Below are 55,612 nucleotides of genomic sequence, written 5' to 3'. Positions count from 1 at the left end.
GAGCCTGCTGGGCGCCGCGTACCCTCAGCCGAATATCGGGCAGATCTACGTCACCCTCGGCAGACTGGAGAAGTCGGGACTGATCGAGGGCGAGGACGTCACCCAGGAGAACCGCCCGAACAAGCGCATCTACCGGCTCACCCCGGAGGGGCGTAAGGCGGTAGCAGCCTGGTTCGAGAAGCCCACCGACGAGCCGCGGGTGCGGGACGAGTTCTTCATGAAGCTCGCCCTGGCGCCGGACTCGGGAGTGGCCGACCAGATCGCGCTGATCAACCAGCAGCGCCGCCACTACCTCAACACCATGCGTGATCTGTCGAAGCTGGCAGCGACCGAGGACCGGGACAACCGGCTCGCGCAACTGCTGATCGAAGGGGCGATGCTGCACCTGCAGGCGGACCTCGACTGGTTGGAGCGCTGTCAGGAGGAGCTGGAATGAATCGCGAGGCGTCTTCCGGGAGCGGCGCCGACGAGACCGCCTCCCCGAGCGGCGGGAAGGAGTCCACCGAGGCCGAGCCTCTTCTGCGGGCGGAGGGCCTGGTCAAAACGCACCAGACCGAGGGCGCCGCAGTCAGGGCCGTGCGCGGGGTCGATCTGGGTGTGGGGCGCGGCGAGTTCCTCGCGGTGACCGGCCCCTCCGGAGCGGGCAAGTCGACGCTCCTCCACCTCCTCGGCGGACTCGACCGGCCCGACAGCGGGCGCATCTGGCTCGACGGCCGGCGGGTCGACGGCTACAGCGAGGCCCGCTGGGCCGTGCTGCGCCGACGCAGCATCGGGATCGTCTTCCAGTTCTTCAACCTGGTCTCCCACCTGACGGTGGCGGACAACGTCGATCTGCCCGCGCTGCTGGCCGGCAAGACGGCGCGGCACGCACGGGAGGATCGCGCCGAGCTTCTCGCCGAACTCGGGCTGGAGGGCAAGGAGAACAACACGCCCGGCGAGCTCTCCGGCGGCGAGCAGCAGCGCGTCGCTCTTGCCCGCGCCCTGGTCAACCACCCCGCCCTGCTCCTCGCCGACGAGCCCGCCGGCAGTCTGGACAGCAAGGGCACCCGCGAAGTGCTGCGGCTGCTCTCCCGCTTCCATCAGCGCGGCCAGACCATCGTGCTCGTCACCCACGACGCCCGGATGGCAAGCGCCGCGGACCGGGTCATCAGCCTCTTCGACGGCCGGATCATCGACGACGCCGTACTCGGCCGCGAAGGCCCGCGCCGTGGCGGTGTGTCCGGAACGCTGGAACTCGAGGGCTGAACCATGCGTGCCGTGGCGCTGTGGGTGCGGGCCGATCTGCGGGTGCGCCGCGGCGAGGCGCTGTTCCTGGTCCTGGCGACCGCCGGGATCATCGTCTCCCTGCTGCTCGCCGGGGCGTTCCTCACCTATGCCGCCAACCCGTGGCAGCGGGTGTTCACCCAGTCCTCCGGTGCGCACGTGTGGATCCAGACGAAAGCAGGTTCCGACCCCAAGGAGCTGGCCGGGCTCGATGGAGTGCGGGCCACGTCGGGACCGTTCCTCATCGGCCCTGGCACTGCCGACCTCGCCGGGAGCAGAGCGGCGGTGCAGTTGCGCGCCGCCACCTCGACCCCGCCGGAGGTGGCCAGGCCGCTGATCACCTCCGGGCGCTGGCTGGCCTCCGGGGCCGGCGACGAAGTGGTTCTGGAGAGCTCACTTGCCCGCGCGCTGTGGGCAGAGCCCGGCGACAGGCTGCATGTGCGTGGGGACGGCGCAGCCGCCGCCACCCTGCGCATCATCGGCATCGCAGATACGGCGGAGCCCCCGTACGAGCCGGGAGAAGTGCGTGGTGTGGCATGGGTGCCCACTGCCACGTTCTTGCGGCTCGAGCCCGGCGAGCGTCATGAACAGGTCATCGGCCTGCGGCTCGCCGATCCGGAGCACACCGGCTTCGCCGTCCAGCGTGCGGTGACCGAGCTCGGCGCCGACCAGATCTCCGGGATCTCCACCTGGCAGGAGGCCCGAGCCGCCGCCCAGGGAAGCGATCGCCTGCTCGGACTGCTGCTGGGCGTCTTCGGCCTGGGAGCTCTGCTGGCCGCAGGATTCGCCGTGGCGGGCGCTGTCAGCACCAGAATCCGCAGTTCGCTGCGCGACATCGCCGTACTGAAAGCCATCGGCTTCACGCCCGTGCAGCTGATCCGAATGTTCCTGGCCGAGTATGTGACGCTCGCGCTGCTGGGCATTGCCGCCGGGACGCTCCTGACCGAGCTGCTCGGCGCCCGGCTGCCCGGCCGGGCCGGCGACGCGGTGCAGTTCTGGCAGGCCCTGCCCGGACACATCTGGGTGCCTGCGGGGATCGCGGTGGGTGCGATCCTCCTGATCGCCGCAACGACCAGCTCTGCGGCCTGGCGGGCAGGCCGCGTATCGCCCGTACCCGTCGCACGAGCCTCCGTCCCCGCCACCCGGCGGATGTCCGGCACCACCCGTCGGGCTCTGCGCCTGCGCCTGCCGCCCGCCCTTGTCCTCGGCTGGCGCGGCGCCTTCCAATATCCCCTGCGGGCCTGCGCGGCGGTCGCCCGGCTGGCCGTGCCCATCGTGCTGATCACGATCGCCCTGGGCACCTGGTCCACCCTCGACCGGCTCGACAGCGCCCCGCAGGACGTCGGGATCGCCGCCGCCCTCACCGCCCGTGGCGAGGACCTCGACGACACCTCCCTGCGGAGGTTGGCGACTGCGGACCCCGCCGTCATCGCGACCTATCCCGGCGCCGACGTCGCGGCGCTGGTGCCCGGCCAGACCGGCACGATCACACTCCGGGGCCTGGGCACCACGGCCCACCCTTATCCCTTTGCCGTGGCCGAAGGCCGCCCGCCCGACGGCCCCGACGAGGCCGTCGCCGGACAAGGACTGCTGGACCTGCTCGATGTCGAAGTGGGCGACTGGGTCCGCATGACCGTCCGAGGCGCCCCACAGATCATGCATATCGTCGGCCGCATCGTCGAGCCCGAGGACAACGGACGGGTGATCTCCACTTCCCTGGACACTCTGCGCGAGCGCGACCCCGCACTCCAGCCGGACTTCTACGCCCTCCTCCTCAAGCCCGGAGCCGACCCCTCCGAGGTCGGTGACCGACTCTCGGACCGAGCGTCGGGACGGCTGGACATCCGCGAGAGCGCCAACGCCGCCGACGAGCTCTCCTCCGTACGCCCGGTGATCGCCGGACTGATCGGCGTGCTGGCGCTGATCGGGCTGGCGGAACTGTCCACCACCATCGCCGCCGGCGTACGGGACCGACGGCGTGACCTGCTGGCCCTGAAAGCCATCGGACTGACACCCCGCCAGATCATCGCGGTGATTGTGGCAGGCACCGGTTTCATCGCCCTGGCAGCCGCGCTGGTCGGTACCGGCCTGGGGCTCCTGGCCTCCCAATGGCTCATCGATCTCCAGGCCGCCTCCAGCGGCATCGGCGCGGGCATCGCCCAGCTCCCGCCGCCCGGCGCCCTCATCCTCCTCGTCGCGGCGGCAGTCACCGGAGCGGTCGCCGTCTCGCTGCTCCCCGCCCTGCGGGCCGTCCGGCACCGTCTCGCGGACACCCTCAGCGACACGCTGTAACAGACCGCACGCGCAAAGCGTGACGCCGGAACGACCCGCCCCGCTCAGAGGCGCCGGAGCGACCGTTGCCTTCGGTCGGGCTGGTCCGGCCGCCGGTCGCGCGAAAGTGCCTTCCCGGGCTGGGGCGCTGAACCTTGTCGAGGGTTTGACCGTCGTCGGCGGAAGGCGCTTTCTGCAAGCAGGTTGTCGGCTCCCGTCCAGGCTCGTGGTGTCCGCCGACCGGACGGGGGCGGGCGTGCCAGGGGCTCGGTTGCTGGCGGATCTCGCCGATGCAACCGGCTGACCAGTGCCTGCTCAGAGCACTCTGCGGCGGCTGAGGCCGCGCGGTACCGGCCACGACCTGGGACGGATCGCACTGATTTCGCGGTGGTGATCGCCGACCGCGCTGCGACCGTCACGGACCCGGCCGTCCTGTGCGACCAGAGCGAGGTGTTCGGCGCGGTGGCCTCCACGCCAACGGCATGACGGCTGCATCGCCGGCATGGACGAGGCCGTCCCGCTGCATTCGGCAAGGGCCGAGGCCAGGGACGTGGCCTGGCTGCACGCCGCTGAGAATGGCGAGGTCGTAACGTCGATGCGGGCACACGGACGTCGCGGGCAGGGCCGGGAAATGAGTACCTTTACGCGGCCCGCGGCACGTCCGCGGCGACGGTCCGGGTGACGCGCAGTCCGACGCCGCAGCGCCAGCTGTCGGGTTGGGTACGGATGTCGGTCCACTCGGCCAGACACTCGACGATCCCCAGCCCGCGCCCGTGTTCCTGGTCGGCGTAGGTTCCGCGGGGCCGGGGCAGGGCGGTGGACAGCCCGGTGTCGACGACGTCGATGGCCAGATCCTGGGCAGCCAGCGACACACTCACCGTCATCTCGGAACCGCCGTGCTGCGCGGCATTGCCGGCCAGTTCACTGACCACCAGGACAGCGCTGTCCCGGTCCGGACCGGTCACACCCCAGCACTTCAGGAGGCCGGAGACGAAAGCCCGGACGGTGCGGACCCGGCAGGGCTCCGCGGGGAGGGCGATCATCGCCCGCCGGAACGTGTCCTCTTCCCGCCCGGCCGGAACCGCAGGCGACGCGGGCGGGGCAACCGGCGTGCGCCCCGGCAGGGGGCGGAGCCCGCTTGATGTGATCGCTGAACCGACCTGGGTGGAAAACATGACATGCCTCGCTGACCTCAGCCATCCGGGCGGACCCGACACGCGTCCCCGCGTGACACACCGCTCGGCAGTATCAGGCACGAGCGCCAGGAGAACTCCCGGCCGGCCGGCGATCAGCCGAGCATCTCGTGCGGGTCAAGCTGTTCTAGATACATGTTATGTATGGCGTGCAGGGGAAGTCAACGCATCATTGAGGAAATCGGCAGGAAACACACAACAGCCTCCACCTGCAGGCAAAACACGGTTAAGTAAACCGATAGGTATCCGGGCCGCCCTCAAGGCCGCTGTTCGAGGCAGTCGCGGCACCCCAGGAGGTGCAGCCGCGCCCACCCGCACGCCGCCGCCACCGGCCGAAAAGGGCGATCCACCAGCCGGACGAACCGGACGATCACACCCTCGGCCGATCCCGGGGAGGACTGACCACCAAAGTCCACCTCGCCTGCGACGGCCGTGGCCGGCCCTCGCGATCCTGCTGACACCGGCCAACGCCACGACAGCATCTGCGCACGCCCCTTTCTGGAACCATCCGCGTCCCGCGCACCGGTCGGGGACGCCCACGCTGCAGGCCCGACCAGGTCATCGCCGACAGGGCCTACAGCTCCCGAGGCTTCCGCGCCTACCTGCGCCGACGCGGCATCGCGCACACCATCCCGGAGAAGACCGACCAGATCCCGGAGAAAACCGACCAGCGAAGACACCGGCACAACCGAGGCCGGCGCGGAGGCCGCCCACCGGCATTCGACCGGCAGATCTACCGTCGGCGCAACATCGTTGAGCGTTGTTTCAACCGGCTCAAAGGCTTCCGCGGAATCGTCACCGGATACGACAAGACCGCCACTTCGTACGAAGCAGCGGTCAGTCTCGCGTCATTCCTGCTCCGGGCAAGATCCGTTTGAAGACGGACCCATGCCCTGGGGGAGACGGACCAGCATCTTGCCGGTGTTGGCGCCGCGCATCATGGACAGAAAGGCGTCGACGGCGTTCTCGATGCCGTCGACCACGGTCTCGTCGGCGACGAGGGAGCCGTCGGCGATCCATGCGGCGGCCTGCCGGATGTAGTCCGGCGCCAGGTCGGCGTGGTCGGCGACGTTCATGCCGCGCAGGGTGATCCGCTTGCCGATGGCGAGCGGCAGGTGGGCGGGGCCTGCGGGCAGTTCGGTGGCGTTGTAGCCGGAGATCGCGCCGACCAGGGCGACACGGCCGCGCAAGTTCATCACCTGGAGCGCGGCGTCGAGATGGTCGCCGCCGACGTTGTCGAAATAGACGTCGATGCCGTCCGGGGCGGCCTCGGCGAGCTGCCTGGCGACACCGCCCGTGCGGTAGTCGATCGCTGTGTCGAAGCCGAAGTCCTTCAGGAGCCGCTCGGTCTTGGCCGGGCCGCCGGCCGAGCCGATGACCTTCGACGCGCCGAGCTTGCGGGCGAGTTGCCCGGCGACCGAGCCGACCGCGCCGGCCGCACCGGAGACGAAGACGACGTCACCGTCCTGGACCGGGGCGATCTCAGTAAGGGAGGCCCAGGCCGTCAGACCGGTGGTGCCGAGCACACCGAGGTACGCGGAGGCGGGTGCGAGGCCGGTGTCGACGACCTGGACGGCGGCGGCGTCCAGCAGGGCGTACTCGCGCCAGCCGTCGAAGTGCGCGACCACTGCGCCCACGGGCGCGGTGCCGGCCCGGGAGGCGACGACGGTCCCGACCGCCGACCCCGTCATGACGTCACCGAGCTCGAACTGCGGGATGTAGGACTCGCCCTCGTTCATCCGGCCGCGCATGTACGGGTCGACGGAGAGGAAGTCGTTGCGTACGACCACCTGCCCCGGGCCCGGGTCGGGCACCGCGGTGGTGACGAAGGCGAAGTCGGACGGCTTCGGCTCACCCGCCGGGCGGGCGGCGAGGTGCCATTCACGGCTGGAAAAGGGCATGGCTGAGCTCCAGAGAGAGCGAGAGAGGCGATGAGAGGGAGTAGAGAGGCGTGAGGGCGGCCAGGTCAGGGACCGGCGGCCAGGGGCGGATCCAGCAACCCGGCGAGCAGCGCGCGAGTGGAAGACTCCAGGAGTCGTTCGCCGTCAGGCACGGCCTCCAGGCCGATGACCAGGGCGATGCAGATGTCGGCGGCCTCGGCCGGCTCCACACCGTCCGGTGCGCCCGCCTCCCGGAAGAGACCGATCAGCAGGTGCCGTAGATCGCCCGTGAACGCGGTACAGATCCCGCCGAACAACCGGGCTTTGGCATCGAGGAGTTCGGCGGTGTGCGGTGACGGACCGCTGAGTTGCAGGACCAGATTGAGCTTGGCCGCCAGGACGCCCCGGACGCGGTCGGCGTAGGTGACGTCCTGGTCCGCGGCCGCCTGCCGGGCCCGGCCGAGCGCCTGGTCGTGCAGACGGGCGGCGAGCTGGCGGAAGGCGTCGTCCTTGCTCTGCACGTATTGGTAGACCGCTGACCGGGACACGCCCATAGTGGTGGCGATGTCGTCCATCGTGGTGCGCCGTACGCCGTACCGGGTCAGGCAGTTGTAGGTGGCGTCGAGGACCTCTTCGAGCCGGTCGGCAACCATGGTCAGGCCAGCTTCTTGAGGACCTCGACCGCGATCAGGGCGGAGGAGGACGGGTTCTGACCAGTGACCAGGTTGCGGTCCACGACGACGTTCGGTGCCCACGGCTCGCCGACCTGGACATCGACACCGGCCTCGACGAGGCGGGTCTCCAGGAGCCACTTCGCCCTGTCGGCGAAACCGGCCTGGGCCTCCTCGGCGTTGGTGAAGGCTGCCACCTTGTAGCCGGCGAACGCGTTGGAGCCGTCGGCCTTCTCCGCGGCCAGGAGCGCGGCCGGGGCGTGGCAGACGACGGCGAGCGGCTTGCCCGAGTCGAGGGTGTCGATCAGGATCTGACCGGAGGCGGAGTCGACGGCGAGGTCCTCCATGGGGCCGTGGCCGCCGGGGTAGAAGACGGCCGTGTAGTCGTCGAGGTCCACGTCCTCCAGCGTGATGGGGCGCTGCAGCTCGGTGAACGAGGCGAGTGTGGCGGCGACCTGGTCGGCGCCCTCCTGGCCGCCGTTGACCTCGGGCGCCAGGCTGCCCTTGTCCACGGTCGGTACGACGCCACCGGGGGTGGCGACGACGATCTCGTGGCCTGCGGCCTTGAACGCCTCGTACGGGGCGGTGGCTTCCTCGGCCCAGAAGCCGGTGGAGTGCTTGGTGCCGTCCGCCAGCGTCCAGTAGTCGACGCCGGTCATCACGAAAAGAATCTTCGACATGGTGAGTCACTCTCCGAGGGTGTGGGGGCCCGCTCGAGCGCGGGGGATGGGATCGCACGCTCCGACGCTCTGCGAACGCTGACGTTCCGAGTTCAGATCGTCAGTGCGGCGATGTCCTCGAAGGTAGGTCCACCGACCCACCAATATCCAATGTGGAATCCGATGCCTGACATTGGGTCCTCTATGGATGGAGGGGAGTATCCCTGGACAGGCCATGAGCTGTGGTGATGGTCAGACATTCGACGACTGCAGGTCCCGGAAGGTGCGCCGCTGGGCGAGCGGAGACACGCCGGCGGCGGCATGCAGGTGGTGCCGCAGCGAGGTGCCGGTGGCGAAGCCGACCTGCCCGGCGATCTCGGCCGATGCCAGGGTCAGTGGATTCCAGGGGCGACGTGCCCGGGCGACGCGCTGGACGAGCCCCGGCCCGGGCTCATGCCGACCTCTTCACCGAAGCGGCGGACGAAGGTGCGCAGGCTCACGCGGGCGTGATCGGCGAGCTCGGCCGGGATCAGCGGCTCATGGAGGCTTTCGAGCGCCGCACGGCGGATGGCGGCCGTTCCGTCCGCCGAGATCTCCGGCACCGGCTGCTCGATGCACTGCGCCTGTTCTCCGTCCCGCCACGGCGGGACGACACAGGCGCGCGCGCCACCCTGTTTGGCGACCTCACTCCGTGGTCATTGCGTACGAGGTGCAGGCAGACGTCGACCCATGATGCGACGCCGGCGGAGGCCGGCATGCCGCCGTCGTCCGAACGGGACGTCCCGATCCAGTGACACCTGCGGGTATCGGGCACGGAAGGTGTCCGAGAGTGCCCAGTGGTGGTGGCCGGCCGTCCAACAGCCCGGCGGCCGCGAGGAGGGAGGCACCGGTGCAACGGAAGCCATGCGCATGCCGGCAGCCTTGGACGCGAGAGCCGCCGCTGCGACCGCGGGCGCCGGGTCGGTTCCCCGGCAGGAGCGAGACCGAGGGTGCCGCCAGAGCGCAGAGCGCAGAGCACAGGGCGCAGGGCGCAGGGCGCAGGACGTCGAGGAGCAGGCGCGGGTGTCGGCGGCCGCGTCCGCGTCGAGGCCCTGCTCGTGTAGGCCGGCCACGCCGCGACGAACGCGATCGCCGACCTCGTGGCGACAGGCGCCCGGGGTCACCTTCCCCCTCTCCGAGGTCGGCAAGCACTGGTCATGGGGACGGCTGCGGCGAGGGATCCTGGAATGAGGGAACCGCACCCTTCACCAGCCCCATAGGAGTCACCTAGAGTTGCTTGGGTGACACATAGGAATTCCGATACGAACCACCAGGTGTCGCCGCATGCCGTCACGACACCGCACCCGGCGGATCTGAACCTCCTGCGTACCTTCCTCGCGGTCTATCGTGCCGGGTCCTTCACCGCTGCCGCCCCGCTGCTGGGCCTGTCGCAGCCCACGGTGACCACGCAGATCCGCACCCTGGAACGGCAGACCGGGCGCGCGCTGTTCGAGCGGCTGCCGCGCGGTGTCGCCCCGACACCGGTCGCGGACGAGCTCGCGACCCGGATCGCCGCGCCGTTGGACGCCCTGGCAGGCGCGACCGCCTCCGCTTCGCCCGAGGACAGCCACGCCGAGCCCGTCCACCTTGCGGGCCCCGCCGAACTGCTGTGCACGCGTGCCCTTCCCGGGCTCGCACCCCTCGTCGCCGACGGCGTACGGCTGCGTGTGACCACGGGCCTGACCGACACCCTGCTCGATGACCTGCGCGCCGGCCGCCATGACCTGGTCATCGCGACCACCCGTCCGCGCGGCCGGACGCTCACCGCCGTCCCGCTGATGGACGAGGAGTTCGTCCTGGTCGCCGCCCCCGTTTGGGCAGACCGGCTCAAGGAGCGGCTGGCTGCCGAGGGCCCATCGGCCCTGCATGTTGTGCCTCTGGTCACCTACGCCGAGGACCTGCCCATCGCGCGCCGGTACTGGCGCCATGTCTTCGGCAAACGCCTTGTCTGCCGAGCCGCCGTCACGGTCCCCGACCTGCGTGGTGTGCTGTCCGCGGTCACGGCGGGCGCGGGCTTTACCGTCCTGCCCCGATTCCTGTGCCTGAACGAACTCGCCTCCGGCGCTCTGGTTCCTCTGCACGAGACCGACGACCCGCCCATCAACACCGGTTACCTCGTACAGCGGCCCGGCGGCACGCAGAACCCGCACGTTGCTCGCGTCCGTGACCACTTGCTGCAGCTCGGCCGTACCTGGTGAAACCGGCGCAGAATCGGCGGAGCACATGTCGGTCCCTGAGCTGCTCCTCCCGAGGGTTCGGGCGCCCTTCATCCTTACTGGTCGTAGCCGGTCCCGAGCCACCAGGTGCCCGCGGCAGCGAGAGGCCCCGGCAGCCGGCGCAACGTCGAATGCGCCTCACCTCCTCCGTGAGCAAGCCCTGATTGCGCTGCGTATCCCGGCCATGGCGCCCCCTGGGGCACCTGTGACACAGATCCGGGTCGCCCACGTCCAACCTGGAGAACTCCGACGAGACCGCTGCGCGCGCGCACGCCCGTCGCGGGCTGTACGCATCACGCTGATGAAGCCGCAGATCGCGCCGCTGCGGCGGATATCGCCTGCTCCCAGGAAGTCCACGGCAGGAGCGTCCCGGCAGCCGCGGGGCCCGGGCCCATCCGGCGGCGGCCGGTTACTCGCGAGGCGACGGGACCTTGGCTGCGGTGTGCGCCTCCGATCGACTCCCTCTGCTGGTTGCCGGCACAGAAGGCTGCCTGTCGAGCCGATCGAAGGATTTCCTGCCCATCCGGGGTGCGATCCAATTAGCAGTGCTGATGTTGTCGGCCGCCGACGGGGTGTCCGCCCCATCCATGAGGGCGTCGCGGCGGCTCAGCGGATCCGCAGAGACCGCAGGGATGAGGCACTGGCACCGTACGGGGGTACCGAAAGATTACTGTCGGGTAGCCGGAAGCTGGCAAGACGCGTGCAGGAAATACTTCGGACCGGCCGCCCCTCGCTCTTCGCCGTGACCGCTCCAGTCGCAGCGGACGGCGTGTCTGACGGGGGCCACGGCAAGACACTGAGCCCCGGTGCCGGTAACCGGCACCGGGGCTGACGGGCACGGATCCGCGCTCCAGGATTCGCGCCGCGGACCGCGTACGGCAGGCGGCCTGGGCCTTCAGGCGACGCAGGAGGGCAGGAAGGCCGGGTCGGCCGGACCGGTGCGCTGCAGCGCGTGCAGGACCCACTGGTGGACCACGGGGTCGTTGGGTGCCTGGTCGTGCTCAATGGTGTTCAGCGGGCAGGCGTCCTGGAGGGTCACATTGGTGACCTCGCGGGCGGAACCTTCCAGGAAGGCACTGGTGTACGGCGTGACCACCTCGTCGTACTTGGTGGTCACGACGGTGTAGTCGGGGCCGGGGGGCGTCTCGTCCTTGGCGTTCAGGTCGGTCAGGAACTGCGACCCGGCCTGCTGCTCGTCGCATGCCGGACAGGCGCTGTTCTCGGACCCGTCAGGCAGGGGGATCAGGCCCTCCGTGCCGTGGTTGGAGGGAACGATACCGACCAGATCGTCCACCCTCGTCGCACCGCCGAGGTTCTTGATGTAGTAGCGGGGCATCATCCCGCCCTGGCTGTGTCCTACGAGGTCGACTTTCCGTGCACCGGTGGCCCCGAGCACCGCGCCGACGAACGAGTCGAGCTCCTCCGCCGACTCGGCGATGGGCCCCATGGCGTTGCCGCCGTAATTCAACGCGAAGACGCAGTATCCCGCGCTCTTGAGCGTCGGGCTGAGCGTCGGCCAGTTCTTGGCCATGGTCTCGAACGTTCCGTGCACGAGCACGACCGGGTCGGGATGCTCGGCGCTGGGCCTGCACGACCAGTCATTGGCGCCGGGCGGAGAGACATCGGTGGTGTCGGCGACGGCGGACGGAAGGGGCTGGGCGATGGCAGCGGTGACCGCCAGAGCGGCGGCGGCAAGGATCGGGCGCAGTTTAGACACGGGTGTCCTCCTGAGGCGAGCGGGAGCGTGAACCACAGGTCGTGGCTGCGGTGGTCGGCGGCGGTGGTTCCCGGCCTGCCCCCGGGGACGGTGCTGATGGCGTCCGTTCGCCGGGACCAGAGGGTGGCTCCCTTGAGGGAATAAGAACCCGAACGCCGTTCGACATTGTCGTGCGGTGCCGCGATTTTGCGCGTACGTTACCCGCGTGTCAACCCTCGGGGGTCCGCCGCGCCCGTTCCGACCGGCTCGGGAGCCCGCCCGGTCGGTTCGCGGTGATCATCGAGGGCAAGCACTACGTCCCGTCCGAGTCGCTGCACCGGCAGTACCCCACGCCGGGCAAGCCCGGGTCCCTGTTGCTTCTGGGAGGGAGTGGACCGCGTAATACAGCCTTGAGGCCGACGGGCTGACGAATCCGCATGCCGTCCGGCACGACCCAAACGAGGCTCCGGCCCCCGAAAGGACTCGCGGCACCATGCCCGAGCGGCCCCGCCCTGTCCTGCTGCGGCCGGACGGCGCCCTTCAGGGCGTCGTCGCCCTCCGGCATCCCACCCGCCGCTGACCGCCGTGGGTCCTTGCAGGTGCTCAAGGAGGTCTCAGGCGTGCTGTCCTGGGCGAACGTGCCCGACCCGGACGGCAGCCCCACCCCCACCCGCGACCAGGTCTCGGGAGCCAAGCTCTTCAACGGTGGGGAGGGCTGTTACTACCGGTCCGACATCTGCAACTTCACCACCAAGGGCGACAACCGCGTCCGGGCGTACAACGCGGCCACCAACACCCTTGCCGTGGTGTACGACGACAACGTCTCCGGAGCCCCACTCGCCGGCGTGGACAACATCACCGCCGCCACCGTCGGCGACCTGTACGTGGCCGAGGACGGCGCCAACATGGAGGGCTGCATCATCACCCCCGACGACATCGTCGCCCCTTTCCTGAGCGTGACCGGCCAGTCCTCCTTCGAGATCCGTGGACCGGCGTTCAACCCCGCAGGAAACCGGCTGTACTTCTCCTCCCAGCGCGGCACCTCCGGCTCCAGCACCGGCGGCACCACCTACGAGATCACCGGCCCCTTCCGCACATCCCTGTGACCAACACCGTCCGCATCCATCGATGACCGGGGCGGCGCGAGCGATGTGTCACTCCGCATGGCCCGCGCCGCCCGGCTCTGCCCGGGGGTGCGCGTCCTCCCTGGCGGTCCGCTTCGCCGCCCCCACCCGCCCGGCCCCGGCCCGCAACCGGCGGGCCACGGCATCGCTTCGGCACAGCACGTGCCGCCACGACGGCCCGCACCGGAGTTGGCGCCGACCCCCTCTCCGGCTCCGTTCATTTGGGCCAGACCGCCGAAGAAATCCTCGAATCCCTCGTCCACTTCTGCCGGCGGATCTCCGGGCGCAGGGACACTGGCTAGGCACTCTTGCGGGCGATGCGGGTCACGGCGAGGCCCAGGCGGCGGTCTGGTGGGTCGCCGGGCATCTCAGTGAGGCTGAGCTCTTCCGCCAGCCGTCGCAGGTGGACGTCGACGGCGGACTCCACCAGGTCTGCGAGCGCCGCCGCGGTCCGGCGGACCCGCCGCCAAGCCACGAGCCCCGTCACGACGGCGGCCACGGCGGCCGGCCACCAGAAGCACCCGAGCACGGCATAACAGGCGGCCCACACGGATCCGGCCACGGCGGCGTCGAAGCGGGTCCGCACGGCGCGCAATTCCGCCCTGACGTCGTCCGGCAGCACCAGCCACAGCCGGGGCCAGCAGGCGGCGAGGTCGATGCCGTACTGGTGGTCCAGGCGGACAACGGTGGCTGCGAGCCGGTCGCCGGTGTACGTGGGCCGGCTCGGCAGGGCGAGCGCGATGCGGTCACGGCGGGTGGTCTCCTCATGGATGTGCCGGCGGACAGGTTCTTCCCGCTGGCGCGTCGGATGGGCGGTTCGCAGTCGAACGATGCCCTCGTGGATCTGGTTCCAGCGCTCGGCCCGGCGGGCGGTCAGCCGGTCGGCCAGCGGGCGGGCCGGGCCCGGCCAGTCGCCCGCCCAGATCCGTACGGCACCTTCGCCGGAGGCCCGTACAACCATCCCCACGGCCACGGATGCGAGGACGATCACCGCGACGGCGACGAGCTGCCCGGCTGTGGGCCAGCGTCCGGCTTCCACCGCCCAGTGACCGACCCGCTCCCGCAGGACAGGCCAGTCGAGGGCGCGGGCCTGGCCGAGCACGGCGGCAGAGGCGGTGGCTCCCACGAACAGCAGGCCGGGTGCCGCCAGCGCCAGCATCCATTTCTCGGCCAGTTTCTGGCCGAGGCCATCGAGAACCGGGGCCACCGGTTCAGGCCTCCATGATGCGCAGTGGCCTGTCGCGCCACCAGCAGCGTCCGCCGGCCGGTATCTCTCCGCCCGGCTTCCGGGGCTCGTTCAGACCGCACCTCCCGTCCGGACAGCGGTAGATCTCACCGGCGGCGCGGGCCACGAGTCCGGGGAACGGGTCTCCTGGTTCGTACCCGGGCCCCGCCTCCGGTTCGTACCCGCGCACCGGACCCGTGTGGCCGGTCAGTACATGCTCCTCGATGCCCAACACGGCGATGGCCTGCCGCACCGGGGCCCCCTCCTCGAACACGGACCGTAGGACGGCGCGGAGTTCGGTTCCCCGGCCCCGTGTCTCCATCTCCTCGGTCAGCCACTCCAGCGCCCCGCAGAGTTCGGCGCGCCATCTGCGTTCGTCGTCCATCCCGGCAACTCCTCACGGTCCGCTGTGGATGACCGAGCCCCAGAACAGCGGGTCCCGGTAGCGGGGGTGCTCGCGCAACACCCCGATGGCCCGGTGCAGGGCACATGCGGCAGCCGGGGTATCCGGTGCCGCCAGGTTCCGGTAGACCTCGCGGGCGAGCAGCAGGCCCATCTTGTCGTCCACGGTCCACAGGCTTCCGATCACCTGCCGGTAGCCGCACAGCTGAAAGGCGGACGCCACCGAGATGACCTCGTCGGCCAGTTCCTCGCCGGGTGCGGCGCTGTGGCAGGCGGAGAGGTAGGCGAACTCGGCCTCCGGTAACCGCTCGCCGGCCAGTTCACGCAAGGTCAGTTCCCCTCCGTGCAGCAGCAGTCTGCTGCGGGAGGGGTCGGCCCGGTCCCGTACGCCGTGGCAGGCCAGATGGGCGTGGGTGTGCGTGCGCAGCGCGGCGAGCACCGCCTGCGGCGTGGCCTCGGTTCCACGCAGTTCGTCCCGGCGGCCGGGCAGCACGCCCGTCGCCGCAAGCTCGTCGCCCAGGGCGGTCAGCCGGGGGTACGCGGTCCCGGTGTCCACGGCCACCGCCACGAGCGACGGGCGGCCCTTGCCTGAGGTCGGCCTGGAACGGGCGTGCAGCAGGGCGCCCAGCGTCGGGGTGAAGGAGGAGACGACCAGGTCGTGGGTGTACACGTTCTCCCCGCCGGGTCTCTTCTCCAGCAGTGCGGCGTGCAGCGGGAGGACGGACAGGACACCGGTCGGGCACCACCACAGCCGCGGCCGGGGCGCGCCGGGACGCGCCGGCCGGTCGAGGCCCAGGCGGGCGAGGACAGGACCCACGATGTGCGTACCGAGCCACCGCAGCGTGCCCTTCATCTCTTCGTCCCGCCGCAGGCGCTCCCGGCCCGGCGTGTCTGGGTGGAGGAGCCGGGACACGGCGGTCCGGAAAGTGCCGGCGCGTTCGCCGATCTCCTCCGGCATGACCTCCAGGGGCAACACCTCGACGGCGCTGCGGCCGCCGGGCGGCCGGGTCAGCAGCAGCACGAAGCAGCCCATCGGGGACACGTTGACAACGGCCACGGGTCCGTGTGCCGTGGCTTCGCTCAACTGCTCCCAGTCCGGCGACCGGTAGAAGCGCGCGAACCCGGGCCGCGCGCGGATCTCCTCGACCACCCGGTCGAACTCCGCCGCCGCCTCCTTGCGCTGTTCGGGGCTGCGCTGCCGCGCGACCAGCTCGGCACAGACCCGCTCGAAGCGGTCGGCGAGTTCGGGAGACGCGGCGGCGAGCTCGTCGTGCCGACCGCGCAGCTGCAGGGCCTGGGCGAGCAGGACGCCGCGCCCCTGCTCCAGCCGGACGAGCGCTTCCTGCGGCCGGTCGGCCATGACCGACACAGCCGCGGCCACCGTGGCCAGCGAGGACACCTCGCGCAGCCGTGTCTCCTGCGACTCCCGGCCCAGCGTCCGCCCGCTCAGCTTGGGCAGCAGATCGGTCAGCGCCACGCCGAAGGCGTTGCGGGCGAGGTCCAGGGCGCCCAGCGAGACACTGTCGACGCCCCAGGCGACAGCGCATGCCAAGCGGGTGCGGATGTCCTGGGTGGGGGCGAGCGCGGTGGCACGGTACTGGTCGACGGCGTCGGCGACATCCAGCACGTTGCCACGCAGCCTGCCCCTCTCCGCCAAAAGGCGCCCCAGCTCCATACGGGCCAGCTGCTGGTTGGGTCCGGTGCCCGCGGAGTCTTCCGCCACCTTCCGCAGGATCGCCTCAGCTCGGTCGAGATCCGCATGCTGCTGCCGGTGCGTTCCGCGCCTGCGCAGGGCGACGGCCAGCTTGATCATCATCACGGGGTGGTCGTGCTGGGACCACGGGGTGGCGGCGACGGCGTACGTCAAGTGCTCGACGGCCTCGTCGATGTCGGATTCCTGTGCATGGAGGTCGAACCGCGCGGTAAGGACAGCAGCCAGGTTGGTGAGCCGCTGGGCGTGGCCGGACGAGGCGGCCACCGAAGGGTCGTTTCCTTCCCGGACGGCCCTGGTGGCGGCCTCGAGATCGGCGGGGTCCCGGAACGTGACGTACCGATCGAGCCGGGCCAGGCCCAGGAAGGAGGCGACCGAAGCCCGGTCCTCGGCGTTCAGCGGCCCGGTCGCGAGCACCGCTTCGAGCTCGGCGATCGACGCGTCGAGGTCGGTGAGCTCGCCTGTCATCTCGAAACGCATCCGCAGCGCTTGCCCCAGCTCGGCCCGGTGGCCGCTGCGCTGCGGCTCCCCGGTCGCGGACGCGTCGACGACCACTCGCAGCCGGTCGATGACCGTATCAAGCCGTTCCAGGCCGCCCTCGCGCAGGTACGCGGCGATCTCGGCTCCCGGGCTGCCCTCGGCCGGCACTGCCGGCGGCGCCTTGGCCAGCGCCCGCATGAGACCGGCCAGCATCTCCTCACGAAGAGGATCCTCCGCCGGCAGCGCGGCGAGGGCCGCGCGCATGAGGCCGAGGGCCTTGCGCCCCGCTCCTTCCGGCCCGACGCCGAGATCGGCCATCGTGGTCAGGGCCGAGGCGAAGTTGAAGGCGATGTGCGGCTCGGACTCTCCGCCCCGTGCTCCCTCCCACGCTCTGCCCAGGAGCGCGCCGGCCAGCTGGACTCCTTCTGCGTCCTTCTTCGGTGCGCTGGCCAGGAGGAGTGCAACGCCCACTGCATGCACGGTCTCGTACGCCGGCACTGCCGGTGGCGGCTGCTCGGCGAAGGCGTCACGCAACGGCTGCGGTACGGCACCGGGCCGCACTGCGTGCACGATCCCGAAGAGGAAGGTGCACGCGTGGTGGTCCCAGGTCCTCCCGGCCTCGGGCAGACACTGGCATCGCTCAAGGTAGTAACCGGCGGCCAGGTACACGATGTCGAGGACGTCCGGCTCCGCCGCGGCCTGGGCGGAGGTGAGCCGATCGGCGATCCCCAGAACGTGTATCGCGACGTTGCCGTGGGTCTCCTGCGCCAGCACGTTTTCCGGCGTATCGGAAGCCCACGCCCTCATCGTGTCCGGTTCCGACATCGCCGCACGGATGACGGCACGCATCTCCTGGCTTACTCCACGCATCCCCGATCCCCCCGGGCCCCGCCCCGCATCCGCGTTTCCAGCTACGGTGATCGCAACCGTAGCGGGGAGAGGCGGCGGGCGCGGGCGGAACGGCAAAGGTTTTCAGGGCCTGTTCCCGGTCGTGATCAGGCGTCAGGGAACCACTCCGCCAGCGCGGAGCGCGTGACCGCCGCGGAGGTGTGGTGCTGCGCGGTCAGCCCGGCGGCACCGGCGCCCTCGACGCCCTCGACGCCCTCGACGTGAGGCTCGGCATCGTCGACAGCGTCGGTGTACGTCCCGGACGACCTTCCGCCCGTGGCCGCCGTTGGCCTGCTGGTCCCCGCATCGGCCCTTGTCGGTGGCGGTGTCTACTGTGTTCGGCGTACGCGCCGGCGTGGGATCCGGAGGCCCGCGTGCCGTGGGGGACCCTGACCGCCGAGGCGGCGGTGGAGCGGGATGTCGGAGGCTGCCGTACGTCGTGGTGCACCCGATCCCGAGGCAGGGGGTTCGGCTGAAGGTCCGGCTGGTTTCCCGGCGGGACCACTACGTCGGCCTGTGGGTCTACGACGACCAGGTCCGCCGCACCGACGAGCTGATCGACCACAGGCTCGTCACGCGCAAACTCCTCGCCCGCTACCGCGGCTCGGATCCCGGGTCACCTTGGTGACGGTCTTCCCGGAGGCCCGGAACAGCCGCGAGCCGCCCCAGGCGCCGCCGGCCGAGCGCGTCGTAGGTGCGCTCGATGTACGCGCCCTGGGGCTGCCCGACCTGCTCACAGGCCCGGACTGGCTCGCGTTGTGGCTGCTTGGTCCGTGAGGGCCCGGATCCTGGGCGCCAACCCCTGCTTCACCCCGCCCCGGAGTGCCGAATGTGTCAGCGATGGCGCCTGGTGTATCTGGCAGAGCCTGTCGTGTCTTCGTCATCTCATCTCACGACCACGTCTGCCCACCAGGTGGTCCCGTCGGCGCGCTCTCGCACGCCATGCCTGGCCGACAGCGCCATGACGATTCCGATGCCTCGGCCGTGCTCGTCCGGGTCGCGCCCGGAAGCCGGCCGGTCGGCCGGGGTCGCAGGTCCCGCATCCGTCACCTCGATGTGTACGGCTTTGAGAGCGTCCACCAGCACCTGCGACACCCGAAGCGTCGCCGGAGGCAGGGCGTGGGTGATCGCATTGGTGAGCAGCTCCGAGGCCAGCAGGACCACGTCCTCCGCGACGTCCGCGGACAGGTGCCAGTCGGTGAGGACCGCGCGCACGCGCCGACGCATGACCGCGGCTGCCTCAGGGGCGTGTGGCAGGGGAAAGACGTACGTGACGTCTTCGGGAAGCTCTGCGCTGAGCTGCGCCACTGTCATGGCCCGTCCTCCTCGGGGAGCGTTGCCGGCCGGTGGCCGGGCGTGATGAAACGCTAGGGAGGCAGGAGCGGTCGGTCAATGAACGACGGTCGGCATTGTCGAACGAAGGTCCTCATTCGAAGACCCGGACTACGATCGTTCTATGGTCGGCCCGGTCCAGTCCATAGAACGGGCGGCGGCGATTCTGCGTCTGCTCGCCGCCGGTCCCCGCAGGCTGGGACTGGGCGAGGTTGCGTCGTCGCTCGGACTGGCCAAAGGAACCGCTCATGGCATTCTGCGCACCCTGCAGCACGTGGACTTCGTGGAGCAGGACGCTGCCACCGGGAAGTACCAGCTCGGAGCGGCTCTGCTCCATCTCGGTACCAGCTACCTCGACGTCAACGAGTTGCGGTCGCGCTCCCTCAACTGGGCCGACGCCCTGGCCGCCCGCAGCGGGGAGGCCGTCCGCCTGGGCACACCCCTGGAGGGGAAGGTGCTCATCGTCCACCACGTCTTCCGCCCGGACGACACCCTCCAGACCCTGGACGTGGGTGCGCTGCTGCCGCTTCACGCCTCCTCGCTCGGCAAGGTCCTGCTGGCCTTCGGGGCCGCGCCCGTCGAGCCGCTGCTGAAGGCCGGACTGGAGGCCTACACCCGGCACACCCTGGTGCTCCCCGAGGATCTCAACCGGGCGCTCAGCGAGATTCGAGAGCTCGGCTGGGGCTCAGAGGTGCAGGAAATGAGCATGGGTGACGCCGGAATCGCCACGCCGATCCGGGGGCACGGCGGCCTCGTGGTGGGCGCGCTCGGCATATCCGGCCCGGTCGAGCGGATCTGCGACAACGGAGGCCGGCCCCGACCCGCCCTGATCACCTTGCTCAGGGAGGCCGCACGGGCGATCTCCAGAGACCTGGGCGCGGCGCGCTGGTAGTCACCCGCCGCTCCGTGACACATCGGAAGGCAGGCCCGATCATGGTGGCACGCTATGTGATGTCCATCGACCAGGGCACCACCTCCACTCGATGCATCCTGTTCGACCACCGCGGGGGGCTGGTGTCGGTCGCCCAACGAGAGCATCGCCAGTATTTTCCTCAGCCCGGATGGGTCGAGCACGACGCTGTGGAGATCTGGCGCAACCTGCAGCGCGTGGTGCCGGAGGCACTGTCCCACGCAGGCGTGGACGCCGGGCAGATCGCCGCCATCGGGATCGCCAACCAGCGGGAGACGACCGTGCTCTGGGACCGGCGGACTGGCGTGCCACTGGGGAAGGCGATCGTCTGGCAGGACACCCGCACCGCTCCGCTTGTCGACGATCTGAAAAACCGGCCCGGGGAGGAGTTCTTCCTCGAACGCTGCTGCCTGCCTCCCTCGACCTACTTCTCCGCGCCCCGGATCCGCTGGTTGTTCGATCACATCGACGGGCTGGAGCAGCGTGCCCGGGACGGCGAGGTGCTGTTCGGCACGATGGAGAGCTGGCTGATCTGGAACCTCACCGGCGGAAGGGGCGGCGGTCTGCACATCACCGACGCCACCAACGCCAGCCGCACCATGCTCATCGACATGCGCACGCTGACCTGGGACGGCGAACTCATGGAGTTCTTCGGAGTCCCGCGCCAGATGCTGCCGGAGATCCGTCCTTCCGCCGAGTGCTACGGCGAGGCCCGCTCCGTGCTCCCGGGGATCCCGATCACGGCCGCCCTCGGCGATCAGCAGGCGGCCTTGTTCGGGCAGACCTGCTTCTCGCCCGGCGAGGCGAAGTGCACCTACGGGACCGGCAGTTTCCTGCTGATGAACACCGGATCCGACGTCGTCCGGTCCCGGCACGGGCTCCTCACCACCGTCGCATACAAGATCGCGAAGCAGCCCGCGATCTACGCCCTGGAGGGGCCGATCGCCGTCACCGGCTCGCTGGTCCAGTGGTTCCGCGACCGATTGGGTCTGATCAACAGTGCACCTGAGATCGAGACCCTGGCACGCACCGTCGAGGACAACGGCGGCTGCTACATCGTCCCCGCGTTCTCCGGTCTGTTCGCACCCCATTGGAGAAGCGACGCCCGCGGCGTCATCGTCGGCCTCACCTCGTACATCACGAAGGGCCACTTGGCCCGAGCCGTCCTGGAAGCCACCGGCTGGCAGACACGGGAGGTCGTCGACGCCATGAACGCCGATTCTGCGCTCGCCCTGAAGCAGCTCAAGGTGGACGGGGGCATGACCTCCGACAACCTGCTCATGCAGTTCCTCGCCGACGTGCTCGACGTTCCCGTGGTACGGCCCCTGGTGGCCGAGACGGTGTCGCTCGGCGCTGCCTACGCAGCCGGCCTCGCGGTCGGCTACTGGTCGGACATGGAGGTCCTGCGCCGCAACTGGCACCGGGCCGCCCAGTGGCTGCCTGCCATGGATTCCGAACGGCGGGAGCGCGAATACGACTGCTGGCAACGAGCCGTCGAGCGGTCCCTGGGGTGGATCCAGCCGCCGAGGCGGTCATGACACTGAAGGCACCCGTGCCAAGCCGGTACGCCTGGTCAGGCTTGGCATCCTCTGCCGGGTATCTTGCGGCCGGCGAGCGGCCGCGCCCCGGGACGAGAGGGCGAGGACATGGCGCACGGCCGAGATGTGATCGAGGAGCCCACCGAGGACCACCGCGAGGTGGCGGTGCTGTTCGAGCAGATCCGGGACACGGCCATGGACGGCGAGTGGCGCCGTGAGCCGGCGGACCGGACGGCGATTGAGCTGGTGCGGCACTCGGTTGCCGAGGAGGAGTACCTGTACCCGGCGGTGCGCAGGCAGGTCGAGGCCGCGCGCAGCTCGCGGACAAGGAGCTCGGGGACAAGCTCCGGGTGGCCAAGGACAAGGCACCGACCCGGCCGCACCGGGACGCCCGGACAAGCCTCCGGCCAGCAAGCTGCTCGGGCCCGGCGCCGGCCTGGCCGACCGCGCCCGACGACGTGCTCACCGGCCGCGGCCGGTGAGCACGTCTTTACCCGTGCGCGTGGCTCAGCCCTCGTCGCGTCCACATCACCACGTCCGGGCCCGGTCCCGCAGCCCTGGTCCATCCGGGCGACACCAGTGTGTGGCAGGACGCAGTGCGGTGGCCGGCGGGGCACAGTGTCCGTGCTGCCCAAGCGCCCTCAGGTTGGAGTAGCTGAGCGCAGGCCCTCGGCCGTGGTCCGGCATCCCCGCCGCCGGGGGCTTTCGCTTGCCCAGCGGTTCACGTGGCAGGAGGGGTTGCCACCCGCGATCGCGGGAAAAGATGCCGACATTCTGGTTCGGTGGCAGCGTTGAAGCCAAGCGCTCCCTCCCGCTCGGAGCGGCTGAGTAGAAGGCCCCCGGTTCCGGTTGTCACGTCCCGCCTCCCCGGGGGCTTTCCTCTGCCCGGATCGGCTTCCCTTTGGGAAGCGTGCGCGCGAGAGGCCGGACATCCGCTGACGTGCCCCCGGTCCCTCGTCGCTCGATCACTGCGGAAGCGGCTCATCGCCGCGAGGGGCCCCTACTGCGGTCACGATGCGACGAGCCCCGGCTGATCAGGTATGAGATGGGCTCTGTGTTTGCTGCCGAGCGTGCAGGGCCCCCGCGCTGATGAGGCAACAGAACATCGGCGCCGTGCTGGTCCACCCGGGACACCCACTGAGCGAAGATGGTGCTGGACGATTCCTTGGGGGTGGAGCGGCGTGGGGACCGTGCCCATCAGTGGGCCGCCTGACCGTCCACGACTGGGTTGCCGGGCTTACGCCGGTTGCGGCAGCTGCACGACCGGATCCGGAACGAGGGCCCGTTCGGCGCCCACACCGCGCGGTTCCCCATCGGGGCCCGCAAGCCTGCCTGAGACGGGACCCGCCGCCGTGGGCTGAGAGCCCCAGCGGGCGCCGCGACGGCCTCATCCAGCTAGTCCAGGGTGCCGGGGCGCCGGATGTCCGCGTACACCCGCGCCTTGATTCCCGCGTCCCCAGGAGTGCGCCACACCGGGGTGATGCCGGAGGTGGTCCACCGCTGCCGGAGGCCGTCCATCACCGCGCGGATGGTGTCTTCGTCCGCGGCAGTGATGTCCAGGACCACCAGCCCCGGTTCGGAGATGTGCTGCTCGTCGACCTGTTCCATGCCTGGACCGACGTGGGCTGCGCACCGTTGGTTCGCCGGTTGCCGTATAACCACCCGCACGGGCGACGCCGCGTGGTCAGCTGTTCGAACACCCCGGGCCGCGGGTCGGCGGGTGGTGTCGTTGACAGGACGTAGGCCAGGGCAGCGCACGCTGCGCCAAGAGGCCTCATCTCGGCAGCGGCCGACCGCTTCTGATGGAGGAACGATGGTAGAGCGCAAACCGAAGCGGGCCGTCTGTCACGTCACTTCGGACGCGGATGGGACGGCGACGCGGCAGTGGCAGGGTCAGCACGAGGGAGACCGCCGCGGGGTGCGCGAGCTGCACCGTACCCGGCAGGAGGCCATCCTCGCGGCCCGTCAACAGGCAAAGCAGCACGAGCCGTCGCAGGTCGTCGTCCACGGCAGGGACGGGCGAATCCGTACCGAGTACGCCTACGGCGACGACCCAGGAACATCCCCGGCTGGCACTCGTCAGGTCGACGCGATGGTGCTGCGGCCTCCGCTGGAGCCGATGCTCGCCCAGGCCCGTGAGGCCGTCCCGGCCCCCGGGTGTGCTGCCGGCGGGCCGGCGTTCGAGGCGAAGGTCGACGGTTCTACAGAGACCACGAACGTGTCCCAGAGAGGCGGTGCGGTGGCCCTCACGCTGCGACCGAACCGGGGGCATGCAGGTCGGCTGTCGGTCCTCACGGAGGCGGAGGAGTCGGACTGGGCGGTGCCAACGTCCGTGGTCGACCGTAGCCTTGCTGGACTCGGCGGCGGCGGCGGGGCCGGCTACTGGGCGCTGTGGGAGAACCAGGACTCCGCCTTCTCCACGCCCAGGACGTCTTGGAAACCCGGACCGCTCTCGTCTCCCTGGAGAGAGGCGGCATCGGCCTGGCGAGGGCCATGACTTCACTGCCGAGCGCACGAAAATCTATGTTGGCGAGAGTAGACATTGGGTGGTGGTGTGGTTATGGTTTCTCTTGTAACCCAGAGAGGTCGCACGGGCCTGGCAGAGACGTACTGCCGGGCAGGAGTACCCGCAGTTGCAATTCGCAGGACGGTGCGGTGGTGGAGTTTCGAAGCCAGGGTTGTTGCAGGACGGCGACGGGACTGGCGACCGGACCGGGCGGCCCGCAGTGATCAGGGGCCGCCGTGAGCGGGACCGCAGTTGACGAAGTGGCAGTACCCGCAAGTGCAGTTCGCAGTGCCCAGCAGCGAAAGCCAGTGAGCAGCACCTCGGTGAAGGCGTCGGCTGCGGACGCGCGCACCGGGCAGTTCGGCAGTGGGGTTCTGAGCCAGAGCAGCAGACGCAAGACGGGCGACGGGGCTGGCTGCCGAAGAGTGGCGCTGTCGCAGGCCACGAAGCAGTTCGCGGCATCAGCGGTAGAGCAGTACCAGCAGTACGCAGTCCTGGCAAGTAGTGATCACCGAGGGAAGAACGGAGGAACCCGCGCCATCAGGATCGCCCGGGCAGAAGTCCTGAACCCGGGTACCGCAGGACATCGATAGCGAGGTGGTCTTCGGTCAAGCAACCGCGATCCCCGCACCCCCGACAGCATCTCGGTCGGGTCCGCGGAAACAGAAAGCCGGCGCAGTCCCAGGGCCGGTAGATGGTGTAGCAGTTCCTTCGGGGCCCTGGTGCCGTTTGGCACCAGGGCCCCTCCACGCGTTCCACAGAGGGGCGGCCGGGTCCAAGTGCCCGACCTGCGCCGTCTGTTCCGTCTTCAGCGCGTGGCCCGGTCTGCTGCTTCTCGGGTGATGTCGGCGTAGAGGCGGAAGAGGGCAGGGCGGGCTTCGCCGTGGTCGCGTTCGTGCAGGGCTGCCCAGCAGCGGGCGATGAGTTCGCGGGCCTGGGTGCCGGGCCAGGGCTGGGGCAGGAGCTGAGGCGGCAGCAGTGGGTCGGGCTCCATGGCGCGGGTGAGCTCGGCGGCCAGCTCGACCGCGATGGTGAGAAGTGCGGAAGGGGAGAGTCCGGCTGGACCGGTGAGCCGGGCGAGGCGCGGCTGGGCGATGCGGCTGAGGCGGTGGTAGCGGCCGGCGATCTCCTGCAGGGACCACAGGCGGCGGGCGAGTTCGGCAGGCTCTCGGGTGTCGCCCCTGCGCAGGTCCGTCGTGGTGAGGAGGATGAGCGAGCCATGGGCGCCCAGGCGGTGGGCCGCGTCTTCGACGTATGGTTCCCAGGTGTTGGCGCAGACGTACAGTCCGCCTTGGAGCGGCGCGCCGCCGAGGTGGACGAGTGTCTCGCGCAGGGCGTCGCGGGCCGTGCGGGCCGATTCGGGTACCGCGAAGGCGGCCAGGTGCCAGACGCCGTCCCAGGGCGCGAGCCCGGCGTCCTGCTGGAATGCGTGCCGGAGGAAGTCCGCGTTGGGGGCGAGGGCACGCGTGGTGTCCGCGGTCGCGTGCAGCTCCGCCTTGCGGCCCCGGCCCTCGTGGGTGAACCGGCCTTCGGCCACGAGGCGTTTGACGCACAGTCGCACCTGTTGGTCGCTCATGCCAAGGGTGTTGGCGACGGTGTACAGCTCGTCCGCGCTGACCGTGCCGTCCTCGCGGATCAGCGCGTGGACGAGCATGCGGGTGGGCACCTCGACGTGGTCCGTCTCCGCGCTCACAGTTCTGTCGCTCCCCTTGTACCGACGGCGCGACGCATGGTGGTCACTGCGCCGAACCCCAGCAGCCCGCGCAGGTAGGGCGTGCGCTCTGTCCTCACGGCCGTGAAGCCGCGCCGCTCGTACAGCGCCCTCGCCCGCGGGTTGGTGTCGATCACATCCAGTCTGATGTCCCGGCAGTCCTGCTCCGCCGCGACGGCGGCCACTTCCTCTATGAGCAGGCTCCCCACGCCGCGGCCGCGTATGTCCGGGTCCACGGCGATGCCGTCCATGACGAGTTGCCCGGGGGCCGGGTGGCGTTCGAACAGGGCGAGGAGCAGGAGTCGTTGCAGTCCTCGCACGTATCCGTACGCCCGCAGCACGGCGGAAGCCGATCCTCCGGTGAGGGCCCGGCCGCCGAGTTGGTAGCCGGCGAGGCCGACGAGCTGCCCGTCGAGGAGCGCGCAGACCGCGCGATCGGCGTTCAGGTGGGCGGCGAGGAAGGGCACCGCCTTGTCCGGCGGGTTCAGGGCGGGACCGAGTTTGCGGCCGAAGGCGTTCCAGTACAGCTCGGCCGCCTGCCGCTCGGCTCCGGCCGGAACGCCCCGCCGGACTGTCACCGGTCCCGTGCCGGTACCCGCTGTGTCCCGTCCCATGCCGTGCCCCCTTCGCGCTGCAACCCTTGCTCGAAACTATCATCTTGGCAACGGTCGTGCTTGCAGCGATAGTTTCAGCTTCGGCGTAGAGTCCGAGCAGAGGCGGTCAGATCGCATGCGTCCCAAGATTCAGCCCCGACGGCGCGGGCTCCGCATCGCGGTGTGGTTGCTCGTCACGGTTCTGGTCGTGGCCGCAGGCCTCGTCGGTGTGGTGCTGTGGCAGCACTCCTACGACATGCACGAGCAGCGGGTCTCGATCCGTCACGGGGACCACACCCTCAACGGCGTACTGGCCACGCCCAAGGACGGCCGCAAGCGCCACGGCCTGGTCGTGTACGTCCACGGCGACGGCCCCGTCGACGCCGCCCACGACGACGGTTACAAGCCCATGTGGGAAGCGAACGCCAAGGCCGGGTACGCATCCCTGTCCTGGGACAAGCCCGGCGTCGCCGGGGCACCCGGCGACTGGCTCGACCAGTCCATGGACGACCGAGCCAACGAGGCAGCCGCCGCCATCGCCTGGGCGCGCGCCCGCCCGGACATCGACGACCACCGGATCGGACTCTGGGGCGCCAGCCAGGCGGGCTGGGTCCTGCCGAAAATCGCCGCCAAGACGCCCGTGAGCTTCGTCATCGCCGTCTCGCCCGCGATCAACTGGCTTCAGCAGGGCCGCTACAACCTCCTCGCCGAGCTGCGCGCCGACGGCGCATCGGCATCCCGCACCAAGGCCGCGATCACCAAGAGCGACACCACCCGCCGGCTGCTGGAACGTCACGCGAGCTTCGAGGAGTACGCCAGGGCCATGGGCGGCGACACGGACGGCATGACCGCCGATCGCTGGGGCTTCATCTCCAAGAACTACACCGCGGACGCCACGCGAGACCTCCGCGCCTTGCGCGGCATACCGGTGCTGCTGACCCTCGCAGGCCATGACATCAACGTGGACACCGCCGACACGGAGCGCACCTACCGCAAGGTGCTGGACGCAGGCGGTGTATTGACGGTCAAGCGTTACCCGGACGCGGCCCATTCATTGCTCAAGCAGTCCATCGAGCAGTCGGACCTCAAGACCACGCTCACCGCGCTCTTCTCTCCCCGCTCGCTCTTCGCGGACCGATTCCTCGACGGGCAACGACAGTTCCTCAAGGATCTCGGCCGAGGCGGCAATGCCACTCCATGACACTCCCGCACGGTCGGCCATGGCGCGTTGTGCACGTTCGCGTGTACCGCCCGGTGACTTTGAAGCGAACGCCGCCACCTGCTGTAGGCGCAGGCTCTCGTCGCCGGCGGATCGGGAGGCGAGGCGACGTCGACGTACCGCTCGAGGAGGCGTGCGCCCAGGCGCGCGTTCTGCCTCGTAGAAGCACAGAACGGATACGGGCGTTCTGGAACGAGACAGTCGCAAGCCGTCTCCGGCATCAGCTGTCACCCCATCCGACCCATGCGACCCTCACCCACCCACAGTCCTGCCAGCACCAGGCCATCGCAGTGCGCGAAGCAACAAGAGACACCGCAACCAAAGATGAAAACGACCTTTGAGGAAGAACGGCACAGCGGTTCGGGTAGGCCGATCGGTGGCGGTGGCGCTGTGACCGGGCTCTGTCGCGGAGCGGTTGATGTTCGGCCGTGAGAGACGGCCCACCCCGCTGGGGCAGGCATTCGCGGAGTACGGGCGGATCGGCAAGACCCTGCACCTGCATGGGTGGTCGACCCGGTGGACGACACCTGTCGGAGGCAGATGAACCGGCAGCTCACCGTCCAGGAGTCCCGCCACAAGCCGGCACGGGACATCCATCTGGCACGCGTGGTCCGCACGGGAGTAACGGCCACCTGGCACGCCTACGGCTTCACGGCGGTGGACAACTCCGTGCACGCGTATCACCGTGGCCGGATTCCTTGCCGCTGGTGGCCGAATGGGCATCAGCACAGGCGCGCCCCTGCAGCGTTGGGAGCGGACAGCGGGGTGCCAGAAGCGCATGGACTGACTGGTCGGTACGTGCTCTGGTGAGCCCTCATGGGGCAATGCCGTCAGGGGCAATGCCCTCGCCAGGCATCGCCCGAGCGAGGCGATGCGCGCGCATCCCTGCCTGCCGGAGAGCTCCATGGCCCATCAGCACGCCCATCCGCACACCCCCACATTCCATCCAAGACCCCGGCGCCACCGGCCGGGCAGATCCTTCGCGCTCGTCAACGGACTGACCTTCGCGGTCCATCTCCTGCTTGCCTGCGCCGCAGAGGACCTGCTGGCCACCCGTGTCGCCGGACAGATCAACCTCGGCGTCGTCGCCATTCTCGCGCAGGGCGCGCTCCTGTTGTGGGCGGCGGCGCGTTACGACCGCGCCGCCCACGAGGAGGCCGCGTACGAGCCGGAGGAGGAGCACTGATGCTTCCTCAGGTACTGCTCGCCGCAGGGTATTCCGGCACCCTCGACCTGGACACGGACACCCGCTCCTGGGTTCTCGCCGGCTTCTTCGCCTTCATCGTCCCGATCCTGCTCATCTGCGTGCTCAACGGCCCCGAGCGGGACCGGGTCGACGACTTCTACACGGCGGGCCGCACGCTGCGGCCCGTCCAGGGCGCCCTCGTCCTCACCGGCGTCTACCTCTCCGCCGCGACCGTGCTCGGCACGACGGGAACCGTCGCGGTCTTCGGCTTCGACGGCCTGTTCATCGCCTTGTGCACCGTGCTGTCGCTCGGCGTCCTGCTCCTGCTGTCCGGCCCGCTGCGGGAACGCGGCACCTTCACCCTCGGCGACACGTTCGCCCTGCGGACCCCGGGGCCCGCGGTCAGGATCGCGGTTGCCGTCGTCACGCTGAGCGCGTGCATCCCGTATCTGATCGTCCAGCTCTCCGGTGCGGGCAGGACCACCGCCATGCTGCTCGGCCTGTCCGGTCCCGGCGCCGAGCAGACCGCCATCGTCATGATCGGCACCCTCGTCGTCTGCGCCACGGCCTTCGGCGGGATGCGCGGCATGATCGCGATCCAGGTGATCAAGACGGTGATCCTGCTCGCCATGGCCGTGGCCGTGGCGGCGGTGCTGCTCCACCGCTTCCACTGGAGCCCCGACTCCCTCATCGAGGCCGCCGGACGGGGCAGCGGCCGTCCCGAGGGCTATATGCGTCCGGGCCTGCGGTTCGCCGCCAGCAGCCCGGTCGAGGGGACGCTCGACTTCATCGGTCTGATGATCACCGTGGTGCTGGGCGTCGCATGCATGCCCCATGTCGCCACACAGCTCAACACCGCGCCCGACGCCGCCGCGGCACGCCGTACGGTCCGTCACACCATCGCCATCGTCGGTGCCATCTGCCTGCTCACCACCGTGCTGGGATTCGGGGCCGCGGCGCTGATCGGCGCCCCGAAGATCCTCGCCGCCGACCCCGGGGCCACCAGCAGTCTGCTGATTCTCACCGGCGATCTGGCAGGCGGCTCGTCGGCGCAGACGGGCGAGGCATGGCTCGTCGTGCTGGTCTCCTGCGCGGTGTTCCTCACCACGCTGGCAGTCGTCGCGAGCGTGACGCTGGCGGCCGCAGGCTCGGTCGCCCACGACCTCGTCACCAACGTCGTCCGCCGCGGGCGCACGACCGAGGGCCGGGAGGTGGCCGCGGCCCGCATCGCGTCCGCCTTGGTCGGGGTGCTGAGCATCTGCCTCGCGGTGTGGGTGCAGGGGTGGAACATGGGCTTCCTGTCCACGATCTCCCTGGCGGTGGCGAGCTCCTGCCTGCTGCCGGCGCTGGTGTACTCACTGTTCTGGCGCGGCTTCATGCGCAGGGGGCTGCTGTGGACGCTGTACGGAGGTCTCGGCTGCGCGATCGGACTCCAGGTCGTGAGCCCAGTCTTCTCCGGCAGCCCGATGGCACTGTTCCCCGAGTGGGACATCGCCTGGTTCCCGCTGCAGACGGTCGCCCTGGTGTCGCTGCCCGTGGCGTTCCTGCTCGGCTGGCTGGGGAGCGTCACGGGACAGCGGCGTGCGGCCGCGTTGCCGGAGCAGCCAGTCAGGGTCTGACGCACGAATGCGGCGGCCGGCGGAGCGCCCTCACACGCTCCACCGGCCGCCGCCCCGTGCGCATTCAGCCTGCGGCGACCTTGTTGATACGCCGGCGCAGGCGCCGCATCCCGCGCAGCCACCGGTCGGTGTCAGTCGCGCGGTAGGCGTAGTGGCCGCGTACCTCCGCGTGGGAAGGATCAGGAGGCGCCCGTCCACGAGCCCCCTTCATCACCTCGTCGGCCACGTTCTCCGGGCCGAGCACCGAGGCGCCGAGCACCCCCTTCGCGGCGGCGTCCGACTGCTCGTACATCTCGGCCGGAACGCCGACGCTCGACGTGTGCCCGGAGACCGGCCGGGCCCGGCTCTCCTACCGCCGGGCCGAGGAGGTCTTCGAGGAGAACACCCGGCTGCCGGCCAACCCGCTCGCCGAACCCGAGGACATCGCGAGCGCGGCATGACCATCGGCGGCGCGGACGTCACCGACGAGTCCATGCTGTCCATGGCCCTCCACCTGCGCGACCAGGAGATGAACCTGCGCGACATCGCGAAGCGGCTCGTCATCACCACGGGCGCGAAGAAGGGCCGGCACCCCTCACCCGCCACCGTCATGCGGATGCTGAGCGCACACGACGAGCAGACCGCCACGGCGGTGAGTGCATGATCACCCCGCTATTGCGCGGCTGGTGTCTGAGCCAGGGCTCCGGGGCCCGGGCAGGCCGCCCGGTTACTGGCCAGGCACGACGGCTCTCACAACCGGGCGTTTCGCGAGAGGGAAGAACCGGAATTGGTGCTACCGCCATCCGCTGCCCCGTTGGTCCCCAACGCCGCAGCTCTTTGTGTCCCTCCACCACGGCGGGCAGATCGATGATCCCCGGCACGGCCGGACCGAGGACGATCCCGGTCAACAGGGCCAGCATCGGCCCGCTCAGCGGTAGCCGTTGGATGAGAGCGGAGAGCGCCGCCACGACGAGTGCGAGCGCACCGGCAACAGTCAGCAGCGTGTCCACCATGGCGCCCGGCCTCCCCTTTCCGGCCACGGGCATGTGTCACGCCGACACCCGATGGCCTGGACGGGGCAAGCTGGTGACATTGCCGAAGAGCACGAAACCGGCCCGACCGGAACAGAAGTGGCTGCTGCACCTCCACCTCCTGACCGGGCGGTGCACCCGTAGCTCCGACTCCGGCAACACCCCCTACGACATGGTCAGGCCTGGCGGCTACCGCCCACTGCCGAGCCCTCACCGAGCGTCCATCCGGTCCTCCCAATGACGGCCCGCCCCCCGGCAGCTCCAGCGGCTGTGAGGTGGCATGGGTGTGCCTGCGTCCCGCATCCGAGAGAAACCGTCCGTTCGCCGTCCCTGCATTCGTGGGCGCCATTTCGGCGCGGCGCTCAGATCCGCCTCGGCGAGGCGTGGTTCCGGAGCCACCCGGACGGGCTAAGAAACCGAGCAAGGCCCTTGTCCCGGCTGGGCCGTACACGCAGGGGAGTTGCGTCGTCATGGTGGCCATGAGTCCTTGGGAAGCGTGTCCTGCCGGAACTCACCATGAGGAGGAGACATGGGCACTGTGCAGAACGGCCGAACGGCCCAAAACCTGTCAGTGGTTTTCGCGGTTCGTGTGATCGAGGGCGGCGAGCAAGGATTCCTGGAGATGTACGAGCAGATGCGGAAATCCGTCGCCCGTACCCCCGGGCACCTCGTCGAAAGACTGGGAGAACCGGTGGACGACTCCCGTCTGTGGGTGATCACCAGCGAATGGGAGACGCCCGAACGCTTCTTCGCCTGGCAGCAGAGTGAGGACCATCAAGCACTGGTGGCTCCGCTGCGCAAGTGGGTCGACTCAACGCAGTCGCTGCGGTTCCGGGTCGTCACGGAGACCGTGGAGGACAAGTCATGACGCCCACCACTCACGGCCCCGTCGCCGTCCTCGGTCTCGGCACGATGGGCACCGGCCTGGCCACGCGCCTCCTCGCGCAAGGCGTACGGGTGCGGGTCTGGAACCGCACCCCGGAGCGGACCGAGCCGCTCGCCGCGGCCGGCGCCGTCGCCGCCGGCCGCCCGAGCGAAGCCGTCGAGGGTACGAGCGCCGCCATCTGCACGGTCGCCGACGGCGACGCCCTCGGTGCCGTGCTGCACGGCCCGGACGGCGTCCTGGCCCAAGGCACCTACCCCGGCGCCCTGATCTGTGCCAGCACCGTCGCCCCCGAGGAGGTCGTCCGTCTCGCCGCGGACGTGCCCTCCGTCCTGGACGTCGGCATGCTCGGCAATCGCGACCACGCCCGCGACGGCGAACTGCGGCTGTTCGTCGGCGGCGAGGAGCGGGTCTTCACCGCCGGCCGGCCGCTGCTGGAAATGCTGGGCAAGGAGGTCGTCCATCTGGGCGCACTCGGTTCCGGCATGCGGATGAAGCTGCTCCTCAATCTCCTCATGGGGATAGAGGTCCAGGCCATGGCCGAGGCCGCCGAACTGGCGGCCGTCTTCGGCCTCGACAAGCAGCTCGTCCTCACGGCGATCGCGGGCAGCGGCTTCGCCTCGCCGGTCATGGCGTTCAAGTCGCGGCGCCTGGCCACCGGGCGTTTCGACGAGCCGGACTTCCGGCTGCGCCTGATGGCGAAGGACCTCATGCTCGCTACGGAGCAGGCTGGGGCGGCAGGCCTGCGCCTTCCGCTCACCGCCGCAGCCGCGGAGACCCACGCCCGCGCCACCGAGCAGGGGCTCGGTGACGAGGACTGCGCCGCGGTCGCCCGAGCAGTCACACCGGAACCGGGAACCCACACATGATCATCGACATCCACGGACATCTGTCCCCACCGGAGGCGGCCAGACGCTTCCCCATGCCCCCGAGCCTGACCGACGTCGACGGAATGCTCGCGGCCCGCGCCCAGGCCGGGATCGACCTCACCATCATTGGCAGCCCGGTGGGCGCCGGGGCGATGGCACGGGTCCCGGGCGTCGACAACTACAAGCAGCCGCGCGACCGGCTGCGTGGTTTCCACACCTGGATGTCGGGCCTGATCTCCTCGTTCCCGGACCAGTTGCGCGGGTACGTCTACGCCAACCCGTTCGGCGACGACGACCATCTGGAAGGCGTGCGGGAGACCTTGGCGGACCCCGCCTTCGTCGGCCTGATCACCACTTCCAGCGTCCACGGCGAGCTGCTCGGCTCGCCGCGGGCGGACTCCTTCTTCGCGCTGGCCGCGGAGGCGGGAGTCCCGGTCCTGGTGCACGCACCGGCCGAACCGATCGGCACGGAGCGCGTGGACGCCATCGGCTTCGTCGAGCAGATCGGCCGGTTCGGCGACGTCACCATGGGCATGGCCATGATCGCGTTCGCGGGTTGGCTGGACAAGTACCCCGGCCTGCGGCTGATCGGCGCGACCGGCGGCGGCGCGATGGCGCTGCTGCCGGAGCGCCTCCAGACGGCGGCGCGCCCCCGCCACTGGGGCGGCGGAGCGCCGCCCTCCGACCGGTCCGATCCGCCGGTGTCCGACCGGGCGGCGCCCCTGGCGCCGTCGGCGGACCCGGCCGCGGCCCTGCGGCGCATGTACGTCGACACCAGCCCGTTCAGCCCGGCACACCTGAGCCTCAACGCGGAGGTCCTCGGACCCGAACGGATGCTGTTCGGCAGCGACTCACCGCCGCTGTCCGCACCGCTGGAAGACCTCATCCACATGATCGAGAAGCTGCCCTTGGACAAGGCGTCCCAGCAGCTCATCCTCGGCGGCAACGCCGAGGCCCTCTTCGACCTCAGGAGCCGTCTGTGACCACCATGCAAGACCCCGTCACCACAGCCGAGCAGTGCACAGCCGATTTCCGGCGGAACCCGTACCCGGTGTACGCCTCCCTCCGGGAAGCGGCGCCCGTCTGCCCGATGAAGCCGCCGCACGGCGTCGAAACATACCTGATCACACGGTACGAGGACGCCCGTGCCGCCCTGGCCGACCCTCGGCTGAGCAAGGACATGTACGGGGCCATGGACGCCTACCGGAGGATCTTCGGTGACTCGTCGGTCTCGCTGGACGACAACATGCTCAACTCCGACGCGCCCAAGCACACCCGGCTGCGCAAGCTCGTCAACTCCGCTTTCACCCCGCGCCGCGTAGAGGCGCTGCGGCCGAAGATCCAGGACATCGTCGAGACGCTGCTCGACGCGTGCCCGACCCGGGAGCCGATGGATCTGCTGCCCGCGTTCGCGTTCCCGCTGCCGATCATCGTGATCTGCGAACTGCTCGGTGTGCCGCCCGAGGAGCGGTCCCACATGCAGCGACTGTCCACCACGGTGGCTCAGACGGGATTCAGCAGGGAGTCCAAGCAGGCGCAGCAGAAGGCCGAGGAGCACCTCCACGCCTACTTCACGGAGCTCATCGCGCGCAAGCGTGAGCACCCCGGCGAGGACCTGCTCAGCGCGCTCACCGGGGCCCGGGACAAGGACGGTGGCCTCACGGAGAGCGAGCTGGTCTCGACGGCGTTCCTGCTGATGTTCGCCGGTCACAAGACGACCGCGTACCTCATCGGCAATGCCGTGTACCACTTCCTGGCCAACCCTGCACAGCTGCGCGCCGTGCAGGAGAAGCCTGAGCTGGTCGGCCCCGCGGTGGAAGAGCTGGTGCGCTACGACGGCTCGGTGGAGAGCGCGACATTCAGGTTCGCGACCGAGGATGTGGAGATCGGCGGTACGCGGATCCCGAAGGGCGCCCTGGTGCAGATCTCGCTCCTTTCCGCGAATCGCGATCCGCGGAAGTTCGACTCCCCGGACGAGTTCGACGTGAAGCGGCCGGGAAGCGAACAGAGCGCCCACCTCGGGTTCGGTCACGGAAGCCATTACTGCCTGGGCGCACCGCTGGCGCGGCTGGAGATGAAACTGGCCCTCACCAGCCTGTTCAGCCGTTTCCCGGGGGTCGCTCTGGCCGACCCCGAAGGTGGGGCGAAGTGGATGGAGGTCCCCTTCCCCGCCTTCCGCGGCCTCGCGGAACTGCCGGTCGTGCTCGACCCCGAGCCGTGACCGGCAGCGAATTCAGCAGCCGTCCGCGGTGAGAGCCGTTGCCCCCGAGCCCGCTTTCACCGCGCGGGTCGGATCAGATGGGGCCGGGAAGGTCTCCTGTGTCCGCCTCATGCCCCGGATCCCTCACCGGACCGGGGCACCTCCATGACGTGATCAGGAGAGTGGAGCGCATGCTCCGCATCCGCGAAAAGCTCCCCCGGGGCCCTGCGGCAGCAGCCGATCCCGGGCCTCGCGCCTCGCCGCCGCGTCGCTCGCCATCACCGGTCGGTGCAGCAGCTCCTGGAGCTCCGAGACGGCCGGAACCGGACACGGCCGCCTCCGCGGCGAGCCCCTTCCCACCCCACGGGCGTTCAGCTCCGTCTTCGGCGGCCTCAAGGCTTGAATCGTTGGGTGTTTCTCCGGCAGGTCCGCGGTGCTCAAGGCTGCCGTGGGGGTTCAAGGGGCCGAGTGCGCCCCGCCGCACCGGCCGCCGTTCCCTCGGCACGACAGACAAGACAGACACGAACTTACGGGATCTTTCCAGCATTGTGCTCCATGCTGGTTCTTGCCGCGTCAGGCCCCGCCCGGGGCGTCGTCCCCTCGCCCGGGGCGGGAGGGGCGCAGTGCGACCGACCGGAGGACCATGTACAGGCAGGATCACGCCCGTCCCACCTCTCCCACCCGGCGTGCCGTACTCGGCGCGGGGATCGCCGCGGCGGGATCCGCACTGTTCACTGCCTGCTCGGGCAGCGGCGCGGACCACGCCGGCGGCGCCGGGAAGGAGGCCGCGGACCCCAGAACCGGAGGCTCCGTCTCCGCGGACGGCAAGAAGGTCCGGCCCACATGGACGCCCAGCCCCGAAGGGAAGGTCCGCGGTCTCACCTTCACGGCCACACCTGCGACGGTCGAGATCGGCGGCGGACGCACCGTCAGGACGGCGACGTACAACGGCGAACTGCCCGGCGAAGCGGTGAGGATCACCGCCGGCGACACGCTCCAGCTGACGCTCGCCAACCATCTGCGCGACCCCACCACGGTGCACTGGCACGGCATCGCCCTGCGCAACGACATGGATGGCGTGCCCGAGGTGACACAACCGCCCATCGGACCGGGCCGATCCTTCACTTACCGCTTTCAGGCACCGCACCCCGGCACGTACTGGTTCCATCCGCACCTGGGTCTGCAGATCGACCGCGGGATGTACGCACCGCTGATCGTGGACGACCCCAACGAGCCACTCGCCTACGACGCGGAATGGATCGTCCTGCTGGACGACTGGATCGACGGCATCGGCGGCTCCAGCCCCGAAGACGTCTTCGACCAGCTCCGCAAGGGCAAGCCCGCCATGGGCCACGGCTCCGCGCACAAGGGCGGTCACGACCGCGGCGACCGTCCCGTACCGTCCAAACCCTCCGGGGGAATCGCGGCCGGGTACGGGCCGCCGGGGGCCCACGCGCCTGGGCGGGACGACCCGTCGCCCTCGCCGCAGAAGGGCAAGGGGCCCGGCCGGCTGATGACGGGCGCCAGTAGCCCGCTGCTCGGCGGCCACACGGGCGACATCGCCTACCCGCACTACCTGATCAACGGACGCACACCCGACGACCCGACCCAGTTCAGAGCCCGACCCGGCGACCGGATCCGGCTGCGCATCATCAACGCGGGCGCCGAGACACCGTTCCGCGTGGCACTCGGCGGCCACCGGATGACGATCACCCACAGCGACGGCTTCCCCGTACGCCACCACCGGACCGACTCCCTGCTCCTCGGCATGGGCGAACGGTACGACGCACTGATCACCGCGAAAGACGGCGTCTTCCCGCTCACTGCACTCGCAGAGGGCAAGGACGGCGCCGCCATGGCCGTCCTGCGCACAGCGAGCGGCGCACTCCCCGCCCCCACCACCCGCCCCGCCGAACTGCGGCGCACCGTCCTCCAGTCAGCCCGTCGGCTCAGGCCCCACGAATCCGTCGAACTCGACCGGCGCCGACCCGACCGGATCCTCAAACTCACCTTCACCGGCGGCGTCCAGGACAACGACTGGGGCCTTGACCACCGCCCCTACACACCCGACCGCGTCCACCGCATCGAACACGGCGAACGCGTACGACTCGTCGTCATCAACGCCACCGACATGTGGCACCCCGTCCACCTCCACGGCCACACCTACGCCCTCACCGGCATCGACGCCCACGGCGCCCGCAAGGACACTGCCACCGTCCTGCCCCACAACAAGCTCGTCGCCGACTTCGACGCCGACAACCCCGGCAACTGGATGCTCCATTGCCACAACATCTACCACTCGGAATCCGGCATGATGACCACGCTGGCCTACCAATGACCCCGCCCATCGGCCCCCAAGTGCTGCCGGCCGGCCGAGGGCGGGACCGAGTGCCGGAGACGACATTCATCGACCGCGGCAGGGCGTTCGTGCCGGAGGCCTTCCTGGCCGCCTTCGACACCCCGGGGATGAGCATGCAGCCCACGCCGCCGCGCTCGCCGACCGCCAAGGGCTCCGTCGAGGGCCTTCGGCGCCATCAACACACTCTTCGCACAGCACGTCGCCGGCTGGACCGGTTCCCACGTCCTTCAGGCAGCAAGGCCGTGGAGGACGAAGCACGCTTCACCATGGCCGAGTTGCAAGAGCTGCTGGACAAGCCGGTCGCCGCGTGCCGGCAGCACGCCCCCCCACGACGGGCCGCCCCACCCGGTCCTGCCGGAGAAGGCCCTGGCCCCGAGCGAGATGCGGGGCGCGCTCCGGGCGCGTCCGGGTACATGCCGTGGTTGCTGACCGATGCCCACTACCCGGAACTGCTGGCCGGTGCGCCGGCACCCGGTCACCGGCCGCGGCATCGGCATCAACTCCCGCATGGGGGAACGCCGGCCACGTGCGGGGCCTCGAAAAACGTGCGGTAGAACAACCCCTACGGGTCCCCGGCACCGAAGGGCCGCCACCTCGACGCGGCGAACGCCGGCAGACAGTCCCGGCGTGAACACATCGCCCGCCGGAACAGGGACCGCGCCCTTGCCACCCCAGTACCCGCTTGAGCTCGCCGTCGTGCGGTGCGCATGGTCGCCGAGGCGCGGCCCGGCTACGACATCGCGTGGGCCGCGATGAAAGCGGTCGCCGCGAAGCTCGGCATCGGCACGACCGAGACGCTGCGCAAGTCGAATGACCTCGACGCCTGCTCGCCGCACAGTATGTGAAGATCGACGACGAGATCGGAGATGCCCGACGGCTGGGCCGCCCACCGCGGTTGACGTATTTGGAGCTCGAAGCCGAGCTCATGGGGCAGGTACTCCCACTGGATGCCGGTATGCAGCACGAACAGGATCCGGCTCCGCAGCGCGTGATCCGCACGTGCACGAGCGTGCGTCTTCCAGGCCCTGCGACCGACTGCGGCTGCAAGTAGATCTGCGTCGTCGGCGCCGACCGGTGACGCAACCCGGGCGAGGACCAGCTTGACCAGAACCGAGCGCCCCCGCGCAAAATCCCCAACGGGACGTCCCGTATGGTTATTCCATGACGCTGCCCAGCGCCCCGCGTGGGCGTCCCAGAGACACTCGTGCCCATCAGGCGATCCTGACCGCTACGACCGCGTTGGTGACCGAAGTCGGCTACGCCGAAACCTCAATTGGGGCGGTGGCGGCTCGGGCCGGAGTCGGCAAGGACACTGTTTACCGGCGCTGGTCGGGCAAGGCTGAGCTGGTGTACGAGGCGGTCTTCACCGAGGCGGAGGCGGCTCCGGCACCAGACACGGGGACGCTGGCTGGTGATCTAACGGCGCTGCTGGAGGCCCTGATCCAGGAGTTCTCCGCCCCAGCCGCCGCTGCGGCCCTGCCGGGCCTCCTGGCCGACTTTGCCGCCAACCCGGACCTGCAGGCCCGCATCCGCTCCCAGTTCCTGGCCCCGGCCAAGGACTGCCTGGTGGCAGTGTTCGAGCGAGCCGTCCAGCGCGGAGAGGCTGACCGAGACGTACCGGTCGATCTGGTTCTGGACACACTGGCTGGGGCCGTCTTCTTCCACGTCGGTCTGGTGGGCGGGCAGCCCAGCCTCAGGCTGGCCACGCAACTGGCGGCCATCGTGGGCCGCGGAATCGAGACCCGATGAACACCTGGTTCCTCACTGCTGGGATAACCGCCGGCGCGGTCGCTGCCATCCACGCCATCGCGGGTGGTCGGGATGTCGTTCGACCCCTGCTGGCTGGCAACCTCCCCGATGAGCCCCGCAGTGTCCTGCACGCAGTCTGGCACATGGTCACGGCCGACCTGATGCTGGCGGCCGCTGCCCTGATCTGGCTGGCTCTGGGTGACCGTCCCGGCGGTGACACCATCGCTTGGCTCTTGGCCACCCACTTCGTGGCCTACTCAGCCGTGTTCCTGGTGGTGTCACTGGCGGCGAGCTGGTCGAAGCCCTGGCTGCGCTTGCCGCAATGGATGCTGCTGTTGCCGGTGGCGGTTCTGGCGGCGGCCGGCGCAACGTGAACCCCCAGGTGAACTTCCCCCGTGATGCCGGACACTCGTTGCTTACGCGGCGAGGGCGTGTTCTTGCTCGTGTCGCTGTCGGATCTCCAGCGGGGTGAGGTAGCCCCAGGCCGGACGCTTCGGCAGTCGCCGCCGGTTGCAGAAGGTCTCGATGAAGGCGAAGACCTCTGCGCGGGCAGCGGTCCGGTCGGGCCGGCAGCGGGTGCCGATCTCTTCCTCAGAAGTGCGAAAGAACGACTCGGCGGCGGCGTTGACGCTCCTACTCAGTTCGTCAAGCCGCTGCGGTATTTTCTGGCTGAGCTTTGATCATCTGGTAGGTCTCCCGGGCGAGGTAGCGCTTGAGGCAGTGGATGATCTCTTGCTTCGTCCTGCCCTCGGCGGTGCGGCGTGCGACGTAGTCGATCGTGGGCTGGTGGAAGCGCATGCGGACGATCACGATGCGGTAGAGCGCGGAGTCGAGCTGTCGGCGACCGCCGCGGTTGAGTCGGTGTCTGGTGGTCTTGCCGGAGGCCGCGGGGACGGGTCGGACGCCGATGAGTTTGGCGAACCTCCCTGGGAAGGGATGCGCTCGGGGTTGTCGCCGACGACGACCAGGACTTCGGCGGCGGTGTCCGGCCCGATACCAAACGCGTCGACGAGCTCGGGTGCGTGCGACTTCGTGCGGGTCAGCGGGTGTCGTAGCTCTTGGCCTCCTTTGCTGAGGTCGAGCCGGCGGCGGCCAGGGCCCGCAAGGCATGCTTGGCCGAGGCGAGCGTGGGAGAGAGGCTGCCGGGCTGTCGCGGGCGGCGGTGACGGGCGACTGCTCGCCCGCCTACTCCTCTGAGTTGCGGTGCCCGCCGCGCTTGTGGCAACCCTCCGGTATCCGATCGACGTTCCTCTCGTCGAGCGCGAACGACGCCGGCGCCCGCGACCAGGCGCGGGTGGCTCGAGAGAAGGCGGTCGTGCTGCGTGCCTGACAGGTACTGGGATCCTGCGCCGTCCGTGACCGGTATCAGGCGGCGCGCCGTGGAACAGCGCGTGCGGGCCGCTCTCGCGAACGTCGGCGATGCTTGTGCGGCCATGTGGATGCTGCTCTTGGCCGTCGTGGTGCTCGCGGCCGCGAACGCGCTCAACGACCTGCTCGCCCCCGGTTGGTACGTGCCGGTCTGTGTAGTTGCGGCCGTGCTGCTTGTGTTGATCGCCCGCCGGTCCGGCCTCACTTGGGACGACCTGGGGCTCGGCAGGGCCGCGGCCCGCCGCGGTCTGCGCTGGGGCCTGGTCCTGGTCGGAGCCGTTCTCGTGGTCTTGTCGGTGGGCCTGGCACTGCCGTTCACCCGGGAGGCATTCCAGGACGAGCGAGCCGCGGGCCTGTCTCCCGAAGAACTGGTGTACCGCGTACTGGTCCGAGTACCGCTCGGCACGGTGCTGCTCGAGGAGATCGCATTCCGCGGCGTGCTGTGGGCCATGGCTCGGCGGCGGTGGGGTCCTGTATGGGCCACCGTCGTCTCCTCGGTGCTCTTCGGGCTCTGGCACGTACAGCCGTCACGCGGACTCACGCGCGCGAACGCGGCGGCCCAAGCGGTCTTCGGAGCCGGCCAGGTCGGCGTCGCCCTGTCCGTGACGGCGGCGGTCGTCGGCACCGCCCTCGCCGGTGTGCTTCTCTGCGAGCTCCGCCGCCGCTCCGGCAGCCTCGTCCCACCCGTGGCGCTGCACTGCGCCCTCAACAGTGCGGGTTACGCACTCGCCTGGGCGGCGAGTCGCTGGTGGGGCTGATCGGCGCATGTCGGCGTCGTCAACGGCGCACCGACACACGTAGGAATGCGACGCTGCGCGATGGCCGCTCCCGTCCGGCAGAAAGCCACGGGGTGGCGGGCGGTCGATTATCCCGGACGACGCGCCGCGCCCTGCGCCGCCCGCGCAACGGCCAGAAGTTTCTCGGGGCGCGGCGGCGGAACGCCGGGGCGCGGGATCAGTCAACCGGACTGATCCGGTGCGAGATGCGGTCGGAGCGCAGCGGGTCCGGCCGGGTGCGGCATCGTGTGGGTGCGGCGCCCGTTCTCTTCCCGGGGGTACGGGGCGCTGCGTCGTCGGCGTCGTCCGGTGGGCGTGGTTCGCTGCGCTCCCCGCCCCATCTTGCCCGGGCAATCGCCCGGCGTGAGTGACCTTGGGCAAAAGAACTTGTGGACCAGGGCATGTGCTGCCTTCTTGCGCTCGACCCGCCGGCCGACGGGCTCCGAGTCGTCCTGCGGCCGACGGGAAGCCAGTCGGGCCTCCGGCAACACGCCGCTGGGCGACGGGTTCCCGGAGGCAGTCGCGATGGGCGGCGACGCAAGTCTCCGCGGCCCGGCCGAGGCCTGTCACAGATGGAACCGGTCGGCGACCTGCAGACCTTCCGTGAGCAGGTGCCCGGGGTGCTGGAGCGTTACCAGCGACGCACGGCCCGTCTGACCAGGCAAGTCAAGACTGTGGTCAAGGAGTTGGCTGGCCGGGCGGGCTCACGTCTGCTGGCGATACTCGCGGCGGGCCTCTCTCGCCACACCGCCCTGCGCGTCCTGCTGCGTATCCCGCAGTGACAGCCGCAGCACGGCCGGGGGGGAGGGCGTGAGCGATGGCGTTGGTGACCAGCTCGGATATCACCAGGACCGCGTCGTCTGTCGTGGCCGCAGGTATGGCCCAGCCTCTGAGCACGGTGCGCGCACGATGGCGCATGGTGCGGACTGCTTCCGGGATATGCGGCAGCGGGCAGGTGTATTCGGCTTCGCCGGCAGGCGCGGCGCCGGCCGGAGGTACGTACAGATCGCGGCTCGTCATCTGCGGCCTTATGACGGTCAGGGCTATTCGGCGTTGGCGAGGACGTCGGTCAGCGCGGTGACTGCGTCGTGGGCGTCGGGACCGGTGGCCCGTACGGTCACCGTGCTTCCGGCCGTGGCCCCCAGGCCCATGACGCCGAGAACGCCGGTGGGATTGATCGTCTTGCCGTTGTGGTCCAGCTCGATGGTGCTGGAGAACTGACCCGCTGCGCGGGCGAGTTGCCCGGCGGGGCGGGCGTGGAGGTTGGCGGGAAGCACAACGGCTGCTTCGTGGCTGGTGGCGGCGGGGGAGGTGTCAGAGCTTACGGACATGGCGGGCCTCTTCAGCGGATTTGACGACGGTGTGCAGGTCGGCACCGGACGCGGCGGCGACCACTGCGGCGACGGCGCCCTCGACGAATGGAGCGTCGACGATGACGACGTCCGGGCGGGGGTGGTCGTCCAGGACGGTGCGGGTGGTCAGAACGGAACTGCCGAGGTCGGGAAGAACCAGAACCCCAGCTCCCCGGTCGGCGTCCTCGATCGCGTTGAGCACGAGGTCGTAGCTGGTGCCGATCCTGCCGTCGTCGGTTCCGGCCGCGGTGACGACGGGAACGGCGTCTGAGTCGATCTGGCCCACCAGCAGGCGCAGACCTGCAGCAAGCTCGGCGCTGTGGGACACGAGTACGATGCCGACGGGTGTGCTCATGAACAGTCACATTAAATCTCGGAACACTGTTCAGCAATACTGAATCGGAGATCTCTATGGTCCAGTCTGTGCATCGAGCAGTGCAGATCTTGCGGGAACTCGCCTCCGGCGGTCCCCGGCTGGGTGTCACCGAGCTGGCCGACCGGCTGGGCGTTGCGAAGCCCACCGTGCACGCCCTGCTGCGCACGCTGGAGATCGAGGGCCTGGTCGGACAGGACCGGGACAGCTCGAAGTACCAGCTGGGGCCGAACCTCGTGCAGCTGGGCAACGCCTATCTGGACACGCACGAGCTGCGGACACGGTCATTGACCTGGGCGGACGCTCTGGCCAACCGCACCAAGGAAGCCGTGTGGGTGGGCGTCCTCACGGGCGACCACGTGCTGATCGTCCATCATGCGTTCCGCCCCGAGGGCGCAGTGCAGATTCTCGAGGTGGGCGCGAGCATCCCGTGGAACACATGCGCCCTGGGCAAGGCCATCGTGGCGTCGTCGTCGGCGGATGTTCGCGAACGCCTGCTCGCCGGGGAGCTGACGGTCCTCACCAGTGCCAGCATGACCGACCGGAAGGCGCTGGCAGGCCACCTGGAAGAGGTCCTCAAGGCCGGCTACGCGGTCGAGGACCAGGAGTCGGCCATCGGGGACGCGGGCATCGCCTCGCCGGTCTTCGACCGCTCCGGCGAGGTGGCGGGCGCCATCGGCATCGTCGGCCCGGTGGAGCGCATGCTGGGCGAATCGACGCGCCAGGAACTCGCCGTGGCCGTGCGGGAAACTGCCCGCAATCTCTCCCGCGACCTGGGAGCCCCGCGCCGGGCCGCCTACGCCCCGGGCGCCTAGACGCACAGCCCCGCATCGGGGCCTCGCCCCGCCACGGCGTTGCGGCCGACCGGTGCCGAGGGCTCTTGACAGGCGTGAAACGTGGGCTTAACTTCCGGAACAACGTTCATCAATGATGAACAACGCCGAGAGCGTGGACCGTCCGGTTCCCACAGGGCCGCCGGGTTCTGCCCGAACAGAAGGACCCGGCGGCTCCTCTGCCGTCACAGCCCGCATCACGCGGAGGAGGTGAAGCGTCCGTGCCAGCGTCGGCACCGGGCGCCGTCAGATGGAAGAGAACTCCCGCCCAAGGCTCCTCGCCGGGACGCCGGGGATGGCCGTGCTGCCGCTCATCGTCGGGTCCGTCCCTGCGGTCGCGATCACCAGCGCTGGCGCCCCGTTCGCCCCGGCGCAGCCGGGAACGCTCTCCTTCGCTTTCGCCGCGGTCACCGCGATTGCCTGTGCGGTGGCAGGCGTACGCGCCGCGACGAAGGTGCCCCTCGCCCGCAGGCGGGTGGGCAATTGCGTGACCCGTCCGGACGCGGCGGGTGTCTCCACCACGGTGTGCAGGGCGGATGCAGACATGCTGTCCCTGTGGGACGCGCCCGTGAACAGCCCCGCCCTGCGATGGGGCGCCTGAACCGGGTCGGGGGCGGGGCTGTGCATGAGGCGCGGCCCTCCAGAGGTGGCCGTGTGAACTGCGCCCCGCCCCCGGCTCTTCCAACCACCGACCCCGTATGCACCGATCATCGAACGGAGACCCCCATGGACATCGACCTCGCCCGTGCGTGGGTGCAGGCCATCACCGTCGCCGTGGGCCAGCACAAGGATCACCTCACCCAGCTCGACTCGGCGATCGGTGACGCAGACCACGGGACCAACCTGGACCGCGGATTCACCGCTGCTGCCGCCGCCGTTTCGGACCTCAGCCCCGACACGGTCGGAGCCGTCCTCATCAAGACCGGCACCACCCTCATCTCCACCATCGGGGGTGCCTCGGGACCGCTGTACGGGGGCGCGTTCCGCGCACTGGGCAAAGCCCTGGACACTCCTGCCGCCGACCCGCTCGCGTTCGCCGAGGCACTCGCCGCCGGTCTGGAAAGCATCCAGAAGCTGGGCACGGCCGTCCCCGGCGACAAGACGATGATCGACGCGTATGCGCCCGCCGTGGCCGCCTTCGAGGGGCAGGCCCGTCAGGGAACCGGCTTCGCCGCAGCGGCAGCGGCTGCCGCCGACGCCGCCGAGGAAGGCATGCGCGCCACCACGCCCCTGCAGGCACGCAAGGGCCGCGCCTCCTACCTCGGGGCGCGCAGCGTCGGCCACCAGGACCCGGGAGCCACCTCGACGGCCCTGATCTTCCGCGCCCTCGCCGACACAGCGGCCCATGCCTGACCGACCGCCCCACCCGCACCAGGCAGTAACCGGCTCCCGGCATCGGCCTGGGATGCCCCGCTTCTGCTCGCCTGCTGCGGCCCACTGCCACGAAGGTTTCCTCGCATGAGTCTGACACTCCGGGCGGCCTCGCCCCTGCGGATCGGTCTGGGCCTGGCTGCCGTCGGCCGGCCCGGCTACATCACGCTGGGCCGGGACACGGATCTGCCCGCGGTTCGCTCGGCCGAAGCCCTCAAAGAGCGGGCCTTCGCCTTGATGGACGCGGCCTATGCCCAGGGGGTGCGCTACTTCGATGCCGCCCGCTCCTACGGGCTGGCGGAAAGGTATCTCGCCCAGTGGCTTCAGGCCCGTTCCGACGTCACGGACATCGTGGTGGGCAGCAAGTGGGGCTACACCTACACCGCCGACTGGAGCACCCAGGCAGACGTCCACGAGGTCAAGGACCACAGCACGGCCGCCTATGACCGGCAAGTTGCCGAGACCCGCGCCCTGCTGGGAGGCCGGCTCAGCCTGTACCAGATTCACTCCGTCACCCCGGACAGCCCCGCACTGAGCGACACCGCCCTGCATGAGCGGCTGGCACGACTGGCGGAAGAAGGAGTGACCGTCGGCCTGTCCACCAGCGGCCCGAACCAGGCAGACACCATCCGCGCGGCACTGTCGGTCACGGTGAGCGGAAGGCCGCTGTTCGGCAGCGTCCAGACCACCTACAACCTGCTGGAGCGCTCCGCAGGCGAGGCGCTAGCCGAAGCACACGACGCCGGCTGCGCGGTGATCGTCAAGGAGGCCCTGGCCAACGGCCGCCTGGCCGACCCCCACGCTGTCGCACCCGAGATGAGCGCTCTGCGCGAGATCGCCCGTCAGACCGGTGCCTCGTGCGACGCCGTCGCCCTCGCGGCTGTTGCCGCCGAGCCCTGGGCCGACGTCGTGCTCTCCGGAGCCGCCACGGTCGGCCAGCTCACCAGCAACCTCGCGGCAGCGCGCGTCAAGCTCCAGCCCACCCAGCTTCAGCGGCTCACCGAGCTGGCCGAACCCGCCGGCGCCTACTGGACGCACCGCTCTCAGCTGGCCTGGACGTGAGCCGCACCGCCAGCCGCTTCACCTGACCTCAACACCCCACCGCCTGACGGTCGCTGATCCATCCACCCTCGCTTTCCAACGGAGCCTTTCCCCATGACGTATTTCCTCCCGCAAGCCGACACGGTTCTCAGCGCCGCACGCGGTCTCGCCCTGGCCAACCCCGGCCTGATCGAAGTGAACAGCAGCCCGCTGTACCTGCGGGCCCGCACCAGCAACCCCAACCGCACGGTCGCGCTGGTTGCGGGAGGCGGCTCTGGCCACGAACCCCTGCACACCGGCCTGTTGGGCCCCGGCGGCCTCGACGCCGTCTGCCCCGGCGAGATCTTCGCCTCCCCGCACAACCGGCAGATCTACGAGGCCGGCGCAGCCGCCGCGAAGAGCAACGGCGTCCTGCTCATCATCAAGAACTACACCGGTGACTTGATCAACTTTCAGATTGCCGCGGAACGCCTTCGCCACGACGGCATCCCCGTAGCCACTGTCCTCGTCGACGACGACCTGGCCACCGACAGCACCGAGGCCGCGACCGGTCGCCGGGGCACCGCCGCAACCGTGGTGCTGGAGAAGCTGCTCGGAGCCTTCGCCGACCAGGGCGCCAAACTGGACGAACTCGCCGCCCTGGGCGCGGACATCGTTGCGCGCTCCCGCAGCCTCGCCGTCGCGGCCCGAGCCCAGACCTCACCCTCGACCGGGGCACCGGCCTTCGACCTGAGCCCCGGGACACTCGACTACGGCGTCGGCATCCATGGCGAGCGCGGTGCACGCACCATCGACCACCGCCCCGTCGAAGAGCTCGTGGCGCAGATGACCGACGACCTGCTGACGGCCCTGCCCGCAGGGCAGGAGAAGGTCCTGGCCGTCGTCAACGGCCTGGGTGCCACGACCAGCCTGGAACTGCACGCCATCGGCTCGATCCTGCACGACCTGCTGGCAGCCCGCGGCATCACGCCCCTGGCCATCGTGCCCGGCACGTTCACCTCGGCCCTGGACATGGCCGGCTTCTCCATCACCCTCACCCACATGAAGGCGGAGTGGGCCGAGCTGTGGATGGCACCCACCGACACGCCGCTCGTCCTTCCCTCCCTCACCCTGACCCCGGACACCGCGGCGAGGGTGATGGCCGAACCGGCCGCCACCCCCGCAGGCGAGGGCGAGGCCCCGGCCAGCCGAGCCGTACTCGACCGCTATGCGGCGATCGTCTCCCAGGCCCACGACAACCTCACCGCCCTCGACCAGCTCGTCGGCGACGGCGACTTCGGCGACAACCTGGCCGGCGGCGTGCGCCGGGCGGTCAAGCGGAACGCATCGGGGACCGACGGCGTTGCTGCCCTGGCCGAGGCCTTCCTCAACGACGTCGGCGGCACCAGCGGTCCGCTCTTCGGGCTCCTCTTCCAGGACCTGGCCACCGTGTCCTGGTCCGACGACCAGGCGCCTGACGCAGGGGCCGTCGCCGACGCAGCGCAATCCAGCCTCGACGCCATCCACCGGGTCGGCGGAGCCGAGGTCGGCGACTGCACCCTCGTGGACGCACTCGCTCCCGCCACCGAAGCCCTGGCCGCCGCCGCCCGCGACGGCGCCGCCGACAGCCCCTTCACCGCTGCCGCCGAGGCCGCCATCCAGGGAGCCCTGAGCACCGCCTCCCTCACCCCCCGGCGCGGCCGCGCCAGCTACGTGGGCCAGCACGCCATCGGCGTCCCCGACCCCGGCTCCTTCGGCGTGGCACTGCTGTTCACCGCGCTCGCCAACGTGTACGAGCCGGCCACCGCCACGCGCCTGCCCGACCCGGAGCGTCTCACCGCGCGCTGACCCCGACCGGCGCGGGTCACGCCGACCACTGCATCGGTCCCGCACGGCATTCCCCAGCCACAAGAGCCGCGCCCTGAACGGGCCTTGAGGACGCGTTCGCGCCCTCAAGGCCCGTTTTCTCCGCTTTCAAGGCGGCAAGCCGCCCAGACAACCCACTCTCCAGCACCGTGACGCTCGACGAGCGCCCCGGACTGCGCCACGGCGTCCGGTCAGCGGGTGGCGAGGAGTTCGAGCGTGTCGATCACGCGGTTCGAGAAGCCCCACTCGTTGTCGTACCAGACGACCACCTTCACGTGGCGGCCGGCGACGCAGGTGAGAGCCGAGCCGAAGATCGAGGAGGCGCTCAGCTCTGGTGAAGGGGTAAACGCGAGCGAACGGACCGGCGGGGATCTTCTCTCAGAAGCTCCTGGAGGTGAGCCTTGTCGGCGCGCATGGCCAGGTAATGCCGCACCAGTCCGTTCCGGTCTCCGGCGAGAACCTGGCCATCACGGGGTCGGCATCCTCGGCCTCGCACCACAGACCTGCCGCCAGAAGACGGATCAGGTGATCAGAGTGGATAGCCGGCGATGCCGGCTCCAGGTGCACGTCTTGCCGCTGCAGTTGGAAGAGGGCGCGAACGAGTGTCTCCCTGTCCCCGTCATGGGTTGGAGGATCTCGAGTGCGCACGCAGACACATCGGCGGCCTGCTGGCCCGGGTGCGCGAGGCGTCGCAGGAGACGTTCGCCTCCTGCGCGGTCACGCGCAGCTGGGCTGCGGCGGGCGGAGCAGGCGGTGTCGATGTAGCGAACGCCGCGGTCGTAGGCCGCGTTCAGTAGGTGGTGGGCGCGAGCCCGCAGTGCGCCGGCCGGGCGGGCCGCGAGCAGCCCGGCCCAGATGAACAGTGCCGGGACGCCCGCCGGGAGCCAGTTGCAGGCCGAAGCGCGCAAGCGGCGCGGCTGCGAGGCATTCCAGGCACCGGCAGGGGTGCGCCCCGGTCCGGTCCTCGCGGTCGGCAGGTCGCACAGCGCCTGGGGACCGCAGGGTCCCCGGCTCGCTGTCCGGGCCTGCAGCGCGCACGGAGGAGGCCGGCGCCGGGCGGAGCTCCGGGCCGGCGATGCGGCAGGCGTCATGGCAGCGACGGCATGCACGTTTGCTGCACGAGCTGCCAGACCTCTTCGGGACTCTCCCGGGTGAGGGCGCCGGCGGCCAGCGAGGAGCAGGCGTCGTAGCGCAGGCGGCGGATGCGGGCGCGGACTTCGTCGAGTGCGGAGGGGGCTGCGGAGAGGATGTCGACGCCGAGGCCGACGAGCAGGGGGGTGACGAGGGGATGGGCGGCGGCGTCACCGCAGACGGAGACCTGACGGTGGTGGCGGTGTGCGGCGGTGACGACCTGGTCGATGGCGTTGAGGACGGCAGGGTGCGCGGCCATGGCCGGGGTGGCGGCGGGGTCGCGGCGGTCGATGCCCAGGATCTGACTGGTGAGGTCGTTGCTGCCGATCGAGAAGAAGGCCGCTTCGCGGGCGAGTTCATCAGCTGCGGCGACGGCTTCGGGCAGCTCGACCATGATGCCCAGCGGGGGTGCGCTGACGCCGAGTTCGGCGGCCGCAGCATCGAGAAGGGCGCGGCAGGCGCGCAGCTCGTCGACGCTCGCGACCATGGGGATCATGATGCGCAGGTCGGTGTCGGCTCCGGCGCTGAGCAGACTGCGGAACTGGTCGGCGAAGGCGTCGGGTTGGGCGAGCATCAGAGGCAGGCCCCGGCCGAGCCGCTCGCCCTCACGGCCCTTGGCGAGGAACGGCGGCAGTTTGTCGTCGGCGAAGTCGAGGGTCCGGGCAGTGACGGTCTGCCCGGCGAGGGCACGCAGCACCGGGACGAGGGCGGCCGCGTGCTGGTTGCGGGTGGGCCAGGCGGCGTGGTTGAGGAAGGGCAGCTCGGTGCGCAGCAGCCCAACCCCGTCGGCGCCGGCGGTCAGTACGGTCCGGGCCTCGGCCGGCGTAGCCACGTTGGCCCGCAGAACGATGTCGTGCTCGTCCAGGGTCCGGGCCGGCAGGTCGCGCTCTTGTGCGAGCGCGAGCCTGCGGAGCCGCGCCGCGTCGATGGCCTGCAGAGCGGTGGTGCGTTCGTCGTCGCCGGGATGGACGACGGCGGTGGCGCGTTCGGTGTCGAGGAGGATTTCCCGGCCGTCGGGCAACTCGAGCAGCTGCGGGTCGACAGCGAGCAGCAAAGGGATGCCCTGGGAGCGGGCGACGATCGCGGCGTGGGAGTTCGGGCCGCCGGTGACGGAGATGGCGCCGGTCACGGTCTGGCCCGGCTCCAGCAGGTCCGCGGCACCGATCTCGTGGGCCACCAGGATCAGGGGCTGGTCGGGTGTGGGGCCGGTCTCGCCGTACAGGTGGGCCAGGACACGGCGGCCGACCTGGCGCACATCGGCCGCGCGGTCGGCGAGGGTCGGGTCGTCCAGGGCGGCGATGACTGAGGCGTAGGCGTCGATGGCCTGCCGCACGGCGACGGCCACCGGCCGGCCTTCGCCTGCTCGTTTGACGGCCTGGTCGCGCAGGTCCGCATCCTGCGCGATGTAGCCGTTGACCTCCATGATGTCGGCCTGTTCGTCCTTGCCCTGTTCGCGCAGCGAGGCGGACAGCTCGAGCAGGCGGGCGGCGACCGCGTCGAAGGCGTCGGTGATCTGCTGCGCGCCGTCGCCATTGGTGCGCTGGGGCAGCGAGCTGCGGGTGGTGGGACGGTCGGTGCGGCGCAGGAAGCCCAACGCGGTGCCGGCGGCGGCGGTGTGCCCTTCATAGGTGAGGCGGTCGGTCATCGGGCCACCGCCGTCTCGGCCAGGGCACGGAAGATCAGGGCGGTGGAGGCGGTACCGGGGTCCGGGTGGCCGATGCTGCGGGCGCCGAGATGGGAGGCGCGTCCCTTGCGTGCCTGCAGCGGGGTGGTGGCGCGCATCCCGTCCTCGGCGGCGTCCGCTGCGGCCAGGGCGGCAGCGGCGAGGTCGGCTCCGGCATCGGCCTGCTGCTGGAAGGCGGCCAGCGCGGGCGCGTAGGCGTCGATCATGGTCTTGTCGCCCGGCGAGGCCGCGCCGAGCTTCTTGATGCTGTCCAGGCCGGCGGCGAGTGCGGCGGCGAATTCCTGGGGTGTGGCCTTGGGGGCATCCAGCGTCTTGCCGATGGCGCGGAAGGCGCCCCCGTACAGCGGGCCGGAGGCGCCGCCGACGCTGGAGATGAGGGTGGTGCCGCTCTTGACCAGCAGGGCTCCGACGGTGTCCGGCTCGACGCCGTCCAGGGCCGTGGTGACGGCGGAGAAGCCGCGGTGCATGTTGACGCCGTGGTCGGCGTCGCCATTGGCCGAGTCGAGCTGGGTGAGGTGGTCCTTGTGCTGGTCCACGGCGGCGGCGATGGCCTGCACCCACGCGCGGGCGAGGTCGATGTCCACGGAAATGCTCCGTTCAAGGCTTGCGCAGCGGGTTTACGAGGGGATGAGCCGGGGGCCGGCCGCTGGATGCGGCAAGGGGTGCGGTCCGGGGAGAGCTGGCTGCGGGGAGGCTCTGGCCCGGGCCCTTGCGGATCGGGCGGCCCGCCCCCGGCTCGGTCAGGCGCCCCAGCGCAGGGCGGGGGTGTTCACGGGCGCGTCCCACAGGGCGAGCATGTCGGCATCGGCCTTGCACACCGTGATGGAGACGCCCGCCATGTCCAGGCTGGTCACGTAGTTGCCCACCAGGCTGCGGGCGACGGTTACGTTCTTCGCGGCGAGCACCCGTGCCACCTCGTTGAACACCACGTACAGCTCGATGAGCGGGGTGCCGCCCAGGCCGTTGACCATGACGATGGTGTCGTCCCCGGCGGCCAGCGGCTGGTCGTCGAGGATGGCGTCCAGGGCCGTGGCCACGATCTCCTTGGCGGGGCGCAGCTTCTCCCTGCGGCGGCCGGGCTCGCCGTGGATGCCGACGCCGACCTCCATCTCGTCCTCGGGCAGGTCGAAGCCGGGCTTGCCGGAGGCAGGCGTGGTACAGGCGGTCAGGGCCACGGCGAAAGACCGGGAGGAGGCGTTGACCCGCTTGGCCATCTCGGCGACGGCGTCGAGGTCGGCGTCCTGCTCGGCGAGGGCCCCGGCGATCTTCTCGACGAAGACGGTGGCTCCGGTGCCGCGGCGGCCGGCGGTGTAGGTGGAGTCCTGGACGGCGACGTCATCGTCGACCAGGACGGTCTCCACACTGAGGCCTTCCTCGGCGGCGAGTTCGGCGGCCATCTGGAAGTTGAGGACGTCACCGGTGTAGTTCTTCACGATGAACACCACGCCCGCGCCGCCGTCGACGGCCTGGGCCGCGGTGAGCATCTGGCCGGGGACGGGCGAGGTGAACACCTCGCCGGGGCAGGCCGCGTCCAGCATGCCCGCTCCCACGAAACCGCCGTGCAGCGGCTCGTGCCCGGAACCACCCCCGGACAGCAGGGCCACCTTGCCCGCTCGGGTGCCGCCCGCGCGGGTGATCACCTTGTTCTCCGTGTCGACGTTCAGCCCCGGGTGGGCGGCGGCGATACCGGACAGGGCGTCGGTGAGGACCGCTTCGGGAGCGTTGATGAGCTTCTTCATGACAGGGCTCCTTCGGCCGTGGCGGGCTGGGCCGCCGGGCTCTCGGCGGGGGTTGCGGCGACTGCCTTGCGGCGGGCGTTGAGGGCGACGTAGAGGAAACCGGCGACGACGGCGCCGATGACCTCGGCGGCCAAGTAGACCGGCAGCTGGTCCCAGTGGACCGTGCCCCCGAACAGCTCTCCCGTGATCATGGGGCCGAGTGTCCTGGCGGGGTTGATGGACGCCGCGGTAGCCGGCGCCACCGGGATGATGATCGCGAAGACGCCGAGGCCGATGGCCAGGCCCGCGAAGCCGCCGGGCGCGCGCCGGTCGATGGCGCCGAACACGATGAACGCGAGGAGGAACGTGCCGACCGCTTCGGCGAAGAAGGCCTGCCCGGCGCCGACACCCGTGCCGTAGGCGGCGATACCGAGGCCGACGTCGACTGCCTTCTTCCCCAGGACCCCCACGATCGCGAGCGCGCCCAGCACCGCTCCGGCCACCTGGGCCGCGATGTAGCCGGGGACGTCCCGCCAGGGCATCTTCTTTGTGGCGGCGAGGGCCAACGTGATGGCCGGGTTGATCTGGCAGCCGGAGATATGGCCGATCGAGTAGACCATCGCGATGACCGCGGTGGCGAACGCGAGCGAGATCATTCCCAGCTGCGCCATGGTGAACGGGGCATCGCCGCCGACGATGAGCGTCGCGGGGACCGAACCGACGCCGATGAACACCAGTACGGCGGTGCCCAGCATCTCGGCGAGAAGTTTCTGAGGGTACGTGTTCTCTTCCATAGTTGGGCGCCCATGCCACATTGCACGGGGCGCTCACCTCCTCCGCATGAGCGGGCTGTGAAGGGAGGGGGCCGCCAGGTGGTCAGGGTCGGGCAACCTGGCGGCCGGCTCATTGGAAACCGGAAAGCCAGCGGCATCCGGGAAAGTGGTTCATCATGGATGAACGGTGTTCCGAGAAATTAAGTCCGTGTTCCGCGCCTGTCAAGGGGTTCTGCAACCCGCTCCGAACGGCGGACGGTGGGAGGCTGCTGCGGCATCGGCGTCGGCATCGCGGGTGAGGGGTGTGGCGGTGGTCGCCGCCTTCGTGTGGATGGCATTGAGTCGACGGATGGGGCGACCTGCCAAGTAATTTGCTGATCGCGGGGCTGATTGCGGGCGGTCTCCGGCGCGGTCGCCGCGGGCCTCGGGTGTCCCGGTTCGGTCGGCAGGCACTCGGCGGGGCCGGCGGTCGCGATGGCACCAGCCGCCTTGCCGGACGGTCAACGGCAGGAGAGGTGATTGCTCCGCCGGGGCGCGGTGGGCAGGCGGGCGTCGAAAAATTTCCCTGAGTTCAGTATTGATGAACAGCGTTCCGAGATTTAACGTAGCCGTTCATGAACGCACCTGTTGGCATCGTCCTTGTGTCCCACAGCGCCGAGCTCGCCTCGGGCCTTCGCGTGCTGGTGGAGCAGATCGGCTCGGAGGACGTCCCCCTCGCCACCGCCGGAGGAACCGACGACGGCCGGATCGGCACCAGCTATGACCTGGTTCTCAACGCGATCAAGGACGCCGACCGCGGGGGCGGCGTCGTCGTCCTTCCCGACCTCGGCAGCTCCGTCCTGACCGCCCGCACCGTCCTGGAAGACCACCCCCGCCCCGACGTCACCCTCGTCGACGCGCCCTTCGTCGAAGGAGCCGTCGCAGCCGTCGTCACCGCCGCATCCGGCGCCGACCTCAAGACCGTCGCCGACGCCGCCAAGGAGGCTCGCAATGTCCACAAGCTCTGACTCCAACGCCACGGCCACGGCCAGCCACGAAACCGGCGTCGTCCTGCCCGCCAACCTGCACGCCCGCCCGGCAGGCCAGCTCGCCCGCGCCGCAGCCGGATTCACCAGTACCGTGCAGCTCGAATACTCCGGCCGGACCGTCAACCCGACAGGCGTCCTGGCGGTGATGGGCCTGGGCGCCACCGCCGGAAGTACCGTGACCGTGCGTGCCGAAGGCCCTGACGCCGAACAGGCCGTCGCGGCACTGGCCGGCATCCTCGCCACGGCCGAATAACCCCCGCCGCCCCCGCACCGAACGCGCCGCCGCTTGCGGCGGTGCACTCAGCCGAACGTATGCACCATTGATGTGTGGGATCACCGGTCACAGTCACGACCTAGAGTCTCGATCAAACCCGGAACAGTTCATGCCGCCCGTTGGCGTTCAAGCTGACCGCGGGCCAGGCAGCGGACAGCCGCCATTCAACCCCGTCCTGAAGAAGGTGCGGGTGCGCGGACCCGTCGGCCGCCCCCGCACCCGGCCGGACGCGGTCGCCGGGGACAAGGCCTACTCGTCCCACGGCAACCATGCCCACCTGCGTAAACGCCGAATCAAGGCGGTCATCCCGGAGAAGGAGGACCAGGCCGCCAACCGGAAGAGGAAGGGCGCCAGCGGTGGTCGGCCCCTCAACCACGACGCCGACCTCTACAAGGAGCGGAACACCGTCGAACGCACCATCAACCGCCTCAGAGGCTTCCGCGCCGTCGCCACGCGCTACGAGAAGCGTGCCTACATCCACCTCGGCACCGTCACACTCGCAGCCCTCGCGATCTGGCTCCGCACGTGATCCGAGAAACAGCGCCTAATACTGCAACGGTCTTTTGCGTGACGGTGGGGCAGTTTCTGGTGGTGTGTGGCCTCGTCGCTTGTAGTGGCTGATACGGGCTTGGTGTTGTCGTCC

General features: G+C 70.3%; 50 protein-coding genes and 8 pseudogenes (1 of these 58 cut by a window edge). 35 read left to right on the top strand and 23 right to left on the bottom strand.

Annotated features, from left to right (window positions below):
• The 3 genes in view from ACWD01_RS27255 to ACWD01_RS27245 are tightly spaced (at most 3 nt apart) and all read left to right on the top strand, a layout consistent with a single transcriptional unit that may run on beyond the window.
• Positions 1–436, top strand: partial view of a PadR family transcriptional regulator gene (locus ACWD01_RS27255; RefSeq protein ID WP_451165432.1) — the 3' portion only. 71 nt of this gene lie to the left of the window's left edge; the window shows 436 of its 507 coding nt (coding positions 72–507); its start codon lies off the left edge, out of view; it ends in the stop codon at positions 434–436.
• Positions 433–1,245: an ABC transporter ATP-binding protein gene (locus ACWD01_RS27250; RefSeq protein ID WP_451165431.1), complete on the top strand. Its 813-nt coding sequence runs from the start codon at positions 433–435 to the stop codon at positions 1,243–1,245. Before ACWD01_RS27255 ends, ACWD01_RS27250 begins: the two co-directional genes overlap by 4 nt.
• A 3-nt stretch (positions 1,246–1,248) precedes the next feature.
• The gene (locus ACWD01_RS27245; protein ID WP_451165430.1) at positions 1,249–3,555 is read left to right on the top strand and encodes an ABC transporter permease; all 2,307 of its coding nucleotides are present in this window, start codon (positions 1,249–1,251) and stop codon (positions 3,553–3,555) included.
• Between the two features lie 620 nt (positions 3,556–4,175).
• Here ACWD01_RS27245 and ACWD01_RS27240 read toward each other — a convergent pair.
• Complete coding sequence (locus tag ACWD01_RS27240; RefSeq protein WP_451165429.1) at positions 4,176–4,577, bottom strand: ATP-binding protein; 402 nt, start codon at positions 4,575–4,577, stop codon at positions 4,176–4,178.
• A gap of 632 nt (positions 4,578–5,209) precedes the next feature.
• Here ACWD01_RS27240 and ACWD01_RS27235 point away from each other — a divergent pair.
• The gene (locus ACWD01_RS27235; RefSeq protein WP_451165464.1) at positions 5,210–5,605 is read left to right on the top strand and encodes a transposase; all 396 of its coding nucleotides are present in this window, start codon (positions 5,210–5,212) and stop codon (positions 5,603–5,605) included.
• Here ACWD01_RS27235 and ACWD01_RS27230 read toward each other — a convergent pair.
• The 4 genes and pseudogenes from ACWD01_RS27230 to ACWD01_RS27215 form a co-directional block, all read right to left on the bottom strand.
• Positions 5,576–6,628: an NADP-dependent oxidoreductase gene (locus ACWD01_RS27230; RefSeq protein WP_451165428.1), complete on the bottom strand. Its 1,053-nt coding sequence runs from the start codon at positions 6,626–6,628 to the stop codon at positions 5,576–5,578. The genes ACWD01_RS27235 and ACWD01_RS27230 overlap by 30 nt on opposite strands.
• Before the next feature lie 65 nt (positions 6,629–6,693).
• The gene (locus ACWD01_RS27225) at positions 6,694–7,260 is read right to left on the bottom strand and encodes a TetR/AcrR family transcriptional regulator (RefSeq protein WP_451165427.1); all 567 of its coding nucleotides are present in this window, start codon (positions 7,258–7,260) and stop codon (positions 6,694–6,696) included.
• Positions 7,261–7,262: 2 nt separating this feature from the next.
• Positions 7,263–7,958 (bottom strand): type 1 glutamine amidotransferase domain-containing protein, encoded by a 696-nt coding sequence (locus ACWD01_RS27220; protein ID WP_451165426.1) that lies wholly within the window; start codon positions 7,956–7,958, stop codon positions 7,263–7,265.
• 231 nt (positions 7,959–8,189) lie between these two features.
• Positions 8,190–8,902 (bottom strand): annotated as a pseudogene (locus tag ACWD01_RS27215) (GlxA family transcriptional regulator); the annotation flags it as partial.
• Positions 8,903–9,250: 348 nt separating this feature from the next.
• Between ACWD01_RS27215 and ACWD01_RS27210 the strand changes: the two are divergent.
• Positions 9,251–10,174 carry a LysR family transcriptional regulator gene (locus ACWD01_RS27210; RefSeq protein ID WP_451165425.1) on the top strand — a complete coding sequence of 308 codons (924 nt, stop codon included), beginning with the start codon at positions 9,251–9,253 and terminating at the stop codon, positions 10,172–10,174.
• A 913-nt stretch (positions 10,175–11,087) separates the two neighbouring features.
• Here the strand turns inward: ACWD01_RS27210 and ACWD01_RS27205 are convergent.
• Positions 11,088–11,909: an alpha/beta fold hydrolase gene (locus tag ACWD01_RS27205; protein ID WP_451165424.1), complete on the bottom strand. Its 822-nt coding sequence runs from the start codon at positions 11,907–11,909 to the stop codon at positions 11,088–11,090.
• Positions 11,910–12,475: 566 nt separating this feature from the next.
• On the opposite strand from ACWD01_RS27205, the pseudogene ACWD01_RS27200 reads away from it, so the two are divergent.
• Positions 12,476–12,994 (top strand): annotated as a pseudogene (locus tag ACWD01_RS27200) (translocation protein TolB); the annotation flags it as partial.
• A 316-nt stretch (positions 12,995–13,310) separates the two neighbouring features.
• Here ACWD01_RS27200 and ACWD01_RS27195 read toward each other — a convergent pair.
• From ACWD01_RS27195 to ACWD01_RS27185, 3 genes are read right to left on the bottom strand one after another with little or no spacing between them, the layout of a single operon-like run.
• Positions 13,311–14,219 (bottom strand): hypothetical protein, encoded by a 909-nt coding sequence (locus ACWD01_RS27195; protein WP_451165423.1) that lies wholly within the window; start codon positions 14,217–14,219, stop codon positions 13,311–13,313.
• Between the two features lie 4 nt (positions 14,220–14,223).
• Complete coding sequence (locus tag ACWD01_RS27190; protein ID WP_451165422.1) at positions 14,224–14,622, bottom strand: hypothetical protein; 399 nt, start codon at positions 14,620–14,622, stop codon at positions 14,224–14,226.
• Positions 14,623–14,634: 12 nt separating this feature from the next.
• Positions 14,635–17,604 carry a CHAT domain-containing protein gene (locus tag ACWD01_RS27185; protein ID WP_451165421.1) on the bottom strand — a complete coding sequence of 990 codons (2,970 nt, stop codon included), beginning with the start codon at positions 17,602–17,604 and terminating at the stop codon, positions 14,635–14,637.
• 553 nt (positions 17,605–18,157) lie between these two features.
• Here ACWD01_RS27185 and ACWD01_RS27180 point away from each other — a divergent pair.
• Entirely contained in the window at positions 18,158–18,346 is a 189-nt protein-coding gene (locus ACWD01_RS27180) for a hypothetical protein (RefSeq protein WP_451165420.1), read from the top strand.
• 257 nt (positions 18,347–18,603) lie between these two features.
• Here the strand turns inward: ACWD01_RS27180 and ACWD01_RS27175 are convergent, their stop codons facing one another.
• A complete protein-coding gene (locus tag ACWD01_RS27175) occupies positions 18,604–19,032 on the bottom strand; it encodes an ATP-binding protein (protein WP_451165419.1) in 429 nt (142 codons plus the stop codon).
• A 142-nt stretch (positions 19,033–19,174) separates the two neighbouring features.
• On the opposite strand from ACWD01_RS27175, the gene ACWD01_RS27170 reads away from it, so the two are divergent.
• From ACWD01_RS27170 to ACWD01_RS27160, 3 genes and pseudogenes are all read left to right on the top strand, one after another.
• On the top strand, positions 19,175–19,942 hold the full coding sequence (locus ACWD01_RS27170) for an IclR family transcriptional regulator (RefSeq protein ID WP_451165418.1): 768 nt from the start codon (positions 19,175–19,177) through the stop codon (positions 19,940–19,942).
• A 41-nt stretch (positions 19,943–19,983) separates the two neighbouring features.
• Positions 19,984–21,498 (top strand): glycerol kinase GlpK, encoded by a 1,515-nt coding sequence (gene glpK, locus ACWD01_RS27165; protein ID WP_451165463.1) that lies wholly within the window; start codon positions 19,984–19,986, stop codon positions 21,496–21,498.
• A 108-nt stretch (positions 21,499–21,606) separates the two neighbouring features.
• Positions 21,607–21,980: pseudogene (locus ACWD01_RS27160) on the top strand (hemerythrin domain-containing protein).
• Between the two features lie 913 nt (positions 21,981–22,893).
• Here ACWD01_RS27160 and ACWD01_RS27155 read toward each other — a convergent pair.
• Positions 22,894–23,106, bottom strand: coding sequence for a DUF6207 family protein (locus ACWD01_RS27155; RefSeq protein ID WP_451165417.1), 213 nt, complete (start codon positions 23,104–23,106; stop codon positions 22,894–22,896).
• Here ACWD01_RS27155 and ACWD01_RS27150 point away from each other — a divergent pair.
• Complete coding sequence (locus tag ACWD01_RS27150) at positions 23,027–23,995, top strand: DUF2188 domain-containing protein (protein WP_451165416.1); 969 nt, start codon at positions 23,027–23,029, stop codon at positions 23,993–23,995. The genes ACWD01_RS27155 and ACWD01_RS27150 overlap by 80 nt on opposite strands.
• An 817-nt stretch (positions 23,996–24,812) precedes the next feature.
• Here the strand turns inward: ACWD01_RS27150 and ACWD01_RS27145 are convergent.
• Together ACWD01_RS27145 and ACWD01_RS27140 are read right to left on the bottom strand one after the other, a co-directional pair.
• Positions 24,813–25,658 (bottom strand): PaaX family transcriptional regulator C-terminal domain-containing protein, encoded by an 846-nt coding sequence (locus ACWD01_RS27145; protein WP_451165462.1) that lies wholly within the window; start codon positions 25,656–25,658, stop codon positions 24,813–24,815.
• A 35-nt stretch (positions 25,659–25,693) separates the two neighbouring features.
• Positions 25,694–26,329, bottom strand: coding sequence for a GNAT family N-acetyltransferase (locus tag ACWD01_RS27140; protein ID WP_451165415.1), 636 nt, complete (start codon positions 26,327–26,329; stop codon positions 25,694–25,696).
• Positions 26,330–26,444: 115 nt separating this feature from the next.
• On the opposite strand from ACWD01_RS27140, the gene ACWD01_RS27135 reads away from it, so the two are divergent.
• The 4 genes and pseudogenes from ACWD01_RS27135 to ACWD01_RS27120 all read left to right on the top strand — a co-directional run bounded on the left by ACWD01_RS27135 (position 26,445) and on the right by ACWD01_RS27120 (position 30,332).
• On the top strand, positions 26,445–27,509 hold the full coding sequence (locus tag ACWD01_RS27135; protein WP_451165414.1) for an alpha/beta hydrolase family protein: 1,065 nt from the start codon (positions 26,445–26,447) through the stop codon (positions 27,507–27,509).
• Between the two features lie 457 nt (positions 27,510–27,966).
• Positions 27,967–28,133, top strand: a pseudogene (locus tag ACWD01_RS27130) (Tn3 family transposase); the annotation flags it as partial.
• A 298-nt stretch (positions 28,134–28,431) separates the two neighbouring features.
• A complete protein-coding gene (locus ACWD01_RS27125; protein ID WP_451165413.1) occupies positions 28,432–28,713 on the top strand; it encodes a hypothetical protein in 282 nt (93 codons plus the stop codon).
• Positions 28,713–30,332, top strand: a complete 1,620-nt coding sequence (locus ACWD01_RS27120) for a sodium/solute symporter (protein WP_451165412.1) — start codon at positions 28,713–28,715, stop codon at positions 30,330–30,332. Before ACWD01_RS27125 ends, ACWD01_RS27120 begins: the two co-directional genes overlap by 1 nt.
• Before the next feature lie 64 nt (positions 30,333–30,396).
• Here ACWD01_RS27120 and ACWD01_RS27115 read toward each other — a convergent pair whose 3' ends face one another.
• Positions 30,397–30,624 (bottom strand): hypothetical protein, encoded by a 228-nt coding sequence (locus tag ACWD01_RS27115; protein WP_451165411.1) that lies wholly within the window; start codon positions 30,622–30,624, stop codon positions 30,397–30,399.
• Between the two features lie 25 nt (positions 30,625–30,649).
• On the opposite strand from ACWD01_RS27115, the gene ACWD01_RS27110 reads away from it, so the two are divergent.
• From ACWD01_RS27110 to ACWD01_RS27065, 10 genes are all read left to right on the top strand, one after another.
• Entirely contained in the window at positions 30,650–30,772 is a 123-nt protein-coding gene (locus tag ACWD01_RS27110) for a hypothetical protein (protein ID WP_451165410.1), read from the top strand.
• Positions 30,769–30,975, top strand: coding sequence for a hypothetical protein (locus ACWD01_RS27105; RefSeq protein WP_451165409.1), 207 nt, complete (start codon positions 30,769–30,771; stop codon positions 30,973–30,975). The genes ACWD01_RS27110 and ACWD01_RS27105 overlap by 4 nt, the downstream gene beginning before the upstream one ends.
• A gap of 896 nt (positions 30,976–31,871) precedes the next feature.
• A complete protein-coding gene (locus ACWD01_RS27100; RefSeq protein WP_451165408.1) occupies positions 31,872–32,210 on the top strand; it encodes an antibiotic biosynthesis monooxygenase family protein in 339 nt (112 codons plus the stop codon).
• On the top strand, positions 32,207–33,094 hold the full coding sequence (locus tag ACWD01_RS27095; RefSeq protein WP_451165407.1) for an NAD(P)-dependent oxidoreductase: 888 nt from the start codon (positions 32,207–32,209) through the stop codon (positions 33,092–33,094). Before ACWD01_RS27100 ends, ACWD01_RS27095 begins: the two co-directional genes overlap by 4 nt.
• Positions 33,091–34,077, top strand: coding sequence for an amidohydrolase family protein (locus ACWD01_RS27090; RefSeq protein ID WP_451165406.1), 987 nt, complete (start codon positions 33,091–33,093; stop codon positions 34,075–34,077). The genes ACWD01_RS27095 and ACWD01_RS27090 overlap by 4 nt, the downstream gene beginning before the upstream one ends.
• 5 nt (positions 34,078–34,082) lie before the next feature.
• The gene (locus ACWD01_RS27085) at positions 34,083–35,315 is read left to right on the top strand and encodes a cytochrome P450 family protein (protein WP_451165461.1); all 1,233 of its coding nucleotides are present in this window, start codon (positions 34,083–34,085) and stop codon (positions 35,313–35,315) included.
• A gap of 622 nt (positions 35,316–35,937) precedes the next feature.
• Positions 35,938–37,632 (top strand): multicopper oxidase family protein, encoded by a 1,695-nt coding sequence (locus ACWD01_RS27080; protein ID WP_451165405.1) that lies wholly within the window; start codon positions 35,938–35,940, stop codon positions 37,630–37,632.
• 722 nt (positions 37,633–38,354) lie between these two features.
• The gene (locus ACWD01_RS27075; RefSeq protein WP_451165404.1) at positions 38,355–38,498 is read left to right on the top strand and encodes a hypothetical protein; all 144 of its coding nucleotides are present in this window, start codon (positions 38,355–38,357) and stop codon (positions 38,496–38,498) included.
• A gap of 316 nt (positions 38,499–38,814) precedes the next feature.
• The gene (locus tag ACWD01_RS27070; protein ID WP_451165403.1) at positions 38,815–39,402 is read left to right on the top strand and encodes a TetR/AcrR family transcriptional regulator; all 588 of its coding nucleotides are present in this window, start codon (positions 38,815–38,817) and stop codon (positions 39,400–39,402) included.
• Entirely contained in the window at positions 39,399–39,776 is a 378-nt protein-coding gene (locus ACWD01_RS27065) for a hypothetical protein (protein ID WP_451165402.1), read from the top strand. Before ACWD01_RS27070 ends, ACWD01_RS27065 begins: the two co-directional genes overlap by 4 nt.
• A 271-nt stretch (positions 39,777–40,047) precedes the next feature.
• Here ACWD01_RS27065 and ACWD01_RS27060 read toward each other — a convergent pair whose 3' ends face one another.
• Positions 40,048–40,512 carry a transposase gene (locus ACWD01_RS27060; protein WP_451165401.1) on the bottom strand — a complete coding sequence of 155 codons (465 nt, stop codon included), beginning with the start codon at positions 40,510–40,512 and terminating at the stop codon, positions 40,048–40,050.
• Between the two features lie 269 nt (positions 40,513–40,781).
• On the opposite strand from ACWD01_RS27060, the gene ACWD01_RS27055 reads away from it, so the two are divergent.
• Complete coding sequence (locus tag ACWD01_RS27055; protein ID WP_451165400.1) at positions 40,782–41,528, top strand: CPBP family intramembrane glutamic endopeptidase; 747 nt, start codon at positions 40,782–40,784, stop codon at positions 41,526–41,528.
• Positions 41,529–42,130: 602 nt separating this feature from the next.
• A pseudogene (locus ACWD01_RS27050) lies at positions 42,131–42,319 on the top strand (ISL3 family transposase); the annotation flags it as partial.
• Here ACWD01_RS27050 and ACWD01_RS27045 read toward each other — a convergent pair.
• The 3 genes and pseudogenes from ACWD01_RS27045 to dhaM (ACWD01_RS27035) all read right to left on the bottom strand — a co-directional run.
• A pseudogene (locus tag ACWD01_RS27045) lies at positions 42,303–42,464 on the bottom strand (ATP-binding protein); the annotation flags it as partial. The pseudogenes ACWD01_RS27050 and ACWD01_RS27045 overlap by 17 nt on opposite strands.
• Positions 42,465–42,589: 125 nt before the next feature.
• Positions 42,590–42,877, bottom strand: a complete 288-nt coding sequence (locus ACWD01_RS27040) for an HPr family phosphocarrier protein (RefSeq protein ID WP_451165399.1) — start codon at positions 42,875–42,877, stop codon at positions 42,590–42,592.
• Positions 42,861–43,253: a dihydroxyacetone kinase phosphoryl donor subunit DhaM gene (gene dhaM / locus ACWD01_RS27035; protein ID WP_451165398.1), complete on the bottom strand. Its 393-nt coding sequence runs from the start codon at positions 43,251–43,253 to the stop codon at positions 42,861–42,863. Before dhaM (ACWD01_RS27035) ends, ACWD01_RS27040 begins: the two co-directional genes overlap by 17 nt.
• A 68-nt stretch (positions 43,254–43,321) precedes the next feature.
• Between dhaM (ACWD01_RS27035) and ACWD01_RS27030 the strand changes: the two genes are divergently transcribed.
• The 5 genes from ACWD01_RS27030 to ACWD01_RS27010 all read left to right on the top strand — a co-directional run bounded on the left by ACWD01_RS27030 (position 43,322) and on the right by ACWD01_RS27010 (position 48,343).
• A complete protein-coding gene (locus tag ACWD01_RS27030; protein ID WP_451165397.1) occupies positions 43,322–44,086 on the top strand; it encodes an IclR family transcriptional regulator in 765 nt (254 codons plus the stop codon).
• 268 nt (positions 44,087–44,354) lie between these two features.
• Entirely contained in the window at positions 44,355–44,705 is a 351-nt protein-coding gene (locus ACWD01_RS27025; protein ID WP_451165396.1) for a hypothetical protein, read from the top strand.
• Positions 44,706–44,830: 125 nt separating this feature from the next.
• Positions 44,831–45,457, top strand: coding sequence for a dihydroxyacetone kinase subunit DhaL (gene dhaL, locus ACWD01_RS27020; RefSeq protein ID WP_451165395.1), 627 nt, complete (start codon positions 44,831–44,833; stop codon positions 45,455–45,457).
• A 105-nt stretch (positions 45,458–45,562) separates the two neighbouring features.
• Positions 45,563–46,537 carry an aldo/keto reductase gene (locus tag ACWD01_RS27015; RefSeq protein WP_451165394.1) on the top strand — a complete coding sequence of 325 codons (975 nt, stop codon included), beginning with the start codon at positions 45,563–45,565 and terminating at the stop codon, positions 46,535–46,537.
• Between the two features lie 93 nt (positions 46,538–46,630).
• The gene (locus ACWD01_RS27010) at positions 46,631–48,343 is read left to right on the top strand and encodes a dihydroxyacetone kinase family protein (RefSeq protein ID WP_451165393.1); all 1,713 of its coding nucleotides are present in this window, start codon (positions 46,631–46,633) and stop codon (positions 48,341–48,343) included.
• Positions 48,344–48,552: 209 nt separating this feature from the next.
• Here the strand turns inward: ACWD01_RS27010 and ACWD01_RS27005 are convergent.
• The 5 genes and pseudogenes from ACWD01_RS27005 to ACWD01_RS26985 form a co-directional block, all read right to left on the bottom strand.
• Positions 48,553–48,684: pseudogene (locus ACWD01_RS27005) on the bottom strand (type I glyceraldehyde-3-phosphate dehydrogenase); the annotation flags it as partial.
• Positions 48,685–49,448: 764 nt separating this feature from the next.
• Positions 49,449–51,137 (bottom strand): phosphoenolpyruvate--protein phosphotransferase, encoded by a 1,689-nt coding sequence (locus tag ACWD01_RS27000; protein WP_451165392.1) that lies wholly within the window; start codon positions 51,135–51,137, stop codon positions 49,449–49,451.
• On the bottom strand, positions 51,134–51,760 hold the full coding sequence (gene dhaL / locus ACWD01_RS26995) for a dihydroxyacetone kinase subunit DhaL (protein WP_451165391.1): 627 nt from the start codon (positions 51,758–51,760) through the stop codon (positions 51,134–51,136). Before dhaL (ACWD01_RS26995) ends, ACWD01_RS27000 begins: the two co-directional genes overlap by 4 nt.
• 156 nt (positions 51,761–51,916) lie before the next feature.
• Positions 51,917–52,915 carry a dihydroxyacetone kinase subunit DhaK gene (dhaK, locus tag ACWD01_RS26990; RefSeq protein WP_451165390.1) on the bottom strand — a complete coding sequence of 333 codons (999 nt, stop codon included), beginning with the start codon at positions 52,913–52,915 and terminating at the stop codon, positions 51,917–51,919.
• Positions 52,912–53,688 carry an MIP/aquaporin family protein gene (locus tag ACWD01_RS26985; RefSeq protein WP_451165389.1) on the bottom strand — a complete coding sequence of 259 codons (777 nt, stop codon included), beginning with the start codon at positions 53,686–53,688 and terminating at the stop codon, positions 52,912–52,914. The genes dhaK and ACWD01_RS26985 overlap by 4 nt, the downstream gene beginning before the upstream one ends.
• Positions 53,689–54,281: 593 nt before the next feature.
• Here ACWD01_RS26985 and dhaM (ACWD01_RS26980) point away from each other — a divergent pair.
• From dhaM (ACWD01_RS26980) to ACWD01_RS26970, 3 genes and pseudogenes are all read left to right on the top strand, one after another.
• Positions 54,282–54,674 (top strand): dihydroxyacetone kinase phosphoryl donor subunit DhaM, encoded by a 393-nt coding sequence (gene dhaM / locus ACWD01_RS26980; protein WP_451165388.1) that lies wholly within the window; start codon positions 54,282–54,284, stop codon positions 54,672–54,674.
• A complete protein-coding gene (locus ACWD01_RS26975; RefSeq protein WP_451165387.1) occupies positions 54,658–54,948 on the top strand; it encodes an HPr family phosphocarrier protein in 291 nt (96 codons plus the stop codon). The genes dhaM (ACWD01_RS26980) and ACWD01_RS26975 overlap by 17 nt, the downstream gene beginning before the upstream one ends.
• A 131-nt stretch (positions 54,949–55,079) precedes the next feature.
• Positions 55,080–55,498: pseudogene (locus ACWD01_RS26970) on the top strand (IS5 family transposase); the annotation flags it as partial.
• Positions 55,499–55,612: the final 114 nt, after the last annotated feature.

The sequence above is a fragment of the Streptomyces sp. NPDC002835 genome (assembly GCF_053591995.1).
The sequence above is the reverse complement of the archived record's forward strand: the minus strand, read 5'-3'. Positions and strand labels throughout refer to the sequence as shown.

Excerpts from the sequence above, each read along its gene's own strand:
- ACWD01_RS27155 (WP_451165417.1), bottom strand. The coding sequence starts at position 23,106 with ATGGAACAGGTCGACGAGCAGCACATCTCCGAACCGGGGCTGGTGGTC.
- ACWD01_RS27105 (WP_451165409.1), top strand. The coding sequence starts at position 30,769 with ATGACCATCGGCGGCGCGGACGTCACCGACGAGTCCATGCTGTCCATG.
- dhaL (WP_451165395.1), top strand. The coding sequence starts at position 44,831 with ATGGACATCGACCTCGCCCGTGCGTGGGTGCAGGCCATCACCGTCGCC.
- ACWD01_RS27000 (WP_451165392.1), bottom strand. The coding sequence starts at position 51,137 with ATGACCGACCGCCTCACCTATGAAGGGCACACCGCCGCCGCCGGCACC.
- ACWD01_RS27245 (WP_451165430.1), top strand. The coding sequence starts at position 1,249 with ATGCGTGCCGTGGCGCTGTGGGTGCGGGCCGATCTGCGGGTGCGCCGC.
- ACWD01_RS27040 (WP_451165399.1), bottom strand. The coding sequence starts at position 42,877 with ATGTCCGTAAGCTCTGACACCTCCCCCGCCGCCACCAGCCACGAAGCA.
- dhaK (WP_451165390.1), bottom strand. The coding sequence starts at position 52,915 with ATGAAGAAGCTCATCAACGCTCCCGAAGCGGTCCTCACCGACGCCCTG.
- ACWD01_RS27010 (WP_451165393.1), top strand. The coding sequence starts at position 46,631 with ATGACGTATTTCCTCCCGCAAGCCGACACGGTTCTCAGCGCCGCACGC.
- ACWD01_RS27145 (WP_451165462.1), bottom strand. The coding sequence starts at position 25,658 with ATGCTCGTCCACGCGCTGATCCGCGAGGACGGCACGGTCAGCGCGGAC.
- ACWD01_RS27225 (WP_451165427.1), bottom strand. The coding sequence starts at position 7,260 with ATGGTTGCCGACCGGCTCGAAGAGGTCCTCGACGCCACCTACAACTGC.
- ACWD01_RS27115 (WP_451165411.1), bottom strand. The coding sequence starts at position 30,624 with ATGTACGAGCAGTCGGACGCCGCCGCGAAGGGGGTGCTCGGCGCCTCG.
- glpK (WP_451165463.1), top strand. The coding sequence starts at position 19,984 with ATGGTGGCACGCTATGTGATGTCCATCGACCAGGGCACCACCTCCACT.
- ACWD01_RS27100 (WP_451165408.1), top strand. The coding sequence starts at position 31,872 with ATGGGCACTGTGCAGAACGGCCGAACGGCCCAAAACCTGTCAGTGGTT.
- ACWD01_RS27230 (WP_451165428.1), bottom strand. The coding sequence starts at position 6,628 with ATGCCCTTTTCCAGCCGTGAATGGCACCTCGCCGCCCGCCCGGCGGGT.
- ACWD01_RS27085 (WP_451165461.1), top strand. The coding sequence starts at position 34,083 with ATGCAAGACCCCGTCACCACAGCCGAGCAGTGCACAGCCGATTTCCGG.
- dhaM (WP_451165398.1), bottom strand. The coding sequence starts at position 43,253 with ATGAGCACACCCGTCGGCATCGTACTCGTGTCCCACAGCGCCGAGCTT.
- ACWD01_RS27065 (WP_451165402.1), top strand. The coding sequence starts at position 39,399 with ATGAACACCTGGTTCCTCACTGCTGGGATAACCGCCGGCGCGGTCGCT.
- ACWD01_RS26975 (WP_451165387.1), top strand. The coding sequence starts at position 54,658 with ATGTCCACAAGCTCTGACTCCAACGCCACGGCCACGGCCAGCCACGAA.
- ACWD01_RS27175 (WP_451165419.1), bottom strand. The coding sequence starts at position 19,032 with ATGACAGTGGCGCAGCTCAGCGCAGAGCTTCCCGAAGACGTCACGTAC.
- ACWD01_RS27135 (WP_451165414.1), top strand. The coding sequence starts at position 26,445 with ATGCGTCCCAAGATTCAGCCCCGACGGCGCGGGCTCCGCATCGCGGTG.
- ACWD01_RS27170 (WP_451165418.1), top strand. The coding sequence starts at position 19,175 with ATGGTCGGCCCGGTCCAGTCCATAGAACGGGCGGCGGCGATTCTGCGT.
- ACWD01_RS27120 (WP_451165412.1), top strand. The coding sequence starts at position 28,713 with ATGCTTCCTCAGGTACTGCTCGCCGCAGGGTATTCCGGCACCCTCGAC.
- ACWD01_RS27090 (WP_451165406.1), top strand. The coding sequence starts at position 33,091 with ATGATCATCGACATCCACGGACATCTGTCCCCACCGGAGGCGGCCAGA.
- ACWD01_RS27125 (WP_451165413.1), top strand. The coding sequence starts at position 28,432 with ATGGCCCATCAGCACGCCCATCCGCACACCCCCACATTCCATCCAAGA.
- ACWD01_RS27015 (WP_451165394.1), top strand. The coding sequence starts at position 45,563 with ATGAGTCTGACACTCCGGGCGGCCTCGCCCCTGCGGATCGGTCTGGGC.
- ACWD01_RS27095 (WP_451165407.1), top strand. The coding sequence starts at position 32,207 with ATGACGCCCACCACTCACGGCCCCGTCGCCGTCCTCGGTCTCGGCACG.
- ACWD01_RS27140 (WP_451165415.1), bottom strand. The coding sequence starts at position 26,329 with ATGGGACGGGACACAGCGGGTACCGGCACGGGACCGGTGACAGTCCGG.
- ACWD01_RS27150 (WP_451165416.1), top strand. The coding sequence starts at position 23,027 with ATGGTGTCTTCGTCCGCGGCAGTGATGTCCAGGACCACCAGCCCCGGT.
- ACWD01_RS26985 (WP_451165389.1), bottom strand. The coding sequence starts at position 53,688 with ATGGAAGAGAACACGTACCCTCAGAAACTTCTCGCCGAGATGCTGGGC.
- ACWD01_RS27080 (WP_451165405.1), top strand. The coding sequence starts at position 35,938 with ATGTACAGGCAGGATCACGCCCGTCCCACCTCTCCCACCCGGCGTGCC.
- ACWD01_RS27240 (WP_451165429.1), bottom strand. The coding sequence starts at position 4,577 with ATGATCGCCCTCCCCGCGGAGCCCTGCCGGGTCCGCACCGTCCGGGCT.
- ACWD01_RS27250 (WP_451165431.1), top strand. The coding sequence starts at position 433 with ATGAATCGCGAGGCGTCTTCCGGGAGCGGCGCCGACGAGACCGCCTCC.
- ACWD01_RS27070 (WP_451165403.1), top strand. The coding sequence starts at position 38,815 with ATGACGCTGCCCAGCGCCCCGCGTGGGCGTCCCAGAGACACTCGTGCC.
- ACWD01_RS27190 (WP_451165422.1), bottom strand. The coding sequence starts at position 14,622 with ATGGACGACGAACGCAGATGGCGCGCCGAACTCTGCGGGGCGCTGGAG.
- ACWD01_RS27025 (WP_451165396.1), top strand. The coding sequence starts at position 44,355 with ATGGAAGAGAACTCCCGCCCAAGGCTCCTCGCCGGGACGCCGGGGATG.
- dhaM (WP_451165388.1), top strand. The coding sequence starts at position 54,282 with ATGAACGCACCTGTTGGCATCGTCCTTGTGTCCCACAGCGCCGAGCTC.
- ACWD01_RS27060 (WP_451165401.1), bottom strand. The coding sequence starts at position 40,512 with ATGCCTTGCGGGCCCTGGCCGCCGCCGGCTCGACCTCAGCAAAGGAGG.
- ACWD01_RS27220 (WP_451165426.1), bottom strand. The coding sequence starts at position 7,958 with ATGTCGAAGATTCTTTTCGTGATGACCGGCGTCGACTACTGGACGCTG.